The organism is Klebsiella grimontii, assembly GCF_900200035.1.
GTDB classification, from domain to species: domain Bacteria; phylum Pseudomonadota; class Gammaproteobacteria; order Enterobacterales; family Enterobacteriaceae; genus Klebsiella; species Klebsiella grimontii.
Map to the genome: position 1 here is coordinate 172,393 of NZ_FZTC01000052.1, position 57,671 is coordinate 230,063.

Here is a 57,671-nt window from a genome sequence, read left to right on the forward strand (position 1 = left end):
GTCTAAATCCCGGAATCACCGTATCCATGCTCAGTTATCGTCATAGCTTTCACGCAGGCAACCACGCCGACGTTCTTAAACACACCGTTCAGAGCCTGATCATTGAATCGCTCAAAGAGAAAGAAAAACCGTTTCTCTATCTGGACACCCACGCCGGGGCTGGCCGCTATCAGCTGAGCAGCGAACACGCCGAACGTACCGGTGAATATCTCGAAGGCATCGCCCGCATCTGGCAGCAGGATGACCTGCCCGCCGAGCTGGAGCCGTATGTCTCCGTCGTTCAGCACTTCAACCGTAGCGGCCAGCTGCGCTACTACCCCGGCTCGCCGCTGATTGCCCGCCAGCTGCTGCGCGAGCAGGACAGCCTGCAGATGACCGAACTGCACCCGAGCGATTTTCCGCTGCTGCGCGCCGAGTTTCAGAAAGACGACCGCGCCCGGGTTGAAAAAACCGACGGCTATCAGCAGCTGAAGTCTAAGCTGCCGCCGGTTTCTCGCCGTGGGCTGGTGCTGATCGACCCGCCTTACGAAATCAAAAGCGACTACCAGGCGGTCGTGACCGGTATTCATGAAGGCTACAAACGCTTTGCCACCGGCACCTACGCGCTGTGGTATCCGGTGGTGCTGCGGGCGCAGATTAAGCGCATGATCAAAGAGTTAGAGGCCACCGGCATTCGCAAAATTCTGCAAATCGAGCTAGCGGTGCGCCCGGACAGCGACCAGCGCGGGATGACCGCTTCCGGGATGATCGTCATCAACCCGCCGTGGAAGCTGGAGCAGCAGATGAACAACGTTCTGCCGTGGCTGCATAAAAAGCTGGTGCCGACCGGCATCGGCCATACCACCGTCAGTTGGATCGTGCCTGAGTAATCGCAGTCATCGGTGGAAACTATTGATTTCAGGTATACAATCGCGCCAATCAGACATTAAGGATAAGACTCATGAGCAAGCATTATGACTATATCGCCATTGGCGGCGGCAGCGGCGGTATCGCCTCCATTAACCGTGCCGCTATGTACGGCCAGAAGTGCGCGCTGATTGAAGCGAAAGACCTGGGCGGTACCTGCGTAAACGTCGGCTGCGTACCGAAGAAAGTGATGTGGCATGCGGCGCAGATTCGCGAAGCTATCCATCTGTATGGCCCGGATTACGGTTTTGATACCACGATCAATCACTTCGACTGGGATAAACTGGTCGCCAGCCGTAGCGCCTATATCGAGCGTATCCACACCTCCTACGATAACGTGCTGGGCAAAAATAAGGTCGACGTGATTAAAGGCTTCGCCCGTTTTGTCGATGCGAAAACCATCGAAGTGAACGGCGAGACGATAACCGCCGATCATATTCTGATCGCCACCGGCGGACGCCCGAGCCATCCGAATATCCCCGGCGTCGAATACGGCATTGATTCCGATGGTTTCTTCGAACTGCCGGCGCTGCCGAAACGCGTTGCGGTTGTCGGCGCGGGCTATATCGCCGTTGAGCTGGCGGGCGTGATTAACGGCCTGGGCGCGGAGACGCACCTTTTCGTGCGTAAACACGCGCCGCTGCGTAGCTTCGATCCGCTGATTGTGGAAACGCTGGTTGAGGTGATGAACGCCGAAGGCCCGCAGTTGCACACCAACGCCATTCCGCAAGCGGTGGTTAAAAATGCCGACGGCAGCCTGACCCTGGAACTGGAAGACGGCCGCAGCCAGACCGTGGACTGCCTGATTTGGGCGATCGGTCGCGAACCGGCGACTGATAACTTCAACCTCGCCGCTACCGGGGTAAAAACCAACGATAAAGGCTATATCGTGGTCGATAAATTCCAGAACACCAACGTTCCGGGTATTTACGCCGTGGGCGATAATACCGGCGCCGTCGAGCTGACCCCGGTCGCCGTCGCCGCAGGCCGTCGTCTCTCCGAGCGTCTGTTTAACAACAAGCCGGACGAACATCTGGACTACAGCAACATCCCGACCGTGGTGTTCAGCCATCCGCCTATCGGCACCGTCGGCTTAACTGAGCCGCAGGCGCGCGAGCAGTACGGCGATGAAGCGGTGAAGGTGTATAAATCCTCTTTCACCGCCATGTATACCGCCGTGACCTCACACCGCCAGCCGTGCCGCATGAAGCTGGTCTGCGTCGGCCCGGAAGAGAAGATTGTCGGTATTCACGGTATCGGCTTCGGGATGGATGAGATGCTGCAGGGCTTCGCGGTGGCGCTGAAAATGGGCGCAACCAAGAAAGACTTCGACAATACCGTGGCTATCCACCCAACCGCCGCGGAAGAGTTTGTGACCATGCGCTAAGACGCGCACCACGCATGAAAAAGAAGCTCTCAGGAGCTTCTTTTTTTATCTCTACGCCACGCCATTATTGCCGTGGCGCTTAAACGCCGGCCGCTGATTCAGCGCCATATACCAGCGCTCCACTTCCGCCATTTCAGGATGGGCGAACGGCGTCATTTTCCAGCGATGCACCGACAGGCCAAGGACAATATCCGCCAGCGTAAACTCGCTACCGGCGACCCATGCCCCGGTTTGCTGCAGCTGCGTATTGACGATCTGCACGCAGCGGGTCCAGGCGGCGATACTCTCTTTGATAGCCGCCGGGTCCTGGAAGCGCGGGTCCTTGCGCACCAGCCCCATAAAGGCGTAGCGCCAGGCCGTGTTAAATTCCGTTGCCTGCCAGTCCATCCAGTGCTCAACCTCGGCGGCAGCCCGCGGCGCCGTGGGGAGCAGGTCTTCCCGCCCGGCTTTGCGCGCCAGGTAGCGGCAGATGCTGTTCGACTCCCACAGCACAAAGTCGTCATCCAGCAGCACGGGTACCAGACTGTTCGGGTTAAGGGCGCGAAACTCAGGCGTCTCGATGGACTGAAACCCGCTGCCGTAATCCTCCTGCTGATACTCAAGTCCCGCTTCCTCGCAGGTCCACAGCGCTTTACGCACGTTAATTGATGAGCGTTTGCCCAGTATTTTTAGCATTGTCAGCAATTCCTCAATCAAAAGAGATGGTTGTTTCACAATACTGCATCGGCGACGCATGTACACCCGGATAATGTGTATAGTGGATTGCAGGATTTTTCTCCAGAACAGGTTATCCGACATGCTGACCTCTTTTAACGTTTTAACGCCGGGCAATATCCGCTTTGGGCGCGGCCTTACTTGTAGCGCTGCGCCCTGGCTCGCCGGACGTTGCGCACAGATACTGCTGGTTCACGGCGCCAGCCTGACGCGCGCAGAGTTTTTGTTAAGCGAACTCCACGCGCGCCAGCTGCACGTCACTACGCTCTCTATCGCCCATGAACCCAGCCTGCAGGACATTGAACGGGGCGTTCGTCTGGCGCAGGAAAAAGGCGTCGGGGCGGTGGTCAGCCTCGGCGGCGGCGCGGTCATTGATGCGGGCAAAGCCATTGCGGCGCTGGTGCCCGCTCAGGGACCCGCGATTGAATATCTGGAAGTGGTGGGCACCGGGCGCCTGTTAGAGGCCAATCCGCTGCCGTTCGTCGCCATTCCCACCACGGCCGGTACCGGGGCGGAAGTCACAAAGAACGCGGTGATCAACGTCCCTGAACAGCAGCGTAAAGTCAGCCTGCGCGATGACCGCATGCTGCCGGATCTGGCGATTATCGACCCGTCGCTCACCGACAACGCGCCGCGCGCGGTGACCTTAGCCTCCGGTCTCGACGCCATCACCCAGGTGATTGAGCCGTGGCTGTGCGCCCGCGCCAATCCGTTTACCGACGCGCTCTGCCGGGAGGCGATCCCGCGCGGCATCAAAGCGCTCAGAACGCTGATGGTAAAAGAGTGCCCGGATAGCCGCGATGAGATGGCATGGGTCAGCCTGTGCGGCGGACTGGCGTTAGCCAACGCCGGCCTCGGCGTGATTCACGGTCTGGCAGGCCCCTTAGGCGGTCTGAGCAACGCCGCCCACGGCGCGCTTTGCGGCAGCCTGCTTCCCTTCGGCCTGGCGCTCAATGAAACCCAGGTTAGCGACGAAAAAATCCGCCAGCGCTTTGTCGACGTACGCCAGTGGCTGGCGGCGGGGCTGGACGTCGACCCGAACAACGCCTGGGAGAGCCTGCGCGAGTGGAGCCAGCGCGCCGGGCTGGGCAACCTGCGCGAGCTCGGCGTCCCCCGCGAAGCGCTGGAACCCGCGGCCCTCGCCGCCAGCAGTTCATCATCGATGAAGGCTAACCCGGTCATGCTGACCAGCGAGCAACTGCTGGAGATGCTGGAAGCCGCGTGGGAGTAATGGCTTTATTGCTAAAGCGCCCGGAAATTTAGATTTTGTTGCAAAACGAAATCTCCGAATTTTTTGGCGCAATACGAAGCGGTTAAAATGGTTTTAATGCGCCAGGTCAAATAGTTAAAGCAGAAACCTCGAGCTGAAGGCGTAGAACAAAGCGTGATCTACCGCACACTTCTCTTTTCGTTTCCCGCTGCGAATGTCTAAGCTTAATAGACAGGTCGGGCGCGCCCGGCATCCTCTACTGACGCAATCCGGAGGTCCGTACCACTATGTTCAGCCAGAAATTACGCAACGTTGATGACGATGAGCTCAGGATCGAAAACGATCCGTGCTACGAAGCCGATCCGTATGAGTTAAAGCTGGATGAAATGTTCGACGCCGAACCCGAACCGGAGATCATTGAAGGGCTGCCCGCCTCGGATGCCCTGACCCCTGCCGATCGCTATCTGGAACTGTTCGCTCACGTCCAGAAGTCACGCATTTTCGCCGATAGCAAAACCTTCCCTGACTGCGCGCCGAAGCAGGACCCGCTGGATATTTTGATTCACTACCGTCGCGTAAGGCGCACTCCCGGATTCGATCTCCGCCAGTTCGTTGAAGATCACTTTTGGCTGCCGGATAGCCGCGCCGAGGATTACGTCTCCGATCCTAATCGATCGTTAAAAGAGCATATTGATAACCTGTGGCCCGTGCTGACCCGCGAGCCGCAGGATCATATTCCCTGGTCGTCGCTGCTGGCGCTGCCGCAGTCATATATCGTTCCCGGCGGCCGTTTTAGCGAAACCTACTACTGGGATTCCTACTTCACCATGCTCGGGCTGGCGGAAAGCGGCCGCGAAGATCTGCTGAAGTGCATGGCCGACAACTTCGCGTGGATGATTGAAATCTACGGCCATATTCCCAACGGCAACCGCACTTATTATCTCAGCCGCTCGCAGCCCCCGGTCTTTGCATTGATGGTTGAACTGTTTGAAGAAGATGGCGTCCGCGGCGCTAAACGGTACCTTGACCATCTGCAGATGGAGTACAGCTTCTGGATGGACGGCGCGGAATCGCTGATCCCCAATCAGGCCTACCGCCACGTGGTGCGTATGCCGGACGGCTCGCTGCTAAACCGCTACTGGGACGATCGCGATACGCCGCGCGATGAGTCATGGCGGGAAGATGTCGAAACGGCAAAACACTCCGGCCGCCCGCCGAACGAGGTCTATCGCGACCTGCGCGCCGGAGCGGAATCCGGCTGGGATTACTCCAGCCGCTGGCTGCGCGATATCACCCGGCTGGCGAGCATCCGTACCACCCAGTTTATCCCCATCGATTTGAACGCCTTCCTGTTCAAGCTGGAGAACACCATCGCCAACCTCTCCGGCCTCAAGGGCGATCGGGAAACAGAGGCCGCGTTTCGCCAGAAGGCCAGCGACCGCCGGGCGGCGGTGACCCGCTATCTGTGGGATGACGAGAGCGGCTGTTTTCGCGATTACGACTGGCGCCGCGAGCAGCTGGCGCTGTTTTCCGCCGCCAGCATCGTCGCGCTCTACGTCGGCATGGCGACCCATGAACAGGCCGACAGGCTCGCCGACGCGGTACGCGCCCGCCTGCTCACTCCGGGCGGTATTATGGCGACCGAATATGAAAGCGGCGAACAGTGGGATAAACCCAACGGCTGGGCGCCGCTGCAGTGGATGGCGGTACAGGGTTTTAAAATGTACGGCCAGGATCCGCTCGGCGATGAGATAGCGCAGAGCTGGCTGCAAACGGTGAATCATTACTATAAACAGCACTACAAGCTGATTGAAAAGTACCATATCGCCAGCGCCACGCCCCACGAAGGCGGAGGGGGTGAATATCCCCTCCAGGACGGCTTCGGCTGGACCAACGGCGTGGTGCGCCGGCTTATCGGCCTGTACGGCGAGCCGTTGTAAAAGCGCGCTATTCCCGGGGTCGATGTCCTGCTATGTTCATGGCATCGACTTTCGCCGGAACTCTTGCCATGCCTGAACTGGTTACCCCACGCCTGCGCTGCTCGCCGCTGCAGCTTGACGACTGGCCCTTTTTTCTCAGCCTACAGCAAGACCCCCAGGTCATGCTCTACGTCGCGGATCCTCGCCCGGTAGCGGAAATTCGCGATGCTTTTGATTCGCGGCTTCCCGCGTGGTCGCCGGGGGCGCCCCACTGGCTGTGCCTGGTGGTACGCGACCGCTATACCCACGCCCCCCTTGGCCTCACCGGTTATCATCACCATGCCCCCGACAGCGCTGAAGCGGGTTTTCTGTTCGCTCCCCATGCACAGGGCAAGGGTTACGGCTATGAATCTCTGCGCGCGCTATGCGATTACGCCTTCTCCACGGGCGGCATCCGGCGGCTTACGGCAACCGTCACCGCGGGCAACCTGGCATCCAAAAATCTGCTCCAGAAGGTGGGTTTTCACCAGGAAGGCGAGCTACGCGAATGCTACTGGCTCAACGGTCGCTGGCACAACGATTGGCTTTTTGGCCTGCTGCGCCGCGATTACAACTAGCCTGGGCCATCTGGCGAATAGGGGGCGACGAGCTTTTCCTCTACACTGCAGGCCGACAACAGAGGAAGGCAATAAATGTCCCCAACGATACCGCCGCTAAGCCTGCAGGGCCTTGAGTTTATTAAGCGCGCCCAGGGATTAGCGCTCGTCCCCTATCGGGACGAAAGCGGCCTGCGCGTGATTGGCTACGGCCATGTTCTCAACGACTATGAAACGTTCAGCCACTTCACGCGCGAGGTCGCGGAGACCTTACTTACTGTGGATCTACTGCAATGCCAGCGCGAGCTTAAGCGCAGCCTGCGGGTTACGCTTAATCAAGCGCAATATGATGCGCTGGTCTCTTTAGCCTTTAGCTGCGGGGCGGCGTCTCCGGCGCTTAATATTGTTTTGACCCATCTTAACCATCAGCGGTTCGCTGAAGCGTTGAACGCATGGGGAAATATTCGCAGCGGCCGCGAACAGCGGCGCGAAGAGTGCGCACGATTCAAAGCCTGCACCGATTAAGTTTCGCTAATGCTATTAAAAATCATCGCCGCCTGGGTACGATTCTTCACGTTAAGCCGGCGATAGAGCGACTCAAGATGGGCCTTTACCGTGCCGACGCTAATATTTAACGTACGGCTAATCTCTTTATTTGAATCACCGGCGGCCAGCAGTTGTAAAACCTCACGCTGGCGCTGGCTTAAATGAACCCATTTATTATCCCGCGCTTCCGCCGTCATTAGCCAATCGCCCGGTAGACGGAGCAGTCCCAACAGGACGCTGTTGATCGCCTGAGCGAAAGTTTGCAAACCTTCCTCGCGTTGCACGATGCCCCGCACATTGTAAGGCAGCGCGCGCTGTAGCCAGCTCTTATTATTGTCAGAAACAGTCAGCAGTACCTGAGATTGCGGGAAGCGAAGCTGTTTTTCCTGCAACAACCAACAACAAAACTCGCTGTGCATATCACCATCCAGAATGAGCAGCGCGTCAGGGTGCGCCGTCAGCATCTGCCAGAGCTGTTCAGGCTGACAGGTGCCAAAAAGATCAATTTCGGGAATGTATTGCTGAAGGCCAATTTTCATGCCATGAATAAATATCGACTGCCTGTCAAACATGATTACCTGCATGGATTTATCTCCATCAAAGAAATGCCCGATTTAATCAGGGGGAGGGGAATATCAGCAAGTAAAATAAGCGCTCGCTGTTTGGCCCGGGGCATTTTACCGATAGAGAGAATTAACTAAATATCATAACAATGAATAGTTACAGGCCTTGTTGATACCATTACTCATTCACAATAATTATTACACTTAAATTAAGGAAATCCTTAATTACCGGGCAAGAAAAGAATAAACACAATATTAATTTTTCTATTTTAAACGAACCCGGAAACGCAGGCGATGGCAAAATCAGGAATGTATGTTACGGAGTAAGAAAACGCATGAAATGCGCGTTGCCCCGCCATCATCGATGGCGGGGCGCTCGATCACAAAAACATCCCGCCTGACACTTCTACGCGCTGGGCGTTCATCCAGCGCAAGTCATCGCTCAGTAGCGCGGCGATGGCATCGCCAATATCATCCGGAAGCCCTACTCTTCCCAGCGCCGTTTGCGCGGCAATATGCTGATTCACCTGAGCGTTATCCCTTACGACGCCGCCGCCAAAATCGGTTTCAATCGCGCCAGGCGCGATGATATTGACCGAAATTCCGCGTGCCCCTAGCTCCTTCGCCTGATAGCGCGTCAGCACCTCCATCGCGCCTTTCATTGAGGCATAGGCCGCGTAGCCCGGCAGAGCAAAACGCGCCAGCCCGCTGGAAACATTGAGGATCCGCCCCCCGTCCTGCAATAACGGCAGCAGGCGTTGGGTGAGGAAGAACGGCCCCTTAAACTGGATGTTCATTAATTCATCAAACTGCGCTTCGCTGGTTTCAGCAAAAGGAATATTCAGACCGATTCCGGCATTGTTCAATAAATAGTCGAAGGTATCCCGTTTCCAGCGCTCCTGCAGCACCTCCGCCACCTGCTGAGCAAAAGCGTCGAAACTGCCGACATCACCGACGTTTAACGGTAATGCCGCGGCTTTCACGCCCGTTCGCTCAATTTCAGCCACCACGTCCAGCGCAGCCTGCTGGTTGCTGCGCCAGGTCAGAATAATATCAGTTCCCTTCGCAGCCAGCTTCAATGCGGCGTTTTTTCCCAATCCACGGCTGCCGCCGGTGACTAAAGCGATACGTTGTATCATCAGAAAACCCCTTCTCGGTTGCATTTGCAGAGTTAAAGAGCTTATTAGCTGCTATAAAAACAATAAATATGGCAAATTACGTTTTACTGTTTCCCGAAGAACAACAATAGGCCGCCGGGATGGATAAAATTCACGCAATGCAGCTGTTCATTAGGGTAGCGGAGCTGGAAAGTTTTTCCCGCGCCGCCGACACCCTTGGCCTGCCGAAAGGGAGCGTATCGCGCCAGATTCAGGCGCTCGAGAGCCACCTTGGCGCTCGCCTGCTGCACCGCACGACCCGCCGGGTGCAGCTGACCCAGGACGGCATGGTCTACTACGAACGCGCCAGAGACCTGCTGAGCAATCTTGAGGAGCTCGACGGTATGTTTCAGCTCGACCCCTCCAGCATCAGCGGGCGTCTGCGGGTTGATATGCCCGTCGCAGTGGCGAAAAAGCTGGTCATTCCGCAGCTGCCGGCGTTTTTGCAGCAGTATCCGGGCATCGAACTGGAGCTCAGCAGCAGCGATCGGTTAGTCGACGTGGTCCGCGAGGGCTTTGACTGCGTGGTGCGCGTCGGTACGCTGAAAGATTCCGGGCTGATCGCGCGGCCGCTAGGCAAGCTCACGCAAATTAACTGCGCCAGTCCGCAGTACCTGACGCGCTTTGGCTATCCGCAGTCGCTGGACGATCTCGCGGATCATGCGCTGATCCACTACGCCAGCAATCTGGGCGTTCGTCCGCTCGGATTTGAAGTGGTCAGCGATGGCGCGGTTCGCTGGGTTAAAGCGGGCGGCGTGCTTACGGTCAATAGTACCGAGACCTATCAGGCGTCGTGTCTGGCCGGACTGGGGATTATTCAGGTTCCACGGATAGGCGTTCGCGAAATGCTGCGCACCGGCGAACTGATCGAAATTCTTCCCCACTACCGCGCCGAACCGCTGCCGGTGTCGCTCATTTACCCGCACCGGCGTAATCTCTCGCGGCGGGTACATCTGTTTATGGAGTGGCTCGGCGGGATGATGAAAAACTATGTTGATTAGTCCGCATGATGAAAAATCCGTATTTGAGAGGGTGCCGATATTTTCTGCCGGATGGCGGGTGAGGCCTGAATAAGAATAAAAAATCAACTATATCATTGCATTATCAACTTCCCGCAGGCCTGGACAATGGCAGAAGAGCGCGCTTCAACCGCTCTCGGATTCATAGACCCGATGGCCCCGGTACGCCTTATCCGCGATTTTACGTATATAATTTTGATGAATACCGCTGTAAAAAAGGAAGAAATAATTTATGACGCCGGAAAACGACGCTCAACGCCCAACCGAGGATCCGGGCCAGCAGCCGGATAAAAACAAAAGCGCGATGGCTGCGATAAACGACTCTACCGTGGCGAAAAAAGCCAACCAGGCGCTGAAAAGCGTCACCGGAACGGCGGAAAAAGTTCAGCGTAACCATATGGTCGCCCATATCATCCGCGCCGCGGAGCGCTTTAACGACAGGCTGGGTAATCAGTTTGGCGCGGCAATCACCTACTTCTCGTTTTTATCGATGATCCCGATCCTGATGGTCTCTTTTGCGGCCGCCGGTTTTGTTCTCGCCTCGCATCCCACGCTGCTACAGGACATCTTCGATAAAATCCTGCTGAACGTTAGCGACCCGACGCTGGCGGCAACGCTGAAAAATACCATCAATACCGCCGTACAGCAGCGTACCGCCGTCGGTATCGTCGGCCTGCTGGTGGCGCTCTACTCCGGCATTAACTGGATGGGCAACCTGCGTGAGGCCATCCGCGCCCAGTCGCGCGACGTCTGGGAGCGCACGCCGCAGGATCAGGAGAAAATCTGGGTCAAATATTTCCGCGACTTTATCTCGCTGATCGGCCTGCTGGTGGCGCTGGTCATTACCTTGTCGATCACCTCCATCGCCGGCTCGGCCCAGCAGATGATTATCTCGGCGCTTTACCTTGATTACATTGAGTGGCTGAAACCGGCGTGGCGGCTGATTGGCCTGGCGATTTCCATCTTCGCTAACTATCTGCTGTTTTTCTGGATTTTCTGGCGGCTCCCGCGCCACCGCCCTCGCCGCAAGGCGCTGATTCGCGGCACTCTGATTGCGGCCGTCGGCTTTGAGATAATCAAAATCATCATGACCTGGACGCTGCCGGCGCTGGTGAAATCCCCCTCCGGGGCGGCGTTCGGCTCGGTGTTGGGGATAATGGCCTTCTTTTATTTCTTTGCCCGCCTGACGCTGTTCTGCGCCGCATGGATTGCCACCGCCGAATATAAAGACGACCGCCGGATGCCGGGTAAAGCCCACGACTAAATCATTATTGGGCTGAATAAAAGACGCAAAATTCAGCCCAACCTGGCATTTCAGCATATAAATCCAACGTGTAACTTTTATTTAACCTAAACCTGGTTTTATTGACCATTATTTGAATTATGTGAAGCATTTCATAGAAGTTATTTTTCTGGCACAGAAATTATTCACTTTTTGCCTATTTTTTAACCTCCCCCACCCCTTGTTACAGATTGAAATGTCCCCAAGGCTGTGGCTATATGGCCTTTCGTTCGCAAAAAATAAGAAAGATCTATGCAAGCCACAGCCACCACACTCGACAACGCGCAGGACACCGTTCCGGTTAACTCACGCAATAAAGTCGTCGTCGCCTCACTCATTGGCACCGCCATCGAGTTCTTCGACTTCTATATCTACGCCACCGCGGCAGTTATTGTATTTCCACATATATTCTTCCCGCAGGGCGATCCCGCCGCCGCGACGCTACAATCGCTGGCCACCTTCGCTATCGCCTTTATCGCCCGCCCTATCGGCTCCGCGGTATTTGGCCACTTCGGCGACCGCGTAGGCCGTAAAACGACTCTGGTGGCCTCGCTGCTGACGATGGGGATCTCTACCGTGGTTATCGGTCTGCTGCCCGGCTATGAAACCATTGGTATTATGGCGCCGGTGCTGCTGGCGCTGGCGCGCTTTGGCCAGGGGCTCGGCCTTGGCGGCGAATGGGGCGGCGCGGCGCTGCTGGCGACGGAAAACGCTCCGCCGCGCAAGCGCGCGCTGTACGGCTCTTTCCCGCAGCTGGGCGCGCCGATTGGCTTCTTCTTCGCTAACGGCACCTTCCTGCTGCTCTCCTGGCTGCTGACCGACCAGCAGTTTATGGAGTGGGGCTGGCGTATGCCGTTTATCTTCTCCGCCGTGCTGGTGATTATCGGCCTGTACGTCCGCGTTTCGCTGCACGAATCGCCGGTATTCGCTAAGGTTGCCGCCGCGAAGAAACAGGTCAAAATTCCGCTGGGCACGCTGCTGACCAAACACGTCCGCGTGACGGTGCTCGGCACCTTTATCATGCTGGCGACCTACACGCTGTTTTACATCATGACCGTCTACTCCATGACCTTCAGTACCGCCGCCGCGCCGATTGGCCTCGGTTTGCCGCGTAACGAAGTGCTGTGGATGCTGATGATGGCGGTTATCGGTTTTGGCGTGATGGTGCCGGTTGCCGGCCTGCTGGCGGATGCATTCGGTCGTCGTAAGAGCATGGTGGTGATCACTACCCTGATCATTCTCTTCGCGCTGTTTGCCTTTAAACCGCTGCTTGGTTCCGGCAACCCGCTGCTGGTCTTTGCCTTCCTGCTGATTGGCCTGAGCCTGATGGGGCTGACGTTTGGCCCAATGGGCGCGCTGCTGCCGGAGCTGTTCCCGACGGAAGTTCGCTATACCGGCGCATCGTTCTCCTACAACGTCTCGTCGATCCTCGGGGCGTCCGTGGCGCCGTATATCGCCGCCTGGCTGCAGGGCAACTACGGTCTGCCTGCGGTCGGACTCTATCTGGCCGCCATGGCGGCGCTGACGATGATCGCGCTGTTGCTGACTCACGAAACGCGCCACCAGTCGCTGTAATTCTCCGCCCGCTCCCCTGACCATCCGGCCAGGGGAGTCTCCTTTCCGACTATTTTTTCATCTGCGACAGTATGGTCCGGCACTGATTCGCCTCGCCTTCGGCGGGTGAGATCAGCGCCAGCAGCGCGGCGGCTGGCGTCACCAGCGTCGCCAGCGCTGCCGCCACCGCGCCGCGCGCAATCAGCGGACCCGCCTTCACGCCCGCGTTCGGCGACTTAAAGCTGCCGCGAACGTACAGCGGGGAACGCAGGGTGATAATACGAAAGCCCTTACTCTCCGGATCGATAGTGAGGTCCAGCTGCTCCGATGCAAAGCTGGCGGTCCCGGTGACGTTGATCAGCGCGTTTTCGGTATCAAACGCGAACACCTGCGGCCGGGCGACGCCGTTGACCACGTCGATATTGGCCGCCGCGCAGTTTACCCGCACCTCATCGTCGCCAAAGATCTGCCCGATGATATAGTTACCGACGTTCAGACCGAGGATTTCCATCAGGTTGCGGCTGATTAGCCCGTCGTTCATCAGCAGCTTCAGGTTACCGTTACTGTTGCCCAGCAGCGCGGCGACGGAGTTGCCGGTACCGCGAAGCTGCACATCGCCGTTCATTTCGCCGAGGGTTTTCTGCATCATCTCCACGTTTGGCATCAGCGCTTTCAGTTTCATGCGGCGCGCCTGCAGGTTCGCCGTCCCCTGCAGCGGTTTTTTATCCCCCTCCAGATGAATGCTGCCGGCAATGGTGCCGTTGGCCAGCCCCAGACGCAGCGGCTGCAGGCGCAGGTCGCCCCGTTCGAGGATCACGTGGGTGGAGAGGTCGCTGATGGGCAGCGTGCCGCCGTGCTCAATGCGCCGCCCTTTAAAGCGCACATCGGCATCCATCACTTGCCACTTGTCGGTTTCAAAGCGGTCATACGGCAACACTTTTCCGGCTGGCTGCGGAGAAGACTCGCCTTTACGCTGTTCGGTTTTGCTCCCTTTGCCGCCGGAGTCGACGCCGATTAGCGGCCCCAGATCCGCCAGCCTTAGCTGCCTGGACTCGAGATCGCCCTCCAGCTTAGGCCGGGGTTTGCCGGTGGTGTAGGTCAGCGAACCGTGGATATCGCTCTCGCCGATACGGCCATTAAAATCCTGATAGGCGAAGCGTGAACCGGCCTTATCCTTGAAGGTGGCCCGTAGATGCCCGTCGGTCGAAAACGCCGGCGTATCCGGCAGCAGCACGCCGGTCAGGTCGTAGAGATCGCCCAGCGAATCGCCGGAAAACTTCAACCGTAGATCGACGCCGCCGAGGTTAAGCGGGTCGCTGACCGTGCCGATAAAAGCGACCCGGGTAGTGCCGGAACGAAAATCCCCCTGCAGCGGGAACGGCGTACCTTCGCTGCGCAGCGCCAGCATACCGCCGATTTTTCCGTTACCGGCGAGCGGCTGTCCGTTGTAGCTGCCTTTCGCCTGCAGGCCGAAGACGTAATCGCCGACTTTCTGCGACTGCCCTTTCCCCTTTTCACCGGTCACTTCACTAAACGCCAGCGGCTTACCGAGCGGGTCAACCACAATCGTCAGGTCTGCGCGCGACACCTTGTCGTCGATAGCAATCTTGCCGCGGTCAAAAAGAATATTGTCGAGACGGAAAGACCAGTTGGAAGGCGGCGCATCTTTCTCAGACGCCCCCGCCGAGGCCAGGTCGAAGGTCCAGTTGTTGGTCTTCTCCGACAGTCGAATCAGTCGCGCGTCGGGCTGTTCAAGCTTTATCCACGGCAGGTAGACCGTTTTGCTGAGCAGCGCCAGCGGGGCGAGCGTCGCCTCAACGCGCGGCAGGTGCACCATCGTGACCTGTGGGATATCAGGCGGGTTGCCGAGGACGATATCTTCGGCGTGAACGTGCGGCCAGGGGATCCAGCTTCGCCAGCCGCTTTCGCCGGGCTGGCGTTCCCAGACGACGCCCAGATCGCCGCGAATCGCGAACGGGCGGTTCAGCTCGGCCGACACTTTCTGATTAATCGTCGGCTTCAGGCGGTTCCAGTCAAAGGTCGCCAGCACGATAAAAAACAAAACGATCAGTATGACTATCGTTCCAAGAATAATAGCAACGGTTTTTCGGGTTCTGCTCATCCCTTCTGCACTCCTTTTGCGTATCGCCAGTCCTGAATATAGTTGAGAAACGCCAGTTGCTCCGCCGAATGAGGTTTTCGTCACATAATCCGCGCCAGGTCAAAAAAATAATGGAACGTTGTTTTAATATCATTGACCATAAAAGCGGCCCAGCGCACACTAGGGTTAATATTGATTTAATTTCAGGTCATCACTATGTCTAAGAAAATTGCCGTCATCGGCGAATGCATGATTGAGCTGTCAGAGAAAGGCGCGGCGGTAAATCGCGGCTTTGGCGGCGATACCTTAAACACTTCCGTCTACATTGCGCGTCAGACCGACGCCAGCGCGCTGGGCGTGCACTACGTAACCGCCCTGGGAACGGACACCTTCAGCCAGCAAATGCTTGAATCCTGGCAGAGCGAGAATGTCCAGACTGACCTGATTCAGCGCATGGCCGACCGGCTACCGGGCCTCTACTACATCGAAACCGACGATACCGGCGAGCGCACCTTTTACTACTGGCGTAATGAAGCCGCAGCGAAGTTCTGGCTGGAGAGCGAGCAGTCCGCGGCCATCTGTGAAGAGCTGGCGACCTTTGATTATCTGTATCTCAGCGGCATCAGCCTGGCGATCCTTAACCCAACCAGCCGCGAGAAGCTGCTGACCCTGCTGCGCGAGTGCCGGGCGAACGGCGGCAAAGTTATCTTTGATAACAACTATCGCCCGCGCCTGTGGAGCAGCAAAGAGGAGACGCAGCAGGTTTATCAGCAGATGCTGAGCTGCACCGATATCGCCTTCCTGACCCTCGATGACGAAGACGCGCTGTGGGGCGAGAAGCCGGTGGCGGAAGTGATTGCCCGGACCCACGCCGCCGGCGTGGAAGAAGTGGTGGTTAAGCGCGGCGCCGACTCCTGCCTGGTGGCGATTGCCGGACAGCCGCAGCTGGACGTCCCGGCCGTTAAGCTGCCGAAAGAGAAAGTGGTTGATACCACCGCGGCGGGCGATTCCTTCAGCGCCGGCTACCTGGCCGTGCGCCTGACCGGCGGCGATGCTGAGTCGGCGGCCAAACGCGGGCACCTGACCGCCAGCACGGTGATCCAGTATCGCGGCGCGATTATCCCGCGCGAGGCGATGCCGCAGTCACGGTAGCAGAAGAATCGGCGCTGCTGCTTCCCGGCTCGCGCTGCGCTTAGCCAGGCTACTGTCTGGCGCTGGCATTAACCCGGACAAAGCGCGCCTGCGCCGCCGGGAAAATCACCGGGCCAACCCCGAGCAATACGTAAAACAGATTTGCCATTAAATCACCGGATAGCCACGCTATCCGGTTTTGCTTTACTGTACGGGCGGAATATCCGTCGCTTCGTTACGCCCTTGCGCAACGTCACTGGTGCTGCTGGACGCCGCTGCGGCCGCCGGCGCTGGCGCCATCAGCTTTTCCCACGTCGCCTGCAGATCCTTCATGTTGTATTCCGGCTCGCCCTGCGGCTGCTGCAATACCAGCGCCATATCCTGCGACAGCTGCTGCCGCAGATACTGGTTCAGCATGTCGACCGTCAGCGAATTGAGAAACTCCTGGCGCAGCTTCTGATACTGCTCGGGCGCGATATCCACCACCTGATTTTGCAACGAACGCATCCGCTGGCTAATCAGGATCCAGGTATCGGTGCGCGCATAGGTGGCGAACAGCTTCTGTAGCTCGAGGTTTTTCTGCGCGATCAGGGCATCAAACTCCTCCTGCGGCAGGCCGTTATCGCGTACTTTCGCCAGCTCGCGCGCTACGGTGGTTAAGTTGGCGTTCAGGCGCTCGCCCGGCGATTCGATATTGATCGCGCACTGGGCGCGCTGGTAGAGGACGCGGCAGTCAAAGCCCAGGCCGATATCCTTAATATTACTTTTGCTCAGATTCTGCTGTACGTGCCAGAACAGCGCTTCCCGGGCCAGATCGTCACGCCAGTAGCGCTGTAGCGCTACCGAGTCGCGGATCGGCTGCCACGGCGCATCCCACATCAGCGACAGCTTATCCTGGCGCACCGCATCGGTCATGATGCTGACCGGCGTCGTCGGCAGCGGCGACAGCGTAGGAACCGCCACCGGCGTTTCGCGCTTGCCCTTCAGGCCGCCGAACGTTTTGTTGATTTGCTCCGCGACGCTGCGGCTGTCCACGTTGCCGACCACAATCAGGGTCATGGCATCCGGCGTGTACCACTTGTGGTAATAGTCTTTTAGCTGGGCAATATCCACCGGCTGCTTCAGCGGCGCCGCCGGATCGTGCCCCAGCATGGTGGACCCTTTCAGCCGATAGCGCCACCAGCCTTCTTTGGTATCCGCAGGCCAGGTCGCCACCATATCTTCGCCCTGCAGCGCGTGGTTGACCGCTTCCGGGGTGATCGACATTTTACCGCTGGCGCTGGCCAGCCAGCTCAGCGCTTCTTTCAGCAGATCGTTACGGTTATTCGGTAGGCTCAGGTTAAACAAACTGTAGTCATAAGAGACGATGGCGGGCGGCAGAGGACGCTTCGGGTCAATACTCTGCTGCCATAGCGAGCGGGCCTGCATGGTCGGGAGGCCGCCGTTTTGCGTCAGCGCGAGACGCGGGATAAAGTGGCTAAAGCCGCTCTGCTGAGTGCTTTCGCTCAGCGAGCCAATATTCACGGACAGGCGAACTTCGATACGATCGCTGGGACGCTGCGGGGTGGCCAGAACCTGCCACTGAAACCCGTTCGCCAGTGTCCCCTGTTGCCAGGCCGGGTCCGGCTGGAGCGCTTCTGCCTGCACATAACCGACCGTCGCCAACATCAGCAAACCACCGGTTAAGAGTCGAATTTTTGTGCCCTGCATGTGAACCCCTGATGAACATTCCTGGTTACAACAGCGGCCCACGGGAGGGCCGCCGAAAAAATATGGTGAGTTAAGTACGTCGGTTAGACCACACGGAGATGAAAATGTCGCATGTTGACGTGAAATAATCATAAGGGTCACCGCCGCGCATGCGGCAGCGACCCCTAATTATGCGCAGGAGCCCATAGTCCAGCAAGGAACTATGGGCCTAACAGATGGATTTATGAGGATAATTCGTGCGATTTGTTTACCGGCGTACGGTTATTCAGCACATCATCGAGCTGCTGTGAGTCCAGCTCTTTAACCCATTTCGCGACCACAATAGTCGCTACGCCGTTACCTACCAGGTTGGTCAGCGCGCGCGCCTCGGACATAAAACGGTCGATGCCGAGGATGAGCGCCAGACCGGCGACCGGCAAATGGCCGACGGCGGAAATCGTCGCCGCCAGGACGATAAAGCCGCTGCCCGTTACCCCCGCCGCGCCCTTCGAGGAGAGCAACAGCACCACCAGCAGGGTTATTTGATGGAAAATATCCATATGGCTGTTCGTGGCCTGAGCGATAAACACCGCCGCCATCGTCAGGTAGATTGAGGTTCCATCGAGGTTAAAGGAGTACCCCGTCGGGATCACCAGCCCCACCACCGACTTACGGCAGCCCAGCTTTTCCATCTTATCGAGCATACGCGGCAGCGCCGACTCGGATGAAGAGGTGCCCAGCACGATCAGCAGCTCTTCGCGGATATAGCGGATAAATTTAAAGATGCTGAAGCCGGTGGCTTTGGCGATTGACCCCAGCACCACCACCACAAACAGGATGCAGGTGATGTAGAAGCAGACGATCAGCTGGCCGAGCTGCACCAGCGTACCGACGCCGTATTTCCCGATGGTAAAGGCCATGGCTCCGAAAGCGCCAATCGGCGCCAGGCGCATAATCATATTGATGATGCCGAAGATCACCTGTGAGAAGCTTTCGATAACGTTAAAAATCAGCTGGCCTTTGCTGCCGAGGCGGTGCAGCGCGAAACCAAACAGCACCGCAAACATCAGCACCTGCAGAATGTTGCCGCTGGCGAAAGCGCCAATCACGCTGCCGGGGATAATATCGAGCAAGAATGCCACGATCCCCTGGTCCTTCGCCTGTTCGGCGTAAACCGCCACGGCCTTCGCGTCGAGGGTCGCCGGGTCAACGTTCATTCCGGCGCCAGGTTGCACCACGTTAACGATAATCAGGCCGATGATCAGCGCAATAGTACTCACGATTTCAAAGTAGAGCAGCGCCACCGCGCCGGTGCGGCCGACGGCCTTCATGCTCTCCATCCCGGCAATCCCCGTCACGACGGTACAGAAGATAACCGGGGCAATAATCATTTTAATCAGCTTAACGAAGGCATCGCCGAGGGGTTTCATCTGCGCACCCAGTTCCGGGTAAAAATGGCCCAGCAGAATACCGATCGCTATGGCCGAGAGAACCTGGACATAGAGGCTTTTAAAGAAAGAGATTTTCATAGGGTGTCCTTTGGATATAACCACAGACCGTGAGGGGGTATTGCGTCCGTGGCTTAAAAATAACACCCATGAAACATTTCAGAAATAACGAGTGATGAAATTGCAATGTAATTGTTAATTTATTTGAACTGACTCGCGTAAGCTAACAATACGTTTACAAACTTGCATCCTCTACGGCGGCGGGTAAAAAGCGAGCGATAAAAGCCTCAGGCGGCATGGCGCAGCCAAAAAGATACCCTTGCACCGTCTCGACGCCCGCCTCCTGCAGCCAGCGATACTGCTCATCGGTTTCGACGCCCTCCGCGACGATGTGCAGATTCAGCCCCCGCGCCAGCTGGATAATCGCGGGCACCATGCTGATGTCATCAGGTAGCATATCGATAAAGACTTTATCGATTTTCAGGATATCCACCGGCAGCGATTTAATATGCTGCAGTTGACGCAGGCCGGCATAGCCCATACCAAAGTCATCCAACGCGATCCGCACGCCCGCTTCACGTAGCGGACGCAGCAGGGAAATCATGGCCTGCGGGTCGTCTATTCGACGACTTTCGGTGACTTCGAGTATCAGCGTCCCTGGCGCGATACGATAGCGCGCGAGCAGCGCCAGCATTTCCGCGCCGCGATCGTGATGCAGCAGCTGTAGCTGCGACACGTTGACCGATAGCGGCAACATGATCCCCTGGTTTTGCCAGGCGGCAAGCTGTCGGCAGGCCTCTTCCATCACCCAGTAGCCGACCGGGACGATCAGGCCGCAGGCTTCGATACGCTCAATCAGATCGCCCGGCAGCGACCAGCTCCCGTCATCCTGACGCTGACGCAGCAGCGCCTCTGCACCGCAGACCTCGCCGCTGGCGGTATCCACCTGCGGCTGCAGCCAGATGGCAAACTGCTGATTATCAAGCGCCGTTAAAATATCGTGCTCTTCCATCAGGCGGCGCTGCGCTTTTTCCATCTGTTCTGGATCGAAGAACTCAATCTGATTTTTACCTTTACGCCGCGCGGTGACGGCGGCGGAAAACGCCCGGCGATAGAGCTGTTCGCCGTTAATTTCACCGTGAAACATCGCAATGCCGACGCTGGCGCAGGGGCGCAGCTGGATGCCGTGCAGCGGTAAACGTTCGCTTAAGACAGTAAGTACTTGCTTACTTAACGTCACCGCCTGCCAGGGTTCGGTAATTCCGTGGGCCAGAATCGCAAAATCGTAGCCGCTCACCTGGGCCAGCACCATCTGCGTCGGGATAACCGCCCGCAGCTTTTCGACGAGCGTCAACAGTAGCATTTCGCGCTGCGTCTCTTTGAGTACGCCAGCGGTATCCTGCAGCGTTTCGCAGGCGACGATCAGCAGTGCAGACGGCTGCGGACGGGCGACGGTTTGCTCCAGCATGGCCATCAGAAAGGCTTTGTTCGGCAGCTCGGATACCGGGAAACGGGTCGACTGCAAAGAGAGCTCGTCGTGCATGCGCAGCAGCGTCTGCTGGTTGCGGTTGTAGCTACGCACCAGCATGCCGATTTCATCATCATGATGTAAACGCGGCAGCGTGAGCTGATGGCCCAAACGCTCATGCTGCGGGACATCGTTCAGCTCACGGGCGATTTTACGCAGCGGGCGGACGATCAGGCGGTTGATACACCAGGTGATCGCCACCGTCAGAATCAGCACCAAGAGTAAGTAAGCAGTCACTAACGTTGCCAGCGCGCTCATGACGAATTTATACATGCGGTAGGAATCGGCCTGCAGCACCAGATAGGCCAGCGGCTGCGGGTTCGCCGGACGTTCAAGGGAGTAAATTGGCAGTGAAATCTGCACCGGCAGTTCGAACATGCGGGTGATCGTCACCGGCACCGGGCGTTCGGGAATAAAACGCATCCGCAGCGCCTGGAACTGGTTGGGCAACACGACATCCGCCCGGCTGACGATGCCCGCGGGCTGAATACGGCTCAGAATGGCTTCCGCCTCAGGGATATCGGCTTTCAGGATAGCCGCTGACAGCGGTTCGCGAACGGAACGCGCGATGCTTTCTAACTGCGTGGCCGTGGTAAAGCGACTCTGCTGAACGAAGTGGAACAGCAGAATAGAACAGAAGACCAGTACAAACGCCATGGACACGCTCGCGACCATCGCCATCTGTTTAATTGTAAGTGAACGGCTGACGCGCAACGGGGGTTCTCCACTGAAACTGAACGTATATCCGACGAAAATCCATCCACGCCGGTCATTTTCAGGCTGATTATATACTCAAATTGTTCGCCCGCGCCCGAAGGCGCAAAGCCATGCCTTCGGGACGTTTTCCCGGAGGCGGCGCGGTGCGCCTGTCCGGGCTACAAAACCCAAAACCGCACGGACCCGTAACCGGGGGCATTCCCGGGTGGCGGCTGACGCCTTACCCGGGCTACAAAACCGTCCGGGCGACAAGTTCACCACCGCCATCGGGCCGGTAGCCTGGACAGGCGCCCCTCGCGCCGCCTCCGGGATGCCGCGCGCAGTGCAGCTTCAGCGCCACCGGAAGGGAAATCTGCGTGCCTGACCGAAGGCAACGAGTATACGCGAAGAGCGCCGTGGAGTGGCGCCCTGTCGCATAATTCAGTCTAATCTGCTACCAGTCGGCGTAAGGCACCAACGGCTGCGGTGGCATATCCATATCGCCCTGCCAGCCGGAAGCTGAATAGCGGACGTACAGCAGCGCGTGGCTCGGGGTGTAATCCTTCGCCTGCTGAATATCCACCGCCGCCCCGACAAACCAGTTGCTGGTGACCCGTCGCTCAATCAGCGCCCGCGCGGTATAGCCGACGCCGGAACTGCTGCTGCCCTCTTCCGTAAGCTGGCTGGCATCATGGCGATACTGCGAGGGAAGCAAATTGAGCAGCGGATAGCGCGCCTCGGTTTTGGTGCGCGAATGGGACCACGACACCGAGCCTCCCAGCTCCCATGACCAGTTCTCCGTCCGCTGACGCCAGGTGACCGGCACCGAGAAGGAGACATATTCCTGCGGACTGTAGTAACCGCCCTGACCCAGGGTATAGCCGCTCAGGTCTTTATCATAGTGCCAGAGCATATTGTTCAGCCCGACGGTGACCCGGCGGTTATCTTCATTAACCACTTTATAGTAGTAGCCGGTCATCCAGCGCACGCGCCAGTTGTCGGCGACGTTTTTCCCGGTCAACTGGTCGACGCCCAGCGAAGACCAGACGCCGTTGGCCTCGCCTTTATCGTAGCTCAGACTCAGACCGCCGCCGTCGGCGCGCACTCCGCCCCAGCTCTTGCCGGTATGGCCGTCGTTAGGGTTATCTTTCTGCCCGCCAAAGGCCAGCAGCGAGCTGGAGATGGGGCGTCGGTGGAGGTTAACGGTGTAGCCCAGCGGGCCAACGTCGCTGCTGTAGCTCAGGCCGCCCACCACATCAACGACGTTAAAGCCCATCGGCGTAGTGCCGATATCGCCGCTCCAGGTCTCGTTCTTCCAGCCCACCGCGACGCTGGCGCCGCTATCGCTCTGGTGTTTGCTGCCGCCGGTACAGGCGATTTCGCCGCAGGTACCCCAGCTCGGCGAATAGCTGCCGTCGCTCTTCGTCGAAAAGCTCCCGGCATTCATATTCACCAGATCGGTACGGAAGAACATGCGCCCGTCGGCCAGCGGCGCGTCCACGTGCAGCATGGTGGTATGCGCTTTCAGGTCGGAATAGCCGCCGGTACCGCTGGAGCCCCAGTAATCATGTTCGAGGGTGACATTAAGATCCTGCTGACGATAAAGATCGGCGGCGTCGCTGCGGATCCCGCGTTTCAGCCAGTCATCGCTGCTATCGTTACGCGTCAGCCGCGTAAAGGTGTCGTTATCCTGCGGGCGCTCGCGGGCAACGCCGGAGGCCACCATTGCATCTTTATAGCCTTCCAGCGCCTGCTGCGGCTCGTCGTTCTGCGCCTGAAAACGCGCGGCGTCGCGCAGCACCAGCGCGCTTTCCATTGACGGCGGCTGCGCTTTCGCCTGCGGCACGATGCGGGCGAAGGTTTGCTGCGCCTGAGCGCGATCGCCCAACCCGGCCTGCGCCAGGGCGATACGCCGCTGCATATTGATAGAATCGATGTCTTCGCCCTTGAGCTGCGCCACCTGGGCGCGGGCGGCGTTTTTATCGCCATCGGCAAGATACACTTCCGCCAGGCCCAGACGCGCATCGCCGTTGTCCAGCTGCTGGCCCAGCACCCGCTGATATTGAGCAATCGCCGTCTGGCTGTCGCCGCGCTGCTGCGCCCAGTCCGCCAGCGTCAGCGCGTAGCGCACCGACGCCGGCTGCTGTTGAATCAGCGCGATGGCCCGGTCTTCCTGGCCGTCGTCGCGCAGCTGGTTTGCCTGACGCAACACGTTATCGCTTTGCAGGCGCGCCTCCAGCTCGCGGATATTGTCCGTCCACTGCCCGCGCGGCAGGGCGTTAATCTGCGCCAGCGCCATCTCATCCTGATTATTCCCGGATAGATAGAGGCCGTAGGCGTAAACCCGGTCGGCATCGCCGGGCTGGCGGTTGACCATCGCGCGCATGATCGCATCGGCTTCGCTGCGGCTGCCCGCGCTGACCAGATCCCGCGACAGGCGGTAGGCGATCCACACGCTATCCGGGTCCAGCGCCAGCCGTCTGCGCTGCACTTCCGCCGCCTGCGCCCAGTTGCCCTGGCTCTCCAGCGCTTCGGCCTGTTTCTCCAGGCGATCGTTGATCAGGCTGCGTTCAATATCATCAATGCTGCGCCGCTGGCCCGGCGACAGGCTGGCGATATACGCGCTGGCTTTTTCCGGCGATTCGCCGCGATACAGATTCGCCAGACCGCGCACCGCCAGGCTGTTGCCGCGATCCATTCGCAGCGCGCGCTGGTAGTAACGCTCCGCCGCCGCATTTTCTTTACGCGCCGCCGCCACGTCGCCCAGCCCCAGCACCGCATAGCTATCGGTATTGTCTATACGCTGCGCCTGGGCGTAATGATTTTGCGCCTGCGCCAGCTGGCCGCTTTTCAGGGCGCTATCGCCCTGCTTAATCAGCAGCCAGTAGCGGTTAGTCTTGAGCAGGCTGTCCCACTTATCGCGGCTCGGGCTATCCGGGTCCATTTTGATGGCTTTACTCAACTGGGCGACCGCCCGCGCCCGATCGCCGCGCTGAGAATACGCCTGCCCCAATGCGCCAACCGCGTCGCTGTCTTTGGCATCCGCCCGTACGGCCTGCTGCAAATCGGCCACGGCCACCGAACCTTTCCCGGCCTTCACCGCCGCCAGCCCCTCCGCGCGATCGCGGAACGTCGGGTCTTTTAGCTGCGTCTGCTGCTGAGCGAGCAGGACGCGGGCATTCGCCGAGGTGGAACCGGTGGGAAACTGCATGAGAAAGCGCTGCAGCGCCTGCACGCTGGCCCGGCTGACCGGCATGCTTTTCACTTCGTTAAACCAGATATCCGCCGCGATACCGCGGCCCGCCGCCGAGCGCGACATCTGCTCCAGATAAGCAAATCCCTCTTCCGGCTTATTATCGCCAAACATCTGTTTCGCCAGCGCCGTTTGCAGCGAGACGTTGCCCGGCAAGCGGGCGTTAAGTTTTTTCAGCTGATTGATGCCTTCGTTATGACGGGCGGGCAGCCGCGCCACCAGCGTCCAGTACTCAATCGCCGCATCATCATCATCAGGAACGCCGTTAAACAGCTTCTCGTAAGCGGCGATGGCCTCATCAACCTTCCCGGCCACGCCCAGCAGGCGCGCCTGCTGCAGCTCCTGGCGACCATCGCCGGCGCTGCTTTTCATCTCGTCGCGCGAGGCTTTCAGCTCAGGCGATTCCGGCGCCAGCTTCGCCAGACGCTCCAGCTGCTGCTTCGCGCCGGCGGTATCGCCCTGGCGGAGAAGATAACGCATCCGCGCGGCGACAACGTCCGGGTTATTGGGGTCGATCAATTCCAGGCGGTAGAGCGACTGGCGCACCAAATCCTCACGTTTGCTGGCCTCGCCGAGGCGGACCTGCTCCAGTAGATGCTCCTGAACAGGGGTAGTCGCGGCATGCGCCAGCGGCATCAGCGCGACGCCCAGGGAGAGAGTGAATAAGCTTAGTGAGAACTTGTGCATTCCTGGTTCCAGTCAGGCCGTAATTTACCGCCGGCGGTGAAACGAAAACGGTGTTGATCCCATCCCTGGCCGAAAAGGGTCAGGACCGCGCTGTAGTATGCATCCGCCCCGGGATAGTCATCGGCGACGCGCTGGCGCTGTATTGCGCGGGCATCTTCCTTCTGCAAGAACGGCAGTAACGCCGCGGAGAAGCCGACCGGGCCATTGCCGGTGGTTTTACCGGTCGCGATGTTGGTTTTTTCCGGCGGCACGCCCTGTGAAACCGTCTGAGCCGCCATCGGTTTAAAGCGCGCCAGCAGGGGGGCTTTTTGCTTATCGCCGTCATCGAGCATACCGGTCCACAGATAGACGCGGATGGCGTCATAGCTGCCGATAATCGGTTTATCCGCTTTCAGCTGCCAGCCTTTCCCTTTCTGGTAGCGCACCCAGTCAGGCGAGAAGCCTTTTGGCGCGGTCTCCAGCAGCAGGCGCAGATTGTTGTCACGTATTTTCGGCCAGGGCGCGCCAAACGCGGCAAAATAGGTTGCCAGCTGCGGCGGTAGGTAGCTGGGATTAAAACGCCAGCCGCCGTCATCGACAAAGCCGACTTTTCCCGGCAGCACCAGCGGCCCCAGCCCCGGCACCGTGGCCACTTCTTCGGCGGCAATGCGCGCCAGCAGCGCTTTGCCGACTTCCGTATAGTGAGGCGTTTGCCACAGACGTCCGGCTTCCAGCAGCGCCCAGGCTATCCACAGGTCGGAGTCCGAGGCGGAGTTGCTGTCCAGCACCGTCCACTGATCATCGCTCTTTTTCCCCCACAGCCAGCCCGGCAGGTGCGCGCGCAGGTCGCCCTCGGCAAGGTTGTTTTGCGTCCACTCGAACAGCTTGCGGAAACCGTCGCGATCGTTAGCCGCCAGAGCAAAGAACAGCCCGTAGCTTTGCCCTTCCGAGGTGGTGATTTTTCGCGCATCGCTGGGATCGATAACCCGACCTTCGGCGCTGACGTACTCTTTTTTAAACTGCTCCCAGGCCGGCCACTGGCAGGCGGCGCTCACCTGCGCCGCCGCCAGCATCAATACCGATAACACCACACTACGTACCGCGTTCATCATCAATTACTCATCATCAAGATCGAGGCGGCGACGGCTGATAATACGCAGCATGCGCCACAGTACCCATGCCAGCAGGACGATGCTGACCGCCGCCAGAATCGCCAGCAGCACCGGATGGCTGGAGAGTGCAAACCAGATGCGTTCGAACCACGGCAGGTGGCCGATATAGTAAATATCGCCCACCCTCAGGCTGTTAACGCCCGACTCACGAATGACCGCAACGGAACCAAACATCGCCGCGCGTTTACCGCTGTCGTTAAGCGCCTGGGTCAGCAGTTCGTTGCCGCGCGGGCTGTCGGCCAGCAGCGCCACGACGCTGCGCTGATCGTTGTACGGCGACTGGAAGCCAATAATCGCCGCCATCGGCCCGGTCGACGTGACGTCGGTGCGGGTATTCGGCGTTCTGGCCTCGGTATCGGGATAGATGCTGGCCAGATCGTAGTGGCGCATCGGCATTTTCACCCAGCTTTTGGTCGCTTCAACCAGCAGGTTGATTTTCGTGTCGTCCTTCAGCGCCTGCGGAATGGAGCCAATCAGCAGCAGGTCGGCGTCTTTGTCCTTAATCTGGCCGCCGTCGTCGGTCATGCGCAGGTTAATGGCCGCCAGGCCGGTTTGCGCGCCAATGCCGCCGGCCGTCTCCAGCAGCGTGGCAACCTGGCCCTCGGTCGGCGATTTGGGCACCACGACCAGGGTATCGGCGAGATCGGCCATCCGGCTGTACGGGAAGCCCGCATTAGCAAAGACGCGCAGATCCGGCATCGCCATAAAGTGATAGTACTTCGAGAAGTCGATGGTCGAATCATCGCCAATCACTACGTGGTTCTGCACCGGCTGGAAGGTAATACAGTTATCGATGGAGCCGCCCGGCATCGGGTTCATATACTGGAAGTCGAAGCGCAGCTGATTCATGGCGCCGAGGCGCAATGCCGGGATCGTCACTTCCGTTTTGCCGTCCAGCAGCCCCTGCAGCACCGGCAGGCGTAGTATCAGCTTATTCACATCCTGCGAGCTGTTGAGGCTGAAGGACTGTAAGAACTGATCGTTAAGGCTGATATCCATGCGCGAGCTGTCCTTAATTGGCGGCATGGTGTAGCGATAGTTCAGGTTCATATCGATGCCGTTGGCGCGCAGCAGGTAGAGGTCCGGCGGCAGGTTCAGCGCCACGTTGATGGAATCCGGCACCAGGCCGCTGGATTGCAGCTGCTGTTCGTAGGTTTTCAGCTCGGCAAAGGTCACCGCCCGATCGGTACGCACCCAGTTTGGCGCATCGTACGGTTTACGCGCCTGCAGCTGTTTGACATCGTCAACCGTCACGCTGCTGCCGCGGAACAGAATATTGCCCTGGGCTATCCCCTTCGCCGCCTGCAGCAGGTCTTTGTCATCCCGTCCGAAGACCACCAGCAGCTTGATGTACGGGTTATCCGGGTGGTCGATCATTTCAATCGTCGGCGCCTTGACCGGCGGATGCTCGCGCAGGAAGTCCGGGCGCTTATCGTTGGTCGCGAAAACAATGGCGTTACGGTCCGGCAGTTGGTTGAACTGGACCGGGAACTGCTGGCCGCGCCAGCCCGCCTTGCTGCCGAACCAGGAGGCGATAATGGCCGCCGCCTGCTGCTGCAGGACATCCGGCGCGGAGGCGAAGACCATCGGCAGCGTCAGCTGGCGGTTATCGCGCGAATCGTAGAACGGCACCGGGAAATGCGAAAGATCGTTGCGCACGTTCAGCGACTGGTAGGTTAAATCCAGATAGCTTTCGCGACCGACGTCCAGCCACAAGGTGCTGCTGGCCGGGTTTTCACACACATCGCGATAGTGGCCGACAAACTCAAGACGCACGCGGTTAAAGTCGGTGATATAGAGCGGATCGATAGGGATCTGCGCGCTGACTTTTTTGCCCAACTGCTCTTTGGTGACCGGCAGCACGCCCATCAGCTCATCGTTAAGATACACCTTCAGCTGCGACTGCACTGGCAGCAGCGACGGAGAGGGCGTGTAGTCGAGATTCAGCAGCGCTTTCGCCACCACTTCATCGCTGCGCATGCCGAACTCGACCGAACCCTCAGGGCGCGCGCCGCGCAGCACCATACTGCCCGGAGGCGGGGCGATTTTAGCGAAGGTCAGCTTCACGTCGCGGGTCGGGGCGTTATCCAGCACCACCACCGGCGCCGCCGGGTCGGCAAGCGTCGCCGTGGGCTGACTGTCCGCCACCGTACCGGCGATACCGGGTACCGTCGTCGTCTGCACGGCCTGCGCCGTCGGTTCCGCATACGATGCGAAGGAGGACCAGCCGCCAATGCCCACCGCTACTGCACAAATCAAAGAGAGTTTTCTGTTCATCGCATTATCATCATTGTTGAGCCATCGCCGGTTCTGCCGAGAGTGTCGCCGCAGCGCGTTCCGGACGGCGCGGAATAAACGAAACAAACCAGGCCACCAGCATGGTGAGCGAGCGGAAAATACCCTTCACCGACGGCGGGGAGAACTCCGCCAGGTGACGATATCCACGGAACCCCAGCTTCAGGATATCCAGCAGGCTTTCCATCGGCTTATCTTCCGGGAAGCTATCCTGCCAAAGCGCCCACGTATCTGCGCGGGCAAACGTACACTGTACAAAATCGATATGTTGTTGATTGCTTAACGGCAGCAGCTGTAGCCCAACCTCGCTGCCGTTGACCCGCGCAACCCGCACCGGGAAGGCGTACTCCTGCTGCCCGCGCTTCAGCAGCAGCTTGACGTGCTGGCTTTCCAGCACCTGCGCCTCGCCGTGAATTTTGACGCCGAGGCCGCCGTCGGAGTAATCATGGACGGTACAGGAGAACAGGTGCCCATCTTCGCGGGCAATCGCCGCCGGCATCGACATCTCCACGCGGTGCGATCGCCGCACCTGCTTGCTTTCAACCGAGACCGCCACCGCGCCGCCGAGGATAATCAGGTTATAGAACACCCAGATAATGCTCACCCAGACGGTCAGGATTTCGTTTTCCGGGCCGTACATAAAGCGCCAGATCCCTACCCCGACGCCGACCAGGTTCAGCAGCACGAGGTAGATATAGGGACGCGAAATCACCCAGTCGACGTACTCGTCCTCCACCAGTCCGCCTTTCGCCGTCACGTTGAATTTACCCTTATGCGGGTTAATCAACGCGACAAAGGTCGGCGGCGCGATATACCACGCCAGCACCGTTTCATAAATTTCACTCCAGAAAGAGTGGCGGTATTTGCCCTGAATCTTCGAGTTGGTCAGACTGGCGTGAATCATATGCGGCAGCACGAACAGGGCGATCATCAGGGCAGGCGCATAGATGATATAGGCGTGCAGCAGCAGAAACGCCAGCGGCGCGGTCAGGAAGATCAGCCGCGGAATACCGGATAGAAAGTGCAGCATCGCGTTGACGTAGCAGACGCGCTGCGCCAGCTTCAGCCCTTTGCCAAACAAGGGGTTATCAAGGCGGAAAATTTGTACCATCCCGCGGGCCCAGCGGATGCGCTGGCCAATATGCGCCGACAGGCTCTCCGTCGCCAGACCAGCCGCCTGCGGGATACGCATGTAGGCTGAAGTGTGCCCGCGGCGGTGCAGGCGTAGAGAAGTGTGGGCGTCTTCCGTCACCGTTTCCACGGCAATGCCGCCGATTTCATCCAGCGGGCCGCGGCGGATCACCGCGCAGGAGCCGCAGAAGAAGGTCGCATCCCACATGTCGTTCCCGTCCTGCACCAGGCCATAAAACAGCGTGCCTTCGTTCGGCGTTTTGCGAAATCGCCCCAGGTTGCGCTCAAACGGGTCCGGGGAGAAGAAGTGGTGCGGCGTCTGCATCATCGCCAGCTTCTTCTCTTTCAGGAACCAGCCCATGGTCATCTGCAGAAACGAACGGGTCGGCACGTGGTCGCAGTCGAAAATCGACACGAACTCGCCCTTGGCGTACTTCAGCGCGTTGTTGATATTGCCGGCTTTCGCGTGCTCATGGGTGGTGCGCGCAATGTAGTGCACCCCGACGTCTTTGGCGAACTGGCGGAACTCTTCGCGCCCGCCGTCGTCGAGGATCCAGATATTAAGCTTGTCCTTCGGCCAATCGATCCCCTGCGAAGCGTAAATGGTGTTTTTCACCACGTTGAGGTCTTCGTTATAGGTCGGCACGAAAATATCGACCGTCGGCCACTGCGCCATATCCTCCGGCAGCGGGACCGGCTGACGGTTCAGCGGCCACACGACCTGGAAATAGCCCAGCACCAGCACTACCCAGGCGTAGGTTTCAGCAAACAGCAGAATTATCCCGCACACCAGGCTCACGGGGTCATCCCAGTTGAGCGTCGAGGTGTAGCGCCACCAGATGTAGCGGCAGGAGACGGTCAGCGACAGCACGATCAGCATCAGGGCCGAAAAGCGCCCAGGAATGCGCCGCACCAGCAGCGCTACGCCCCACAGGAGCAACAGGAAAATAAACTGCGAGAGCGGATTAAACGGCTGGGTAATGCAGAGCAGCGCGAGGATCAGCGAGAAAAAGGTTATTGCGCCCAGAATAAGCCGCCGTATCTTCGGATTCAGGTGCCCCAGCTCTTTATGCTTATCCAGATGGCCGGTACGGGCGTTGACCTTTTCCGGCAGCTTTTCCAGCCACTGGGCGTAGCGCCCCTGGACGCCTTCCAGCGCCGCCAGGGAACGCCAGTTAATCTTTTTATCCGGCTCCGGCACCCGCGTCGCCAGTAGCCACACGGCTTGCAGCAGGTAGCGAATCGGGTCCAGCGGGCGCGGCCGATGCGGATTAATATGCGGGAAAAACTCGCCGTGACGTTCGCGGATAGCCTGCCAGCGCGGCGTTTCCAGCGGCATAAACGCCCATGCCAATGACGCCCACAGGCAGCCCAGCGCGGCCGACAGCCACGAGGCGCCGTGCTGGCGGTAATCAAGATAGCGCTCGCTCAGCCGTTTCCCGACCGGCGGCGCCAGCAGCAGCGCGCTCAGGCGAATCATTCCGCCCCCTTCCCGGCGTAGTGCAGCAGACACCAGTTGGCAAGCGTCAGTATCTCCTCCGCCGCCAGCGAGTCCTGGCGGTATTCGCCGAGGGGCTGCTTGGCCGCCAGACACTCCGCCATCGCCTCATCACGATGGATAGTCACCGGCAAAATGCGCCGCTGGCTCTCCAGCCACAGCTGATACAAATCCTCCTGCAGCTGGCTGCCGACGCGCAGATCGTTAATCAAAATATCGCTATTGACCGGCAGCGCCTGCTGATGGAGACGAATATGGCTATTGCCGTCCGGGTGGACCACGACCAGCGTGCGGTCGCAGACGTTGATCAAGGAGCGGGTCAGCGGGGAATAACCGTCCGGCAGGTCAATCAGCAGCCAGCGGTGATCGCCCTGCTGGTGGAGCTTCTGCACGATCCCGGCCATCGGCGCCAGCGTCGGCTGGAGCCGCTCAATATTTTCGCGCTCGCCCGGCGTCAGCTGACCAAAAGGCAACAGATCGATATGCGAAGTATAGCGCAGCCCGGCGTCGCGCCAGTCGGTGCCGTCGATCGTGGCGCGCGCCCAGCCCGCTTTGTGGCTGAAATCGACGTTGAAAAAGAAGCGCAGCATGTTGTCCGGGCTGGCGTCCACCACCAGTACGGTTTCACCAAGTAACTGCAGCGCCCAGGCCAGCGCAGCGGTAATCGACGTGGTGCCAGTACCGCCGCGCACGCCCTGTAATCCCAGAATCGCCATCGATGGCTTCCTTACTTTTTCTCTGCTAATTCAGCCAGTAATGGCCAACGTTTTAGCGCCGCGGTTAACTGCTCGCGTCGGGAAATATCGTGGTAGTTAATATCAGGCAGGGAAAATGCCCGGCTTAACGCCAGGAAATCATTTTGAAAGGTGTAGCCCAAAGTCGCATCGGTGGGTACAGCAGGCTCTTTTGCTGGCATTTCTCTGTCCGTTGGAAAATACAATAAATTAAACCGAGAGGCGTAAGTTCATCCTTAAAATATGTTTACATGCTAAAACTGATGTCCTTTAATTTCAATGTTAGGTTTACTCTGACGCTTTCGCTAGTAAACTAATCAAGTGTAAATCAAGTCTCACGAGGGACGCCGTGGATATCGTATATTCTTTGGGTATTTCATCATTATGGGACGAAGTATGCCATATGCCCGTGGGTGGAGTATGGTGGCTGAATGTCGACCGCCATGCCGACGCGGTAAGCCTGCTCAACCATACGCTGGCTGCCCAGGATAAACAGAGCCAGGTTGCAGCGATAGTCATGGGCGAGAACCCCAATAAAATCATTGCACCTGGGAAAGATCGCGGCCCAGAAAAGATCGCATTATTTAGCATGCCGAACCGCTTTGAGGGGCTGGCAGAAATGCACCGTGATTTAGTTTGCTCCCTCGAACCTGGCAATTATTTGTTTATTCTGCTATGCGCTGAAAATGCCTGGCAGAATATAAAAAGCGAAGATCTATGCAATTGGGTTGAAAAATCATATCGCTGGACTAATTATCATCGTTGTTCATTATTAGTACTTAATTCCGGGCACGATATCGATAAGCAACTCTCCCCTTTACTACGCGAGTACCGCTCGCTTTCCGGCCTGGCAAGTATTCGTTTCCAGGGGGATAACCACCTGTTCGATATCGCCTGGTGGGGGAGTGAAAAAGGCATCAGCGCCCGGCAGCAGCTCATTATTCTCCAGGATGAGAACGGCTGGCGGCTGGCGCAGGATGAAGAAACGGTGGTGCAGCCGCGCAGCGATGAGAAAGTCATTCTCAGCAATCTGCGCGTACTGGAGGGGGCGCCCGCGCTTTCTGAATACTGGACGCTGTTCGATACCAACGACGCCGTTTTCAACGCCGGGAGGATGGCGCAGGCGGCAACGCTGATCTTCTCCATTACCCAGAATGAGCAGATTGAACAGCTGGGACGCTATATCCATACCCTGCGCCGCCAGCGCGGCAGCGCGCTAAAAATTGTCGTCCGCGAACAAACGCCAAGCCTGCGCGCCACCGATGAACGCCTGCTGCTGAGCAGCGGCGCCAATATGGTTATTCCCAGCGGCGCGCCGCTATCCCGCTGCCTTACGCTTATAGAAAGCGTTCAGAAACAGCAATTTACCCGCCATATCCCGGAAGATTTTAATACTCTGCTGACCTGGAGCCAGCCGCTAAAACTGCGCGGCTACCAGAAATGGGAGGCCTTCTGCGAAGCGGTGCACAATATTATGGCCAACACCATGCTGCCCGCCGATGGCAAAGGCGTGATGGTGGCCCTGCGCCCGGCGCCCGGCCTGCGCGTAGAGCAGGCGCTGACCCTGTGTAAGCCCAACCGCATGGGCGACATTATGACCATCGGTAACAATCGCCTGGTGCTGTTCCTGTCATTTTGCCGGGTGAACGACCTGGACACCGCGTTAAACCATATTTTCCCTTTACCAACCGGCGATATTTTTTCTAACCGTATGATTTGGTTCGAAGATAAACAGATAACGGCTGAAATCATGCAGATGCGCGGAATTCTGCCGGAGAACTGGAATACGCCGCTGCCTGTCTCGCTTGGCAAAAATGAAACCATTAACGCGACCCATGACGGGCGAAGCTGGCGGCGAAATCCCGAGCCGCACCGTCTGTCCATTGATGGGGAGCCAACCTTATGATGTCAATCGCCGATATTATTCAACTGGTCGTCCTGTGCGCCCTGCTGTTCTTCCCGCTGGGATACCTGACGCGCCACTACCAGCGGCGTATTCGCACCACCTTAAGACTGATGTTCTTTAAACCCCGTTATGTCAAACCGGCTGGCGTGCTGCGCCGGGAAGCGGCATCCAGGCAAGGCAAATCAACGAAATGACCAAACCCAAAACACCCACCGCGTCGCTTCCGCTCTGGCGGTACTGGCGAGGCTTATCTGGCTGGAACTTCTACTTTCTGGTGAAGTTCGCTTTGCTATGGGCGGGATATCTCAATTTTCATCCCATGTTAAACCTGGTGTTTCTGGCCTTCCTGCTGGTGCCGATTCCACAGTATAAGCTGCACCGCATCCGCCACTGGATAGCGATCCCGCTGGGCTTTATGCTGTTCTGGCACGACACCTGGCTGCCCGGACCGGAAAGTATTGCCAGCCAGGGCTCGCAGATTGCCGGCTTTAGCGCCGACTATATCTGGGATTTGGTGACCCGCTTTATTAACTGGAATATGGTCGGCGCGTTCTTCGTGCTGCTGGTTTTGTGGCTGTTTATCAGCCAGTGGCTGCGGGTGACGGTTTTCGTCTCCGCAATCATGGTCTGGCTGGTCGTCAGCCCGCTGCTGCCCTCTTTCACCCTTTGGCCGGCAGGTCAGCCAACGGCAGCGGCGGCGAACACCGCCGCGAATACGACCGGCGGTACGGCCATCGCGACCAATACCGCGCCGGCGAATAACGATATTCCGCCGCAAACCGAGCCGCCGACGTCAGCCAATCTGACCAACTGGCTGAACGCCTTTTATGCTTCCGAGCAGAAACGTAAAACCACTTTCCCGGACGCGCTTCCGGCCGATGCTCAGCCGTTCGATGTCCTGATTATCAATATCTGCTCGCTCTCATGGTCAGATATTGAATCGGCCGGGCTGACGGACCATCCGCTGTGGAAGCATTTCGACCTGCTGTTCAAAAACTTTAACTCGGCGACCTCTTACAGCGGCCCGGCGGCGGCGCGTCTGCTGCGCGCCAGCTGCGGCCAGCTCTCGCACGCCAACCTCTACCAGCCGTCAGGCAGCGAATGCTATCTGTTTGAAAACCTCGCGAAGCTGGGCTTTACCCAGCAGCTGATGCTCGGTCACAACGGTATCTTCGGCGACTTCCTGAAAGAGCTGCGCTCGCTGGGTGGTATCCAGAGCCCGCTGATGGATCAATCCGGCCTGCCGGTGATTCTGCAGGGCTTTGACGGCTCCCCGGTCTATGATGACCAGGCAACGCTGAACCGCTGGCTGCAGACGCTGGATAAGCTGAATACACCGCGTACGGCGACCTTCTACAACACGCTGCCGCTGCATGATGGCAACCACTATCCGGGCCAGAGCAAAACTGCGGACTATAAAGCCCGTGCGCAGAAGTTCTTCGATGAGCTGGACAGTTTCTTCACCGAGCTGGAGAAATCGGGCCGTAAGGTGCTGGTCATCGTTGTACCGGAACACGGCGCGGCGTTGAAAGGCGACAAAATGCAGGTTTCCGGCCTGCGCGATATTCCCAGTCCTTCCATCACCAACGTTCCGGCGGCGGTGAAATTCTTCGGCATTAAAGCGCAACATCCCGATGCGCCGATAATCATCAACCAGCCAAGCAGCTACCTGGCGATTTCGGAGCTGGTGGTTCGCGCCCTCGACGGCAAGATGTTTGACGAAAACGACATCAACTGGCAGCAGTATATTGCCAACCTGCCGCAGAGCGCGGCGGTGTCGGAAAACTCCAACGCCATCGTCATTCAGTACCAGGGGAAACCGTATGTTCAGCTGAACGGCGGCAGCTGGGTGCCTTATCCGCAGTAAACGAAAAAGGCCGCAGGATTTTACCCCTGCGGCCCCGTTCGGGCGCATGCTGCCACTAAGGCAGGCAGATACCCACCGGCCGGTTACTTGCGGTTATCCATCCAGCTCACGATCATGCTGACCAGAATGCCAGCAATCACCGGAGCCGCCAGATCGTCCCACAGCACCATGCCCAACTGAGCGAGCGTCATACAGCCGCCTTGTTGCAATGGCAACCGTTCGCGGCTATCCTCGAATGGTCTAGATGCGAGGTTAGCCCCCGATACGTTGCCAGGTTGATACCAAACAACGTGCGGGGGTTTTCTCTTTCCAGCAACCCATCTCTCTATGCCGCCGGGGTTCAAGCCCCCGCAACATTGCGCCTCACCGGGCGAACCCGGCTTGCCGATGATTCTACGGCGCTCTTCCGATTTCAGCACCCGGCCCTGGCGCGTTATTCGAGGCGCCTTCCACAGTTTACGACTGGTCTTTATTTGCCAGCCATACCAGCAGCTTCAGGCTGGCGGAATAATAGTCGTCCTGGGCACTAATCTGCGGCTCGGCCTGCGCTTCGCCAAGGGTTAAATCGCGTACCGCCAGTAGCCCGCCGGTCATAAACCACGGCGCCACTTCATCGGTATTGACGTTGATCCACGCCGGCGTTTGCAGACGCGGATAGCGCTGGAACCAGTTTTTCCATGGCGTCAGCAGGCTGCTTTTCGGGTCGTTCCAGTAAACATACAGCGGAATACGGATCGCATCGAAGCTCATCCGCGTCGGCCACTCTTTTGCCGGCTCCATCCTGCCGTCCGCTCTTAAGGCGACCCAGTCGCTGGGAAGCTGAGATGTCCCCCACGCCATTTTCCCCAGCAGCGCCTGACCATCGCTTTGCAGCTTTCGCCAGGCGGTTAAATGCGTCCGCGCGGCGAAGGCCTGCCATGCCGGAAAGATAAAGTAGGAGGGATTAAGGTTCAGATGATCGTTGAGATAGAATCCCTTCGCGCCCGGAAGCATGACCTGACGGCCGGCGAAGGTGACCACCGTGGACTTCAGTAGCGAAGCGGTTATCGCATCCGACGCGCTGCCGTAGGATTTTTCATGCCACTGCTGCTGCGCGCGCAGCAGCGCCCAGGCAATCAGGGTATCGCCATCGGTGGCATCGTTTTTATCCGCCACCGGATTAGGCGCCACCGGATTATAGCGCCAGTAAAATAGCCCGTTTTCTTTGTTACGCAGCGTTTTATCGGTCCACTGCCATAGCTTGTCAAAGGCGGGGCGATCGTTATTGGCCACCGCTAATAGCATGGCAAAACCTTGCCCTTCGGTATGAGAGACGTTGCCATTGCCGGTATCAATAATGCGCCCGTCCGGCATCATAAAACGCGATTTATAGCTTTCCCACGCCGTATCGGCCCACGCGTGGGGAAGCATCATCATCGTCGTCACCACGACTGTCGCTAAAGCACGCAAGGACATAAATTCACCCTTCAGGGATGGAAGTAAAGAAACTGAACGTCAGAGACCGAAAACAGCCGCTCGCGCTGTAAAACCACATGCGCTGCGCCGCCCTGTCCCTGTAGCCAGCGGGAATAAAGCCCCTCGAGTATGGCACAAAACGCATTACACCAGCGTACGCGGCGCGCTTCATCGCGGCTCACCGGCAGCGCCTGATGGCGTAACCGCAGGCCATCATCGCTCACCTCAACGCTCACCAGTCCCCACTGAAAGCGGCTGAGCTGCGCATTAATATGGGCTTCCAGCTCACCGATCGTCTCCGACTCCGGCAGCGGATGCTCATCGGCCAGCGCCTCACCCATTTGCCGCAGAAAGGGCTGACTCTCCAGTTCGCCCGCGTTGTTGACCATGCCATCAACCATAATCAGCAGCAGATCGAACCACCCGGCAGGCGTTTGCTGCTGCTGAAACCAGGCCGTCACCAGCGCATTATTATTGTCCGTCATGATCAGCGATCTCCCAGCATGTAGCGGATATAAAGTCCGGCGGTGCTCTCGTTATAATCGCCAAAGGTGTCATAGCCCACCTGGCCGCCGAGCGTCATCTGTTTATTCACTTTGTAATCCGCACCGGCGCGCAGCGTATAGCCGATGCCGCTCTTCGACGTGGCTGAATAGTACGCCTCTTTGGCAAAACCGTTGCTCACAGCGGTCTCGAGCGTCTGCTGCCACTCGGCGTTGGTCGGGAAATAGGCGCTCTTATCCTGACTGTACGATTGATACCCCACCGAACCGCCAAGCTTCATCGTCCAGTTATCATATTTCTCCGTCAGGCTGACCGGCAGCGACACGCTAACGTAGTTCTGCGGGCTGAAGTAACCCCCTTGCCCGTAGGTGAAGTAGCTGAGGTTTTTCGAGTAATCCATGTAGCTCATACTCAACCCGGTCTGCAGCTGACGATACTCATCGTGGTATGGCCGCAGATAAACCCCGGCGTTGGCGTTAATGCTGGTGTTGCTGGCGACGTTTTGTCCCAGGTAGCTATAGCCCCCGCCGCCGACGTAGAAACCGGCGTCGCCGTCGTCATAGCTTAGCTGCAGGGTACCGCCGTTTTTAGTCACCTGTCCCCAGGTCTTGCCGGAGTAGGAATCCTTCAGCCCCACCCAGGAGAGCAGGCTATCGGTCAGCGAACGACGCTCGCCGGTAAAAATCAGCGACAGGTAGTTGGTCAGCTTCGGCGACCACTTCACGCCGCCCACCACGGTATTCAGATCCTGACCCAGCGGCGTGCTGCCGATATCGACGCGATAATCGTCGCCGCTCAGCGCCAGCGCCAGCTCCACGCCGTTGGCTTTCTGCGAATCGGTTGAGCCGCTGGCCTGATCAACGTTAGGTTTCAGATTTGAAGAAGCCAGATAGCTGGCGACCTGCCCGGAGTCATAGGTGCCGAGCTTCGCCAGATTCTCCATGCCGCTGCTGGTGGTGGCGTTAAAGTCTGAAGCATTCAGCGTGCCGAGACCGCTCAATGTCTCCGCCCCCGGATTGTTGGCAAAGTACGTCGTGCGCTCGGTAGGGGTCATCGCCGCAATTGCCGCCTGCTCGCTGGTGGCGGTGGAGATCATATTGGAGACCGCGTTTGATAGCGGATTCGCGCCATAGCGCCGCCAGGCGTCGCCGGTTGCCGTCCCTGCGTTCAACGTAATTGGCGTCACGGTAAAGTCGAAACGCGAATCACCGAACGGCGAGGAGGACCAGGCCAGGGGGGTTTTAATTTCGCTCAGCTTGCTGGTGCCGGATTCGCCATCGCGGCCGCGAACCTCCATACCCCCCTGCAGCCAGGTGCCGGTTTTTTCCTGTAAGGTCTCCATCATGGTGTCCACCTGGCGCAGCATTCGGGTCTGCGCGGTTTCGACCGGCAGATCGGTGCGCTGGATCCCCGGCAGCGTGCTGCCATCGCCCGTCGATACCTGAGAAACCTGCCACGGCATATATTGCCCGTAGGTGGAAGCGGTACGCGTCGCCGCCGGCGTACGCGAGACGCCGACAAACGGATTATCCGCCGCCAGCACGCCGCCCACGGTCGGCGTTTGCGTGCCGTTGCTGCTCTGTAACCCCAGCAGCCTTCCGCGAGCGCTGCGCAGATAGGTCATCGCCTGCTGATGATGCCCCTGCGATTCGGCAACGCGCGCCAGCAGCAGCAAACGGTCCGGCGAATTATCCGGCCGCAGCCCGCCTGCCAGCTGCGCCGCCCGGTCGTTATCGCCCGCCGACAGCGCGACATCAATAGCTCCGCTGCGCGCGTCCTGGGTCGGCGTATCGCGGGTCATCAGGTAGTCATAGACGACCCCGGCCTCTTTATTCATTTTGCCGCTCTGATAGAGACGCGCCATGGCGAACATCAGGTCGGTATTTTGCGGGTCGCTTTGCATCGCGCCCATCAGCTTGTCATACGCCGCCGCGTAGTTGCCCTGCTCGCGCAGGTGGTCCGCTTCGTTAATCACATAGCCGTTGCGGATACTGGCCAGCTGCGTCGGCGTACTGCTCGCCTGCAGCTGCGGGTTGGTGAGCAGCCTCTGCGCTTCGTTAGTCAGGCCTGCCTGGTTAAGCACCGTCACCTGGTCTGCGTAATCCCCGGCATTGCCCGAGATACCGCCGTTAATACTGTTGCGCACCAGCGATACCGCGGTGGTCACATCGCCGCTCTGGGCCAGCAGGCGCGCCAGTTTACCCACATCCGCCGGGGCTTTTGGCGGCGTCGCGGCCATCGCCCTTAGCGTATTGGAAGCCGCGACGGTATTCCCCTGCGCCAGATAGCCCTGCGCCGTCGCCAGCTGCAGGTTGTAGTTCACCCGCTGGTGTAAATCGCGCATCTGGCTGGTCTGGCTGGCGGGAGGAATTCTCGCCAGCAGCGTTTGCGCCTGCTGCCAGCCGCCGTTCTCGCTGGCGAAAAGGGCCGCGGCGTATAAGGAGTTACTGCTGGCGCCGGGACGATACGCGGCGCCCATGATCGCGTTCGCCTCGCCGTCGTTACCGGACTTTTGCAGCAGTCGGGCCAGATCGAGGCGCATCCACGCATCGTCCGGATAACGAGAAACGCCCTGGCGCAGCGTGGCGATTGCCCCGGTCACGTTTCCGCCGCTGGCCTGCTCCTGCGCCTGCCGACGCAGCGAGTCTCCGGGCGTCCCGGTGACCACGCGCGGCTGCAGTTTTTGCTGCAGGCTTTCCGGCAGCGTTCGCAGCATCGCCTGGGCTTCCGCGGTTTTATTCTGTTCACGCAAAACGTAATAGAGATTCTCCCGGGCGGGGCCATTTTGCGGCTGGTCGTTAAGCAGCGCCCGCAGCGTTTGTTCGGCCTGGGGCAGATCTTTGTTGTGCCGCAGAACGTCGGCGCGGAACAGTTTCGCCGCCGAGCCCTGGGCCCCGCTCTGCTGCGCCAGCGGCGCGGAGAGCGCCAGCGCCTGGCTAATATTGCCTTGCTTCCAGGCCTGCTGCGCCTGCGCGAGCTGGCCGTAAAACAGCGCATCCGCCGCCTGCTGGCGCCGGGTTTCAGAACTCTCGCCGCCGAGATCCGCCGCCCGGCTCAAATATTGAGAGGCCGCCTGAAAATCGCCGCTGCGCTGGGCGATATAGCCCATCCCGGCAAGCGCGTCAGCGTCCTGCGGATTGGTTTGCAGGACCTGTTCAAACTGCTGCTTCGCCGCGGCGGTATTGCCGCTGTTCAGGTCAGAGTAGCCCTGACCGCGCGCCTGGCCGCTGCGCCGTTCACGGAAGTAGTTTTGCACTTCGCTATCCTGCGGGTGGCGCTGCATCCAGGTATCGTAAAACGGTTCATCCCCCGGCTGCGGCCCCATCCACAGCAGCGCCTGGCGCAGCCCGGCATCGGCCTCTTTGCTGCCGCTGGCCATCGGCTCCAGCATAGCGATCCCTTCCCGCCGGGTCTCTTCGCGCCAGGTCAGCGCCTTACCCAGGGCTACGCGCGGCCCGTTCTCTTGCGGATGCTGAGCGACATACTGACGCAGTTCGCTCACCGCCTGCGAATAGAGCGACTTGTCGCTGGCCATCGTCATGTAGTATTCCGCCGCCAGACCGGAAGGCGGAACGTTACCGTTAAACATACTCCGCCAGGTCGCCAGCGCGGCGGGCACGTTGCCGCTGCGCGCCTGCTGTCTTGCCAGGTTTAGCTGTCCCTGGGGGACCTGGGCCATTTTTTTGGCGCTATCCAGATCCTGCAAGCCGGGACTGTTGGGCGCCGCTTTCTCCAGCCGCGCCCGCCACTGGGCCGCGGCCTGCAGGTTGCCCCCCTGCTGCGCCCACAGCGCCATCAGGTACAGCGCCTGAGCGTTATTGGCATCCACCGATAACACTTTTTGCAGCGATTCCATCGCCAGCTCATCGTGGGATTTTTCATGCCAGTAGTTGGCCTGGGCAAACAGCGCCTGTAGCGCCGCATCGTTACCCGCCGCCTGCGCCTCGCCAAACGCGCCCAGCGTCAGCGCGCCGGACAGGCACAGCGTGGAAAATTGACGGGCCGCCTTATTATTCATTCTGCTGACTCTTTTCATTGGCTCTCTCCCGACTCCAGGCGCTTACGGGCATGACGTTTAAACATGGCGGTCAGCGCCAGTCCCAGAATCGATGTGGCGATTAACCCCAGCACCGCCAGCAGTCCGGAATGCTGGTTGGCGTACCAAACCGCCATCATGTACCACGGCATCTGGCCGCTGGGGAACGGCGTACTGACCTGGAAACTACGCACGCCGTTATCGCTGGTAATCACCGCCGTATCGCCGCGAATACCGGCATTGATGCGCGGTGAATTAAGGTCGTCTTCGAGTTTCGCCAGCTGATCGTCGCTGCTGGCCATCGCCACCACCACCACTCGCTGCGGATTCCACGGCGAGCGATAGCTGATAAACCCTCGCCAGGCGCTGCTGGAGGAGAAATAGCGATCGGCATCCACGCCGTCGGAGGCCCAGTCGCCGCTCAGCCGGCGCTGAATTTTCGCCCATAGCGCCGGTTCACGCACGCTCAGTAGGTTTTCGACCGGATTATAGGGAGAGTCGGCCAGCAGGCGCTGGTTAAACGCTTTTTGGTCAAGCGCGCTCACCGCCAGCACATCGCGATCGCGCAGGAAAGGCGAATTGGCGGCGTCGTCAGGAACGCCCAGCATCACGCGGTTATTGGCCAGCGCTTTGCCGGTCGAGTTCCCCGAGCGGGCGGCCAGATTCAGCATCATCGCGACCTGGGTTTCCGAAGGCCGCTCCGGCAGCAGCAGCGTGGTTTGCGAGTAATCCGCTAGCCGGGAGAACGGGAACGACGCGCCGACAAAGTAGGAGAGATTCGGCAACAGCGAGAAGTGCCGCGTGCCGCTCAAATCGATCCACGAGTCGTCGGTAATGCGGCTCTTGATCGTGCTGTTCAGCAGCACTGAACAGGGAGCGCTATCCTTCGGCACCAGATTAAAATAGAGCGACAGCTGGTTATCGCCGTAAATCAGATACGGCGCCAGCGGGATCGTAAAACGCTCCTGACGCGCATCGCCGCCCAGGTGACGCCAGAGCTTCTCCAGCGGCCCCTGTTTGTTCATCGGCAGGTTGTTGAGGAAGGTGTTGTTGAGCGTCACGCTCAGCAGCGACTTGTCCTCGTTAATCCAGCTCTCCGACGGGAAACGATAGCCAATCTGCAACGGAATGGTTTCGCCATCCCACAGATAGAGATCCGGCGCGGCGCGGAAGGCGACGCGCAGCGGCTCATGCCACACGCCGCTGACGGTCATACTTTGATCCTGGCGGATCAGCTCGCTGATTTTTACCGGCCGATCGGTGGCGATCCAGCGCGGGGCGTCGTACGGCTTGCCGACGGGAATCGCCTGCGGATCAACCTCCATACTGGCCGTCTGCAGGGCGAAATCACCGCGGGTCAGGCGCCAGGCGGCCATCCGCAGCGCGGCGTCATTCTGCCCGACGATCAGCAGCAGCTTATAGGCTGGGTTGCCGGGATTCTCAACGATCCGCAGCAGCGGCTTGTCGGTTTGCGGCAGCGTCAGGCCGCCCACCCGATCGCCGGGGTGGCCGATGATAATGCCGTGCTTCTCGGGCAGGCGATCGCGCAGCGCGTCAAAGGCGATACCGCGATAATCGGCCTGAATACCCAGCCACGACGACACCAGCGCCGCAGCGCTAAAGATGTCCGCCGTCGATTTCTCCGGATAAGCGATAGCGATATCCGCCGGCGTCATCTGCATACTGTCGAAAAACGGCCGCGGGAAGTGGCTTAAATCGTTGCTGATATTGAGCTGCTGGCTCTCCCAGCTAAAGTGCGAGGCGGGCAAAATAGTCACCCGCGAGGTGTCGTGAATATCGAGCCGGCACTGCATCGCATCGCCGTCGTTAATCTTAAAGCTCAGGTTGTTGCTGGAGACCATCAGCGCCGCCGGAATATCCAGCTGATAGTGCGAGATCTCCTCGCCGTCCGCGCCCAGCGGCAGCGTGCCGAGCGGCTGGCCGTTGAGCATTAACTGCAGCGTGGCGTTGCGGGCCGCCATCTCCGGCGAGACCTTAACCTCCAGCATCAGCTGGGCGTGGGTCACCACCTGATCGGAGGGCAGCGTAAAGCTGGCGCCGCCCTGGTTTTGTCCGCCGCTAAGGATGATGCCGTCCGGCATACCCATCTGCGTCAGGTTCAGATTACCGCCGACAATCGGCGTTAGCGGTACCGTATCAGGAATGCCGGCTGCGACCGGCGGCGGCATCGCGGGTAGCGAAGCCGGCTGATCGACGTTTGCCGGCGCGGGCTCCGTCGCGGCGGGCGAATTCGCCTCGGCCGCCGATGCGCCGTCGGCTTCCGCCCCGGATAGCGGAAAGTTAAGCTGCGGCAATGCGTCAGCGGGCGTTTCCTCGCTATGCAGCGTCGGCGCAGAGAGCATCCCGGCCAGCAGCGCAAGCGTCGTTAAGCGTTTCATAAGCTACCATCCTCCTGCGCGGGATTGGCCGCAGGCGGCTGGCGACGCTGGCTGCGGCGCGTTTTCCACGTCAGCCAGAACAGTTCAAACACGCAGCGCAAAATGGTGGCAAAAGAGCGGAACGGGTTATCCTGCGGGCGCGGCGGGTTAATCCACGCATCGGCGCGAGCCAGCACCACGCGCACCAGTTCGCGGCGGCGGGAAAGCTGAATATTTTCATCAAATTGCAGGCGGATAAAGCGCTCGTCGGCGGTGATCTGGCGTACCGGAATCGAGATTGCCCCGGACTGGAGGATCAGCTCAATCTCTTCAATTTCATCCTGCAGGTGACGGTTATCCGGCGCGCTAACGCGACAGCCGCCCATTGACAGGTCCGCGGTGTGGCTGCGGGAGACAATGCCGCTGGCGTAGTGGATAAGCACCGGGATATCGACGTCAATACGAATCGTTTTTCGCACCTGACGGGTTTCGCGCGCCACCGCAATCGCGGCCAGCAGGAAGATCAGGCTGTAAATCCCCCAACCGACGTTCAGCGCGATAACGTTCGGGTCTGAGCCAAAGTAGTCATGGCCGATGGCGCGGACAATACCGAATATCACGCCCAGGCCCAGCAGACAGGCAACGACCAGGTGCGGCCTGACGACGGTAAAGTCGAAGTAGCCCACGTCCAGCAGGCCGCCTTTATCGGTCACGTTGAATTTCCCGCGTTTGGGGAAAATCATCGTCACCAGCGTCGGCAGCACCAGGTGGAACGCCAGCACGATATCGTAGATTTCCCCCCAGAAGCTGTAGCGATAGCGACCGTTCATGCGCGAGCCGACATAGATCGCGAGGAACAGATGCGGCAGCGCGTAAGAGACGATCAGGCTGGCCGAGGAGTAGATAATATTGAGGTTAAATAGCAGGTAGGCCAGCGGCGCGGTGACAAAGACCACGCGCGGCAGGGCGAACTGGTAGTACAGCATGGCGCTGAGGTAGCACAGGCGCTGCTGAAAGGTCAGCCCGCGGCCCAGCAGCGGGTTATCCAGACGGAAAATTTGCGTCATCCCGCGCGCCCAGCGGGTACGCTGAATCACGTGCACCACCAGGCGTTCAGTAGCTAAACCCGCCGCCAGAGGGATATCGAGGAATGCCGACTTCCAGCCCAGACGCTGGAACTTCAGCGCAGTATGGGCATCTTCGGTCACGGTCTCAACCGCAAAGCCGCCGATCTGCTCCAGCGCGGCGCGGCGAATGACGGCGCAGGAGCCGCAGAAGAAGGTCGCGTTCCAGTTGTCGTTCCCCTGCTGAATCGGGCCATAAAACAGCATCCCTTCGTTAGGAATATTGCGGCCAACGGAGAGGTTGCGCTCAAAGGGATCCGGCGAGTAGAAATAATGCGGCGTCTGCACCAGCGCCAGCATCGGGTCGTTGAGGAATCCGCCCACCGTCGCCTGCAGGAAGACGCGGGTTGCCACGTGGTCGCAGTCAAACACGCAGATAAGCTCGCCGTGGGTCAGCGTCATCGCGTGGTTGAGGTTGCCCGCCTTGGCGTGTTTGTTGTCGTTACGGGTGATATACCCAACCCCAACGTCGGCGGCGAAGACCGCAAATTCATTGCGCTTCCCGTCATCCAGTAAATAGATTTTTAATTTATCTTTTGGGTAATCAATGCATTGCGCAGCGAGCACGGTATCACGCACCACTTCAAGCGGTTCGTTATAGCTGGGAATATAGATATCGACCGTCGGCCACTTGCTCATATCATCCGGCAGCGGGACGATTTCACGCTTTAGCGGCCAGACTGTTTGCAGGTAGTTAAGCAGCAGCATCACCCAGATATAGACTTCCGCCAGAAACAGCCCCATCCCCAGAATCGCTTCGATGGTGGAGTTAAAATGCAGGGTCTGCGTCAGACGGAAATACATATAACGGGTCGACATCAGCAGCGATGTCACCACCATGATGACGGAAACGCTGCGATTTTTACTGAATCCCATCAGGAAAAGAATACCGATGCTCAGCAGGCCAAAAATATACTGCTTTTGGCTGTCCATCGGGGTGATCACCACCAGCACGGCAATCGGCGAAAGCACCAGTACCAGCAACCAGAAAAGCGTCTTTTTCATTCAGCAGCCCTGCAATTAAATTAAAGCCCTGACCTGCGAGGCTGGCTATGCACCTTGCCGTCACCAATATTGATACCCAACAGCGCAGAAATTTTTTTGGCAATAATTTCAATATCAAAGGCGGCTGCGGAGGATGAATTAAAGTCAAGGATCGACTTCTGGGAAGCATTCGCTTCCACCACGCTTTCATCACGATGGATGATGCCCAGCAGACGATCGCCCAGCTTTTCTTCCATCAACGCCGTGACATCGCGACTCACCTGGCGACGGTTATCGCTCTGGTTAATCACAAAATAGTGTCCGTGTTTATGGTTGAGCTCACCCCCGGTCAACCGCTGATTGTCGACGTGCGACAGCACGGACATTGAAGCGGTATCCGCCAGCAGCGGTACCAGATGCAGGTCGGCAAGCGAAGTGAGCGCCTTCAGCGCGGGCGAAGGGCCCGGCGGCAGGTCGGCGATGGTAATCAGCCCCGGATAGTTGAGTAATGCCGCCAGGCCGCGCGTCAGGAAATGCTCGTCGTGGGTCAAACGTTCATCAAAGGACTGCCGCTGGGCTTCACTCACGTCGCCGTAGGGCAAGACGAAAATATTGCTGCCGGCGCTTAATACGCACTGGCTCCAGTCATGGAGCTCCAGCGCTTTCGCGACATAGCCGCGCTCATCGCTAAGCGGGACGCCAAAATGCAGGCGCAGGGCGTTCTGCACATCAAAATCGAGGGCCAGAACTTTGCTGCCTGCGCGGGCCAGCGCCCAGGCCAGATTTGCCGCCAGGGTCGTCTTTCCTACGCCGCCTTTCGGTGAACACACGCAGATCAACGGCATGTCGCGATCCTCTCCAGGAGTGATTTCAGTGACTGATCTTTATCTTTTGCTACCGGCTCTGCGGTTTTTGTCGCAAAGAGATGGGCAAACCCTTCCGCCGTCGGCGCTATCGCCGGACGAGGCTTGGCCGGAGGGACAGGTATCGGCTGAGCAGCAGGTCGAGAAACCGTCGCCAGGGAAGCGGGTTCAGCCGCGGGCGCGCTTTCCGGCGCCGCGGGCACTACGGCCATCCTGTCCGTCACGGGAACAGGCTGCGGCGCGGAAGGCGGGATACTCAACGCTGGCGCCGGCGCAGATGGCGCAGGGGCGGTTTGAACGACAGCGCGCTCCACCTGATGAAACATATCGGCAGGAACCCGCTGCGGCACAGGTAGGGAGACCGATCCCCCCATTGCCAAAGAAGACTCTTCCTCCGCGGGAATAAGTTGATTGAGAATAACCCAATCCCCTTTTTCACCGGCGGCGGCTTCTGAGGAGAGGTCCTTGAATTTTAGACTGTGTGTCCGCGTCTTTTCCTTGAAGCGCTGCAAATCATCATAATGGTTCATAGATAACCTCATGATTTAAATACATCATATTTAATCTGTTTTAATTGTCATTCTACGCCGCTAAAGCATAGTTTAATTTGTTGTTTTTTGGGCATTTACCCGGCGTTACGACCGTCACAATACGCTAACTTTAGTCGCGATTTGATTATTTGGATAAGTCAGGTTGGTGTAATTCCATAGGGATAGTGCGGCTACACTAACAGCTCTTTTTCAAAATGATAGCCCCATTTTTTGGGCGGCGACGCCGTCATTCCCCCCGCAGCCTGCCAGGCTATTCGCAGAGAGTAGTTTTTTATACTGCCTTAATTTTAAAAAACGGCGTAATACACGCCAGCCGACGGCTAAAGAGAATACATTTTAATATTTTTTAAGGCGTTTAGAAATCACTCCCCGCGCTTAATTAAAATAATAAATAATGTTCCGCCGTAAAATAAATAGCTCAGGATGTTATCTAAAAACCAGGAATATAAAGCGTTGACCGAACAACAAAGAACAGTTTTGTGAATCACTCTTGCCGCTTATGCGCAACCAGAAAAGTAATAATGATGATAAAATAAAATATATTCATGGAGTTAGCTTAACTTTCAGCGATAACATTTCCTCTGGCGTACGGCAGCGTCATTGTTCGTTGTAGATTGTTCCATCGGCGCTGAATAATGGCTAAAAAAAAGCCGATGCGCAGGCTTCGGCTTTGGTTATCAGCGGTCTCAATCAGCTCAGCGGCTTCTCGCCGTTTTGATCTTCATCGACGGCAAAACAGGCCACCAGCTGGCCGCCGTAATCCTTCAGCTGCGGCTGAAGCTGGGTGCATGGGCCAAAACGGCGACGACAGCGGGCGTTAAACGCGCAGCCCGGCGGCGGATTCAGCGGGCTCGGCAGTTCGCCGGTCAGCTTGATGCGCTCGCGGCGGTCATCCGGGTTCAGGCGCGGCGTAGCCGACAGCAGCGCCTGAGTGTACGGATGCTGCGGGTTGTTGAAGATTTGATCCTTCGACCCTTTTTCCACACAGCGGCCTAAGTACATCACCATCACTTCATCCGCGATGTGCTCCACGACCGACAGATCGTGGGAGATAAAGACGTAAGAAAGCCCCAGATCCTGCTGCAGATCCATCATCAGGTTCAGCACCTGCGCGCGCACCGAAACGTCCAGCGCGGAGACCGGTTCGTCGGCGATCACCACGTCCGGGTCAAGCATCAGACCGCGGGCGATGGCGATACGCTGACGCTGGCCGCCGGAGAACATATGCGGATAGCGGTCGTAGTGTTCCGTTTTCAGGCCCACTTTGGCCATCATCGCCAGCGCTTTCTCCCGGCGCTGCTCCTTACTTAAGCTGGTGTTGATCTGCAGCGGCTCTTCCAGAATCTGCCCCACCTTTTTACGCGGGTTCAGCGAACCGTAGGGGTTCTGGAACACAATCTGGATTTTCTGCCGGCGCAGCTTTTGCGCCTGCGGATCGTGCTTAAGCAGATCCTGTCCCTGATAATAGAGCTCGCCGCCGGTGGGAATTTCAATCATCGTCAGCAGACGGCCGAGCGTCGATTTACCGCAGCCGGACTCCCCCACGACCGCCAGCGTTTTACCGCGTTCAAGGGAAAACGAGACGCCGTCCAGCGCTTTGACCAGGCGTTCCGGCGCAAATAGCCCCTTCTTCACCGGATAGTATTTCTTCAGATCGGTGGCCAGCAACAGAGGCTGTTGCGTGGTGGCCTCATGCGTACTCATAGCCCTGGCCTCCCGGCATCATCAAGTGGGTAATGACATTTTGACTGACGACCGCCGTTAAGCAGGTTCAGTTCAGGTTCTTCACTGCGGCATTTGTCCGTTGCATACGGGCAGCGCGGGTTGAGCAGGCAGCCGCTCGGACGGTCATATTTACCCGGCACCACGCCCGGCAGCGAGGCGAGGCGAGCTTTATCCTGAGCGAACTCCGGCAGCGCGCGCAGCAGCGCCTGCGTATAGGGGTGGCGCGGGGCGCGGAAGATATCCTTCGCATCGCCGGTTTCCACTACCTGGCCGGCGTACATGACGATGATTTTGTGCGCCGCTTCGGCCACCAGCGCCAGATCGTGGGTAATCAGGATCAGCGCCATATTCTCTTTCTGCTGCAGCTCCAGAAGCAGCTCGATGATCTGCGCCTGAATGGTGACATCCAGCGCCGTCGTGGGTTCATCGGCAATGAGCAGCTTTGGCCGACAGGCAATCGCCATCGCGATCATCACGCGCTGGCTCATGCCGCCGGAAAGCTGGTGCGGATAGACATCAAGACGTGAAGCCGGGTCGGGGATCCCCACCAGCGTCAGCAGGTCAATCGCCCGCTGAATACGCGTTTTCTTATTACCGCCCTGATGGACCTTGATGGCTTCCATAATCTGGTAGCCGACGGTATAGCACGGATTCAGACTGGTCATCGGGTCCTGGAAGATCATCGCCACTTCCGCGCCCACCAGCTGGCGACGCTCTTTTTCGGAAATGCGCTTCAGGTCGCGACCGTTAAACTCCAGCTTTTCCGCCATCACCCGGCCGGGATAGTCAATCAGCCCCATAATCGCCAGCGAACTGACCGATTTGCCCGAGCCGGACTCGCCGACGATACCGACCACTTCGCCCTGGTTTACGCTGTAGCTTACGCGGTCTACGGCGCGGAACGGCGTCCCTTCGTCGCCGAAGTGCACCGAGAGTTTATCTACATTTAATAACGCCATCTCGAACCTCTTACTGCTTCAGTTTGGGATCGAGCGCGTCACGCAGACCGTCACCCATCAGGTTAAATGCCAGCACCGTCAGCAGGATAGCGACACCCGGAAAGGTGACGACCCACCAGGCGCTCTGCGCGAACTGCAACACGTCGGAGAGCATCGTGCCCCACTCCGGTGTCGGCGGCTGCGCACCCATGCCAAGGAAGCCAAGAGCGGCCATATCGAGAATGGCGTTAGAGAAGCCCAGCGACGCCTGAACAATCAGCGGCGCAAGGCAGTTGGGAAGAATGTTGATGAACATCTGACGCATCGCCCCCGCGCCCGCCACCCGAGAAGCGGTCACGTAGTCGCGGTTGACTTCCACCAGCACCGCGGCGCGGGTCAGACGCACGTAGTGCGGCAGGGCGACAAAGGTTAGCGCCAGCGAGGCGTTGACGATGGATGGGCCGAAGATGGCCACCAGCACCAGCGCCAGCAGCAGGCTCGGCAGGGCCAGCATAATATCGACAACGCGCATAATGACCGAGTCAACCACGCCGCCAAAATAGCCAGCAATCAGGCCGAGCACCACGCCGAGGATCAGCGACAGCACCACCACCAGACAGCCAACCAGCAGCGACAGGCGCGCGCCGTACATCAGGCGCGACAGGATATCGCGACCGACGTCATCGGTGCCGAGCAGGTGGGTTACGCTGCCGCCTTCCTGCCAGAACGGCGGGGCCAGCAGCGCATCGCGGAACTGATCCGCCGGGTTATAGGGCGCGATGAAGTTGGCGAAGACGGCGATGATAATCATCACCGCGACGTAGGCCAGCCCCACGACGGCGCCTTTGTTGCGTTTAAAATAGTGCCAGAACTCCTGCAAAGGGGTCATTGGCACCGGTGCGGCGACAACTTTATTTTCAGTAACTTGTGACATGATGGCCCCTTACTTCTTATGCCGGATACGCGGGTTCACCACGCCGTACAACAGGTCGACCAGCAGGTTGACGAGAATAATCATCGTCGCCACCAGCAGCACCCCGCCCTGCACCACCGGATAGTCGCGGCGCTGCAGCGCATCAATCAGCCAGCGGCCAAGGCCCGGCCAGGAGAAGATGGTTTCGGTCAGGATAGCCCCCGCCAGCAGCGTACCGACCTGCAGGCCGATAACCGTGACCACCGGCAGCATCGCGTTGCGTAAAGCATGAACGACGATCACCCGCATCCGCGTCAGGCCTTTCGCGCGCGCGGTACGGATATAATCCTCGCCCAGCACTTCCAGCATCGACGAACGGGTCATACGCACGATCACCGCCAGGGGAATCGTCCCCAGCACCACGGCGGGCAGGATCATATGCATCACCGCATCAATAAAGTCGCCCGGCTCGCCCCAAATCGCGGTATCGATCAGCATAAATCCGGTCAGCGGCAGGGTATCGTCAAGGAAGACGGTATCGCTGATACGTCCGGAAACCGGCGTCAGGTTAAGCTGTACCGACACCAGCATGATCAGCATCATCCCCCACCAGAAGATAGGCATGGAATAGCCGGTCAGCGCGAGGCCTACGGAGGTGTGGTCGAAGATAGAGCCGCGTTTGACCGCCGCCAGCACACCCACCGGGATCCCGACGATGATGGCAAAAATCATCGCGCAGACGCCCAGCTCCATGGTGGCCTTAAAGCGCGGCACGAACTCTTCCCAGACGGGAATACGGCTTTTCAGCGAGATGCCCAAATCACCGTGCATCACGCCCCAAATATAGTTGACGTACTGCTGCCACATTGGCTTATCGAGGCCCATTTCGGCCAGCAGCTGCGCGTGACGTTCAGGGGAAATACCACGTTCGCCCGCCATAATCATCACCGGGTCGCCGGGGATCATATGAACGAAGGCGAAAGTGAGAAGGGTAATACCGATAAATGTTGGGATGACAAGTCCCAAACGTCGGAGAATGAACTGCAACATAACCCGGATTCTCTCTGGAGACGGCCCGCCTGGTGACAGGACGTCTGTATTGCTCACAAATGTCAATTCCCTCTCCCCAAGGCGGGGAGAGGGGAAACACGCTGTTATTATTCGATAGAGACGTTATCGAAGTGGTGTTTACCTAATGGATCGACCACGTAGCCTTTGACCTCTTTACGCACCGGCTCATAGACGGTGGAGTGAGCGACAATCAGCGCCGGAGCCTGATCGTGCATCACGACCTGAGCCTGTTTGTACAGCTCAATGCGTTTGTTGTGGTCATCGGTGGCGCGAGCCGGCTGAATCAGATCTTCAAACGGCTTGTAGCACCAGCGGGAGTAGTTAGAACCGTCTTTTGCCGCCGCGCAGCTGAACAGGGTGGCGAAGAAGTTATCCGGATCCCCATTGTCGCCGGTCCAGCCCATCATGACGGTCTGGTGTTCGCCCGCTTTCGCCCGCTTCAGGTATTCACCCCACTCGTAAGTGACGATCTTGGCCTGGACGCCAACTTTAGCCCAGTCAGCCTGAATCATCTCAGCCATACGGCGCGCGTTCGGGTTATACGGACGCTGTACCGGCATTGCCCACAGGTCGATGGTGAAGCCTTTTTCCAGACCGGCTTCTTTCAGCAGCGCTTTCGCTTTCTCTGGATCGTAAGTGTAATCTTTAATGTCGTCGTTATAGCCCCACATGGTCGGCGGGATCAGGTTCTTCGCGGCCTGGCCTGCGCCCTGGTAAACGGCTTTGATAATCGCTTCTTTGTTTACCGCGTAGGTCAGCGCCTGGCGAACTTTGACATCATCCAGCGGCTTCTTCTCGGTATTGAAAGAGAGGTAGCCCACGTTCAGGCCCGGCTGCTCCAGCAGAGTGATGTTCTTGTCTTGCTTCATGCGCGCGATGTCTGCCGGATTCGGGTACGGCATAATCTGGCATTCGTTTTTCTGCAGCTTAGCGTAGCGCACGGAAGCATCAGGGGTGATGGAGAAGACCAGGCGATCGATTTTCGGCTTGACGCCCCAGTAGCCCGGGAAGGCTTTATAGAGAATACGGGAGTCTTTCTGGTACTGGAGCAGCTGGAACGGGCCGGTACCGATTGGGTTGAGGTCCACTTTCTCCGGCGTACCGGCTTTCAGCATGTTGTCGGCATACTCTTTTGACAGAATAGAGGCGAAGTCCATGGCGAGATCGGCAAGGAACGGCGATTCCGGACGGGTCAGCACGAACTGGACGGTATTATCGTCCACTTTCTTCACTTCGCTAATCAGGTCAGGTAACCCCATGCCTTCAAAATATTCATAGCTGCCGCCAGACACTTTATGGTACGGGTTGTTGGTATTTTTTTGTCTGTCGAAAGAGAAGACAACGTCATCGGCGTTCAGCGTGCGAGTCGGTTTAAAATCTTTATTATCCTGCCACTTCACGTCTTTACGCAGATGGAAGGTATAGGTTTTCCCGTCTTCGCTAACTTCCCATTTCTCAGCCAGGCCCGGAATCACTTCCGTGGTGCCGGTTTTGAATTCTACCAGGCGGTTATAAATCGGCACTGAGCTGGCGTCATAGGTGGTACCAGAGGTGAAGAGCTGCGGGTTAAAGCCTTCCGGCGAACCTTCTGAACAATAAACCAGGGTCTTCGCTTGTACGCTTGCTGCAACGGTCATGGCAACCAGGCTCAGACCAAGCTTCAGCATCCCTGATTTTTTCAAGGAAATACTCATTATTCTGCTCCAAATGTGATGTTGTTTGCATATATCCGCCAGACCTTTATTTATGTTTTACCCGGTCCGGTCGGTGGTGCCCGAAGGCATTGAGAGAGATGGGGATTCCTTTCGCAAAAACGACTGAGTTGCAGTACGGATTCTCCATGAAATGCCCCTCATGCCCTACAATCTGTCAACAGAATGGGGAAACGTCAATACAGCCAACCTGGTTTTACATCCGGGGTGAGAATCGGCAGGCAAAGATTAAAAAAAGTGCAAAGCGCTATTTCCAGCAGAGAAATTTATGCTAGCGGCAAGTACGCAGAATAAACGCCTTAATATTTTCCGGCAGCCAGTGATAAGCAATTATGCCAAATGGTAAAAATTTCTTGCGATGTGACCAATATGTGAGCGATAAATAGCGTGAACGTTAAAACGCACAGCGGAAAATGCTGAAGTTATCCATAAGCTTCGCGAAAAAAGATCGGAGTATATATAAAAAAATACAATGGAAGATGTCACAAAACAGGGAATTGGCGGCAGGAAAGGGTAATGGGCGAGTTTTCTGACACTCTTAGGTAGAGCGCATTTTCCCGGAGGCGGTGCTGGGCACCTCTCCGCGCGACCGGCCCGCAGACAGCGGTGAACCCGTAGCCCGGGCAAGGCGCGTCAAGCGCCGCCCCCGGGGAGCAGAGCGCAGAGCAGCTGAATTTCCCGGAGGCGGTGCTGGGCACCTGTACCGGCGACAGACGCAAAAAAGCCTGCTCGTTGAGCAGGCTTTTCGAATTTGGTCGGTGATAGAGGATTCGAACCTCCGACCCCTTCGTCCCGAACGAAGTGCGCTACCAGGCTGCGCCAATCACCGAATGCGGGCGCATCTTACTGCTGCGATACACACCCGTCAATGCCTTATTATGAAAAAGTCGCTCAAGCGGCGAGAAACTCGCCACTCTGCTACTCCTTCTTCGCCGCAGCGTCAGGAACGTGGCACCAGTTGTTATATTGGTTAATCCCGCCGTCCGGCGAGGTATAGCCAAGACAGCCCATAATGGTGTCATACAGCTCGACGTGACGACGCGGTACCTTCATTGCCGCCTGCTGTTTCAGGCGCGCAAAGGAGTCTGCGTGGTCAGGCGACTCCAGATACTTATCCGACATCCACACCAGCATCGGCACGCGAAACTGCTCCGGCGGCGCCATCTTGCGCGGCGTCCCGTGCAGGTGTTCGCGCTCGTTGATGGACTCGCCGTGGTCGGCTGCATAGAAAACAATCGCCTTCTTATCCCGCAACTGATCCAGCACGCTGACGATAAAGTGATCGACGTAGGTCACGCTGTTGTCGTACGAGTTAATCAGTTCAGCCTTCGAGCATTTATTATCGACGCCAACGCACTCCGGCTTCCATTGGGCAAAGCTGCGCGGATAGCGCTGGGTATAGTTAAAGTGCGACCCTTTGGTATGCAGAATAATCAGGTGCTTACCACTGGGATTCTTCGCCAGCCCGCGCTTCATTTCATCTACCAGCAGCATGTCGTCAACGCTCTTGCCGCGGTTACTCGGCTCAGCGCCAATCTGCTCGCGATAGGCGATGTTGTTCGCCATCGTGTTGCTGTAGAACCACATCTCGCTCTGCATGGCGTACAGGTTGCCGCTAAAGCCAAGCTGGTGGAGGACGGCAAAGACGTTCTGTTCTTTCAGCGTCCGCTGCGGGTTATCATCCGCCCCGCCCTGACGAACGAACATACAGCGCAGCGACAGCTTAGTGGCGGTATCGCAGGAGTATCCGCGGAAAGCGACCAGGTTTTTCTCCTGCGCCAGCTTAGGCGTGGTATTGCGGTTATAGCCCAGGATGCCCATATGGTCCCAGCGGGTAGTTTCGCCGATGATAAACACCACGTAAGTATCATCCAGGCCTTGCGGCGCAATGTAGGTGAATTTTTTCGCCGGATTGATCAGGGATTTATTATCGGAAGACTCATCCACCTGCGCCCACGCGTAAAGCCCCAGCGCTGAGAGCCAGTTAGACGGCAGGTAGGAGTTAGCCACCACCCCGCCATAGCTTGGCAGATCGACTTCGGAACTGCGCTCGAAGTTCTTCTGGCGAACCTCCAGCAGACGAATTGGCCCCCAAACCATCAGGCCAGCCAGCAGCACGATAGTAATATTCTTCATCCGCTGGCCGGGCGTACGAATTTGACGCAGCAGCGTGAAGCGGCAGCGGTTGCTCCAGATAAGCACCAGCGGCAGCGCGCTCATCAACACCAGCCAGAGAATCAGGTGCCAGCCGATAACTTCTCTGGACAAGTCGATGTCAGTGGTCATCACCGAGGCAATAATCCCGTAGCCGATCACCACGTTCAGGAAGGTCATGTAATAGCTGGCGGCGGCGGAGAATAGTACGACGATGGTCGCGAGGATGCGCCAGACCCGGCGGCCAAACAGCGACAAAATACGCAGCAGAAAGAAGGTGACCAGAAAGGTCCCAATCAGCTCAACTGCACCTGAGAGTCCTTTCCAGATGGTAAACTCCTGAGCGTACCCTTCAAAGCGGCGGAAGAATACGGCAGCGTTCATAAACCAGCCGATGTACAGCGCCAGCCAGATACTGAGCTTCAGCTGCGTCATCGTTTTAATGTATTTCATGCAAAAAACCTGGAAAACGAAGAGATAAAACCGCCCGACTTAAGCGATATAAGTAAGCAGGTTAATAAAGTGCGTTTAGCTTGGTTATAAGAAACCTCTACAAAGCGCGATAAGTAGACCACAGCGGAAGGAAAAAGTATCAGGAGGGAATGTGATCCAACCAAACATTTACAAAACATTTGGTTGGATTGGCACTATTAGCTTAGGTGATTAATCATCGGGGCCGTGATAACGCCCGCTTTCAGGCATGAGCCTGGTGGTAAATTTCGCTTTTCGGCTGGCGAATCGTCGTCGACAGCGCCAGGGAAAGAATCAGCAGCGCAAAGATGACGCAGAAGGTCACGTAGAAACCGCCGAACAGGGAAGCAATCAGCGAACCGCAGATGCTGCCGATACCGAAACCGAGATAAATCACGCCGTAGTTTTTCGCCAGGTTATTGAGGCCAAAGAACTCGCTGACCAGCGATGGGAAGACGGTAATCGTGCCGCCGAAGTTAAAGGCCACGCAGGCGATGGCGGCGAAGAAAGTCGTGGCGTTCAGCGGCGCGAACAGCAGCGCCGCCATACCGATAAGCGAAACGACCTGTCCGATGGTAATCACCCGGATGCGCGACATTTTATCCGACAGAATGCCCAGAACCAGACGGCCGCTCAGGTTAGCGATAGAAATCACCGTCACCGCGTTGGCTGCCGTCGCCACATCGAGATGCACCATCCCCTGGGCAATATCTTTCGCCACGCCAATCACGTACAGGCCGCTCATGCAGGCGGTCAGGAACATCACCGCCAGCATCCAGTACTGAGGTTTACGCATCGATTCGGCGAGGGTGAAGTCGTTTTCG

The 57,671-nt window shown here is 58.2% G+C and carries 40 protein-coding genes, 1 tRNA gene and 1 pseudogene (1 of these 42 running past the window's edge); 13 read left to right on the plus strand and 29 right to left on the minus strand.

Annotation, left to right across the window (positions count from 1 at the left end):
* The first annotated feature begins 26 nt into the window (after positions 1–26).
* Both KOSB73_RS29250 and gorA read left to right on the plus strand, forming a co-directional pair.
* Complete coding sequence (locus tag KOSB73_RS29250; RefSeq protein ID WP_064410561.1) at positions 27–869, plus strand: 23S rRNA (adenine(2030)-N(6))-methyltransferase RlmJ; 843 nt, start codon at positions 27–29, stop codon at positions 867–869.
* A gap of 71 nt (positions 870–940) precedes the next feature.
* The gene (gene gorA / locus KOSB73_RS29255; protein ID WP_064343302.1) at positions 941–2,293 is read left to right on the plus strand and encodes a glutathione-disulfide reductase; all 1,353 of its coding nucleotides are present in this window, start codon (positions 941–943) and stop codon (positions 2,291–2,293) included.
* Between the two features lie 51 nt (positions 2,294–2,344).
* Here gorA and KOSB73_RS29260 read toward each other — a convergent pair whose 3' ends face one another.
* Positions 2,345–2,968 (minus strand): glutathione S-transferase family protein, encoded by a 624-nt coding sequence (locus KOSB73_RS29260; RefSeq protein ID WP_004134265.1) that lies wholly within the window; start codon positions 2,966–2,968, stop codon positions 2,345–2,347.
* 121 nt (positions 2,969–3,089) lie between these two features.
* On the opposite strand from KOSB73_RS29260, the gene KOSB73_RS29265 reads away from it, so the two are divergent.
* The 4 genes from KOSB73_RS29265 (at position 3,090) to KOSB73_RS29280 (ending at position 7,257) form a co-directional block, all read left to right on the plus strand.
* A complete protein-coding gene (locus KOSB73_RS29265) occupies positions 3,090–4,238 on the plus strand; it encodes an iron-containing alcohol dehydrogenase (RefSeq protein ID WP_098141394.1) in 1,149 nt (382 codons plus the stop codon).
* A 266-nt stretch (positions 4,239–4,504) separates the two neighbouring features.
* Complete coding sequence (locus KOSB73_RS29270) at positions 4,505–6,157, plus strand: alpha,alpha-trehalase (RefSeq protein ID WP_004134262.1); 1,653 nt, start codon at positions 4,505–4,507, stop codon at positions 6,155–6,157.
* 68 nt (positions 6,158–6,225) lie between these two features.
* Complete coding sequence (locus KOSB73_RS29275) at positions 6,226–6,753, plus strand: GNAT family N-acetyltransferase (protein WP_064410563.1); 528 nt, start codon at positions 6,226–6,228, stop codon at positions 6,751–6,753.
* Positions 6,754–6,828: 75 nt separating this feature from the next.
* Positions 6,829–7,257: a lysozyme gene (locus tag KOSB73_RS29280; protein WP_024359780.1), complete on the plus strand. Its 429-nt coding sequence runs from the start codon at positions 6,829–6,831 to the stop codon at positions 7,255–7,257.
* Here the strand turns inward: KOSB73_RS29280 and KOSB73_RS29285 are convergent.
* Complete coding sequence (locus KOSB73_RS29285) at positions 7,254–7,862, minus strand: response regulator transcription factor (protein WP_024359779.1); 609 nt, start codon at positions 7,860–7,862, stop codon at positions 7,254–7,256. The genes KOSB73_RS29280 and KOSB73_RS29285 overlap by 4 nt on opposite strands.
* Before the next feature lie 359 nt (positions 7,863–8,221).
* Positions 8,222–8,980, minus strand: coding sequence for an SDR family NAD(P)-dependent oxidoreductase (locus tag KOSB73_RS29290; protein ID WP_098066176.1), 759 nt, complete (start codon positions 8,978–8,980; stop codon positions 8,222–8,224).
* Between the two features lie 119 nt (positions 8,981–9,099).
* Between KOSB73_RS29290 and KOSB73_RS29295 the strand changes: the two genes are divergently transcribed.
* The 3 genes from KOSB73_RS29295 (at position 9,100) to KOSB73_RS29305 (ending at position 12,874) form a co-directional block, all read left to right on the plus strand.
* Positions 9,100–9,999: a LysR family transcriptional regulator gene (locus KOSB73_RS29295; protein WP_024359777.1), complete on the plus strand. Its 900-nt coding sequence runs from the start codon at positions 9,100–9,102 to the stop codon at positions 9,997–9,999.
* A 250-nt stretch (positions 10,000–10,249) separates the two neighbouring features.
* On the plus strand, positions 10,250–11,281 hold the full coding sequence (gene yhjD / locus KOSB73_RS29300) for an inner membrane protein YhjD (protein WP_004134249.1): 1,032 nt from the start codon (positions 10,250–10,252) through the stop codon (positions 11,279–11,281).
* Positions 11,282–11,551: 270 nt separating this feature from the next.
* Positions 11,552–12,874: an MFS transporter gene (locus tag KOSB73_RS29305; protein WP_004134247.1), complete on the plus strand. Its 1,323-nt coding sequence runs from the start codon at positions 11,552–11,554 to the stop codon at positions 12,872–12,874.
* Between the two features lie 49 nt (positions 12,875–12,923).
* Here the strand turns inward: KOSB73_RS29305 and KOSB73_RS29310 are convergent, their stop codons facing one another.
* On the minus strand, positions 12,924–14,975 hold the full coding sequence (locus KOSB73_RS29310; protein ID WP_098141396.1) for an AsmA family protein: 2,052 nt from the start codon (positions 14,973–14,975) through the stop codon (positions 12,924–12,926).
* 195 nt (positions 14,976–15,170) lie between these two features.
* Here KOSB73_RS29310 and kdgK point away from each other — a divergent pair, with 195 nt between their 5' ends.
* Positions 15,171–16,106 carry a 2-dehydro-3-deoxygluconokinase gene (gene kdgK, locus KOSB73_RS29320; protein ID WP_004134245.1) on the plus strand — a complete coding sequence of 312 codons (936 nt, stop codon included), beginning with the start codon at positions 15,171–15,173 and terminating at the stop codon, positions 16,104–16,106.
* Between the two features lie 183 nt (positions 16,107–16,289).
* On the opposite strand, the gene KOSB73_RS29325 is transcribed toward kdgK, so the two are convergent.
* From KOSB73_RS29325 to bcsR, 9 genes are all read right to left on the minus strand, one after another.
* Positions 16,290–17,795 (minus strand): M16 family metallopeptidase, encoded by a 1,506-nt coding sequence (locus tag KOSB73_RS29325; RefSeq protein WP_049090204.1) that lies wholly within the window; start codon positions 17,793–17,795, stop codon positions 16,290–16,292.
* Positions 17,796–18,016: 221 nt separating this feature from the next.
* Complete coding sequence (locus KOSB73_RS29330) at positions 18,017–19,303, minus strand: dicarboxylate/amino acid:cation symporter (protein WP_004126321.1); 1,287 nt, start codon at positions 19,301–19,303, stop codon at positions 18,017–18,019.
* 154 nt (positions 19,304–19,457) lie between these two features.
* On the minus strand, positions 19,458–21,464 hold the full coding sequence (gene hmsP, locus KOSB73_RS29335) for a biofilm formation regulator HmsP (RefSeq protein ID WP_049086114.1): 2,007 nt from the start codon (positions 21,462–21,464) through the stop codon (positions 19,458–19,460).
* A gap of 436 nt (positions 21,465–21,900) precedes the next feature.
* Positions 21,901–25,386 carry a cellulose synthase complex outer membrane protein BcsC gene (bcsC, locus tag KOSB73_RS29340; RefSeq protein ID WP_098141398.1) on the minus strand — a complete coding sequence of 1,162 codons (3,486 nt, stop codon included), beginning with the start codon at positions 25,384–25,386 and terminating at the stop codon, positions 21,901–21,903.
* On the minus strand, positions 25,368–26,477 hold the full coding sequence (gene bcsZ, locus KOSB73_RS29345) for a cellulose synthase complex periplasmic endoglucanase BcsZ (protein WP_165775040.1): 1,110 nt from the start codon (positions 26,475–26,477) through the stop codon (positions 25,368–25,370). The genes bcsC and bcsZ overlap by 19 nt, the downstream gene beginning before the upstream one ends.
* 3 nt (positions 26,478–26,480) lie before the next feature.
* Positions 26,481–28,814, minus strand: a complete 2,334-nt coding sequence (gene bcsB, locus KOSB73_RS29350) for a cellulose biosynthesis cyclic di-GMP-binding regulatory protein BcsB (RefSeq protein ID WP_098141400.1) — start codon at positions 28,812–28,814, stop codon at positions 26,481–26,483.
* A 10-nt stretch (positions 28,815–28,824) separates the two neighbouring features.
* Positions 28,825–31,443, minus strand: a complete 2,619-nt coding sequence (bcsA, locus tag KOSB73_RS29355; protein WP_024359770.1) for a UDP-forming cellulose synthase catalytic subunit — start codon at positions 31,441–31,443, stop codon at positions 28,825–28,827.
* The gene (gene bcsQ, locus KOSB73_RS29360; RefSeq protein WP_024359769.1) at positions 31,440–32,177 is read right to left on the minus strand and encodes a cellulose biosynthesis protein BcsQ; all 738 of its coding nucleotides are present in this window, start codon (positions 32,175–32,177) and stop codon (positions 31,440–31,442) included. Before bcsQ (KOSB73_RS29360) ends, bcsA (KOSB73_RS29355) begins: the two co-directional genes overlap by 4 nt.
* Before the next feature lie 11 nt (positions 32,178–32,188).
* The gene (gene bcsR, locus KOSB73_RS29365) at positions 32,189–32,377 is read right to left on the minus strand and encodes a cellulose biosynthesis protein BcsR (RefSeq protein ID WP_004126335.1); all 189 of its coding nucleotides are present in this window, start codon (positions 32,375–32,377) and stop codon (positions 32,189–32,191) included.
* A 167-nt stretch (positions 32,378–32,544) separates the two neighbouring features.
* Here bcsR and bcsE point away from each other — a divergent pair, with 167 nt between their 5' ends.
* From bcsE to bcsG, 3 genes are read left to right on the plus strand one after another with little or no spacing between them, the layout of a single operon-like run.
* A complete protein-coding gene (gene bcsE / locus KOSB73_RS29370; RefSeq protein ID WP_024359768.1) occupies positions 32,545–34,101 on the plus strand; it encodes a cellulose biosynthesis protein BcsE in 1,557 nt (518 codons plus the stop codon).
* The gene (gene bcsF / locus KOSB73_RS29375; RefSeq protein WP_004106715.1) at positions 34,098–34,295 is read left to right on the plus strand and encodes a cellulose biosynthesis protein BcsF; all 198 of its coding nucleotides are present in this window, start codon (positions 34,098–34,100) and stop codon (positions 34,293–34,295) included. The genes bcsE and bcsF overlap by 4 nt, the downstream gene beginning before the upstream one ends.
* Positions 34,292–35,968 (plus strand): cellulose biosynthesis protein BcsG, encoded by a 1,677-nt coding sequence (bcsG, locus tag KOSB73_RS29380; RefSeq protein ID WP_004132662.1) that lies wholly within the window; start codon positions 34,292–34,294, stop codon positions 35,966–35,968. The genes bcsF and bcsG overlap by 4 nt, the downstream gene beginning before the upstream one ends.
* Positions 35,969–36,051: 83 nt before the next feature.
* Here bcsG and KOSB73_RS29385 read toward each other — a convergent pair whose 3' ends face one another.
* The 16 genes and pseudogenes from KOSB73_RS29385 to KOSB73_RS29465 all read right to left on the minus strand — a co-directional run.
* Positions 36,052–36,159: a type I toxin-antitoxin system toxin Ldr family protein gene (locus KOSB73_RS29385; RefSeq protein ID WP_004132660.1), complete on the minus strand. Its 108-nt coding sequence runs from the start codon at positions 36,157–36,159 to the stop codon at positions 36,052–36,054.
* Positions 36,160–36,424: 265 nt separating this feature from the next.
* Positions 36,425–37,423 (minus strand): family 8 glycosyl hydrolase, encoded by a 999-nt coding sequence (locus tag KOSB73_RS29390; RefSeq protein WP_032711096.1) that lies wholly within the window; start codon positions 37,421–37,423, stop codon positions 36,425–36,427.
* An 11-nt stretch (positions 37,424–37,434) separates the two neighbouring features.
* Positions 37,435–37,911 carry a cellulose biosynthesis protein BcsD gene (gene bcsD, locus KOSB73_RS29395; RefSeq protein ID WP_024359766.1) on the minus strand — a complete coding sequence of 159 codons (477 nt, stop codon included), beginning with the start codon at positions 37,909–37,911 and terminating at the stop codon, positions 37,435–37,437.
* Complete coding sequence (locus tag KOSB73_RS29400) at positions 37,911–41,963, minus strand: cellulose biosynthesis protein BcsC (protein WP_098141402.1); 4,053 nt, start codon at positions 41,961–41,963, stop codon at positions 37,911–37,913. The genes bcsD and KOSB73_RS29400 overlap by 1 nt, the downstream gene beginning before the upstream one ends.
* Complete coding sequence (bcsB, locus tag KOSB73_RS29405; protein ID WP_064362287.1) at positions 41,960–44,362, minus strand: cellulose biosynthesis cyclic di-GMP-binding regulatory protein BcsB; 2,403 nt, start codon at positions 44,360–44,362, stop codon at positions 41,960–41,962. Before bcsB (KOSB73_RS29405) ends, KOSB73_RS29400 begins: the two co-directional genes overlap by 4 nt.
* Positions 44,359–46,470, minus strand: coding sequence for a UDP-forming cellulose synthase catalytic subunit (gene bcsA, locus KOSB73_RS29410; protein WP_004132651.1), 2,112 nt, complete (start codon positions 46,468–46,470; stop codon positions 44,359–44,361). The genes bcsB (KOSB73_RS29405) and bcsA (KOSB73_RS29410) overlap by 4 nt, the downstream gene beginning before the upstream one ends.
* 20 nt (positions 46,471–46,490) lie before the next feature.
* A pseudogene (bcsQ, locus tag KOSB73_RS29415) lies at positions 46,491–47,283 on the minus strand (cellulose biosynthesis protein BcsQ).
* A gap of 1 nt (position 47,284) precedes the next feature.
* Entirely contained in the window at positions 47,285–47,842 is a 558-nt protein-coding gene (locus KOSB73_RS29420; protein WP_098141404.1) for a cellulose biosynthesis protein BcsO, read from the minus strand.
* A 711-nt stretch (positions 47,843–48,553) separates the two neighbouring features.
* Complete coding sequence (gene dppF / locus KOSB73_RS29425) at positions 48,554–49,567, minus strand: dipeptide ABC transporter ATP-binding subunit DppF (protein WP_098141406.1); 1,014 nt, start codon at positions 49,565–49,567, stop codon at positions 48,554–48,556.
* Positions 49,564–50,547, minus strand: a complete 984-nt coding sequence (dppD, locus tag KOSB73_RS29430) for a dipeptide ABC transporter ATP-binding protein (RefSeq protein WP_004126385.1) — start codon at positions 50,545–50,547, stop codon at positions 49,564–49,566. Before dppD ends, dppF begins: the two co-directional genes overlap by 4 nt.
* Before the next feature lie 10 nt (positions 50,548–50,557).
* Positions 50,558–51,460, minus strand: a complete 903-nt coding sequence (gene dppC / locus KOSB73_RS29435; protein WP_004126388.1) for a dipeptide ABC transporter permease DppC — start codon at positions 51,458–51,460, stop codon at positions 50,558–50,560.
* Between the two features lie 9 nt (positions 51,461–51,469).
* Positions 51,470–52,489: a dipeptide ABC transporter permease DppB gene (dppB, locus tag KOSB73_RS29440; protein WP_004126390.1), complete on the minus strand. Its 1,020-nt coding sequence runs from the start codon at positions 52,487–52,489 to the stop codon at positions 51,470–51,472.
* 107 nt (positions 52,490–52,596) lie between these two features.
* Positions 52,597–54,204, minus strand: a complete 1,608-nt coding sequence (gene dppA / locus KOSB73_RS29445; RefSeq protein WP_004132647.1) for a dipeptide ABC transporter periplasmic-binding protein DppA — start codon at positions 54,202–54,204, stop codon at positions 52,597–52,599.
* 770 nt (positions 54,205–54,974) lie between these two features.
* A tRNA-Pro gene (locus tag KOSB73_RS29455) sits at positions 54,975–55,051 on the minus strand.
* Between the two features lie 89 nt (positions 55,052–55,140).
* The gene (gene eptB, locus KOSB73_RS29460) at positions 55,141–56,829 is read right to left on the minus strand and encodes a kdo(2)-lipid A phosphoethanolamine 7''-transferase (RefSeq protein WP_098141408.1); all 1,689 of its coding nucleotides are present in this window, start codon (positions 56,827–56,829) and stop codon (positions 55,141–55,143) included.
* 241 nt (positions 56,830–57,070) lie between these two features.
* A protein-coding gene (locus KOSB73_RS29465; RefSeq protein ID WP_004137821.1) for an L-lactate MFS transporter crosses the window boundary here: on the minus strand, positions 57,071–57,671 show its 3' end. It continues 602 nt past the right edge of the window; 601 of the gene's 1,203 nt are visible here — the last part of the coding sequence; the start codon falls outside the window, past its right edge; it ends in the stop codon at positions 57,071–57,073.

Excerpts from the sequence above, each read along its gene's own strand:
- eptB (WP_098141408.1), bottom strand. The coding sequence starts at position 56,829 with ATGAAATACATTAAAACGATGACGCAGCTGAAGCTCAGTATCTGGCTG.
- kdgK (WP_004134245.1), top strand. The coding sequence starts at position 15,171 with ATGTCTAAGAAAATTGCCGTCATCGGCGAATGCATGATTGAGCTGTCA.
- dppC (WP_004126388.1), bottom strand. The coding sequence starts at position 51,460 with ATGTCACAAGTTACTGAAAATAAAGTTGTCGCCGCACCGGTGCCAATG.
- KOSB73_RS29385 (WP_004132660.1), bottom strand. The coding sequence starts at position 36,159 with ATGACGCTCGCTCAGTTGGGCATGGTGCTGTGGGACGATCTGGCGGCT.
- KOSB73_RS29250 (WP_064410561.1), top strand. The coding sequence starts at position 27 with ATGCTCAGTTATCGTCATAGCTTTCACGCAGGCAACCACGCCGACGTT.
- dppD (WP_004126385.1), bottom strand. The coding sequence starts at position 50,547 with ATGGCGTTATTAAATGTAGATAAACTCTCGGTGCACTTCGGCGACGAA.
- KOSB73_RS29330 (WP_004126321.1), bottom strand. The coding sequence starts at position 19,303 with ATGAAAATCTCTTTCTTTAAAAGCCTCTATGTCCAGGTTCTCTCGGCC.
- KOSB73_RS29260 (WP_004134265.1), bottom strand. The coding sequence starts at position 2,968 with ATGCTAAAAATACTGGGCAAACGCTCATCAATTAACGTGCGTAAAGCG.
- bcsC (WP_098141398.1), bottom strand. The coding sequence starts at position 25,386 with ATGCACAAGTTCTCACTAAGCTTATTCACTCTCTCCCTGGGCGTCGCG.
- bcsZ (WP_165775040.1), bottom strand. The coding sequence starts at position 26,477 with ATGATGAACGCGGTACGTAGTGTGGTGTTATCGGTATTGATGCTGGCG.
- dppF (WP_098141406.1), bottom strand. The coding sequence starts at position 49,567 with ATGAGTACGCATGAGGCCACCACGCAACAGCCTCTGTTGCTGGCCACC.
- bcsB (WP_064362287.1), bottom strand. The coding sequence starts at position 44,362 with ATGAAACGCTTAACGACGCTTGCGCTGCTGGCCGGGATGCTCTCTGCG.
- dppA (WP_004132647.1), bottom strand. The coding sequence starts at position 54,204 with ATGAGTATTTCCTTGAAAAAATCAGGGATGCTGAAGCTTGGTCTGAGC.
- bcsB (WP_098141400.1), bottom strand. The coding sequence starts at position 28,814 with ATGAACAGAAAACTCTCTTTGATTTGTGCAGTAGCGGTGGGCATTGGC.
- KOSB73_RS29390 (WP_032711096.1), bottom strand. The coding sequence starts at position 37,423 with ATGTCCTTGCGTGCTTTAGCGACAGTCGTGGTGACGACGATGATGATG.
- KOSB73_RS29305 (WP_004134247.1), top strand. The coding sequence starts at position 11,552 with ATGCAAGCCACAGCCACCACACTCGACAACGCGCAGGACACCGTTCCG.
- KOSB73_RS29275 (WP_064410563.1), top strand. The coding sequence starts at position 6,226 with ATGCCTGAACTGGTTACCCCACGCCTGCGCTGCTCGCCGCTGCAGCTT.
- bcsA (WP_004132651.1), bottom strand. The coding sequence starts at position 46,470 with ATGAAAAAGACGCTTTTCTGGTTGCTGGTACTGGTGCTTTCGCCGATT.
- bcsG (WP_004132662.1), top strand. The coding sequence starts at position 34,292 with ATGACCAAACCCAAAACACCCACCGCGTCGCTTCCGCTCTGGCGGTAC.
- gorA (WP_064343302.1), top strand. The coding sequence starts at position 941 with ATGAGCAAGCATTATGACTATATCGCCATTGGCGGCGGCAGCGGCGGT.
- KOSB73_RS29285 (WP_024359779.1), bottom strand. The coding sequence starts at position 7,862 with ATGCAGGTAATCATGTTTGACAGGCAGTCGATATTTATTCATGGCATG.
- KOSB73_RS29265 (WP_098141394.1), top strand. The coding sequence starts at position 3,090 with ATGCTGACCTCTTTTAACGTTTTAACGCCGGGCAATATCCGCTTTGGG.
- bcsA (WP_024359770.1), bottom strand. The coding sequence starts at position 31,443 with ATGATTCGCCTGAGCGCGCTGCTGCTGGCGCCGCCGGTCGGGAAACGG.
- KOSB73_RS29325 (WP_049090204.1), bottom strand. The coding sequence starts at position 17,795 with ATGCAGGGCACAAAAATTCGACTCTTAACCGGTGGTTTGCTGATGTTG.
- KOSB73_RS29270 (WP_004134262.1), top strand. The coding sequence starts at position 4,505 with ATGTTCAGCCAGAAATTACGCAACGTTGATGACGATGAGCTCAGGATC.
- KOSB73_RS29290 (WP_098066176.1), bottom strand. The coding sequence starts at position 8,980 with ATGATACAACGTATCGCTTTAGTCACCGGCGGCAGCCGTGGATTGGGA.
- KOSB73_RS29400 (WP_098141402.1), bottom strand. The coding sequence starts at position 41,963 with ATGAAAAGAGTCAGCAGAATGAATAATAAGGCGGCCCGTCAATTTTCC.
- bcsR (WP_004126335.1), bottom strand. The coding sequence starts at position 32,377 with ATGCCAGCAAAAGAGCCTGCTGTACCCACCGATGCGACTTTGGGCTAC.
- KOSB73_RS29295 (WP_024359777.1), top strand. The coding sequence starts at position 9,100 with ATGGATAAAATTCACGCAATGCAGCTGTTCATTAGGGTAGCGGAGCTG.
- bcsQ (WP_024359769.1), bottom strand. The coding sequence starts at position 32,177 with ATGGCGATTCTGGGATTACAGGGCGTGCGCGGCGGTACTGGCACCACG.
- bcsF (WP_004106715.1), top strand. The coding sequence starts at position 34,098 with ATGATGTCAATCGCCGATATTATTCAACTGGTCGTCCTGTGCGCCCTG.
- KOSB73_RS29310 (WP_098141396.1), bottom strand. The coding sequence starts at position 14,975 with ATGAGCAGAACCCGAAAAACCGTTGCTATTATTCTTGGAACGATAGTC.
- dppB (WP_004126390.1), bottom strand. The coding sequence starts at position 52,489 with ATGTTGCAGTTCATTCTCCGACGTTTGGGACTTGTCATCCCAACATTT.
- yhjD (WP_004134249.1), top strand. The coding sequence starts at position 10,250 with ATGACGCCGGAAAACGACGCTCAACGCCCAACCGAGGATCCGGGCCAG.
- KOSB73_RS29420 (WP_098141404.1), bottom strand. The coding sequence starts at position 47,842 with ATGAACCATTATGATGATTTGCAGCGCTTCAAGGAAAAGACGCGGACA.
- KOSB73_RS29280 (WP_024359780.1), top strand. The coding sequence starts at position 6,829 with ATGTCCCCAACGATACCGCCGCTAAGCCTGCAGGGCCTTGAGTTTATT.